The sequence below is a fragment of the Telluria sp. RT2P19 genome (assembly GCF_059685725.1).
In genome coordinates this window covers 1-57,018 of sequence record NZ_JCASIL010000018.1, presented here as the reverse complement: position 1 = coordinate 57,018, position 57,018 = coordinate 1, and the positions used below count along the sequence as shown (strand labels likewise).

The 57,018-nt window shown below is 66.2% G+C and carries 48 protein-coding genes and 1 pseudogene (1 of these 49 only partly in view); 13 read left to right on the top strand and 36 right to left on the bottom strand.

Annotation, left to right across the window (positions count from 1 at the left end; all coding sequences use genetic code 11):
* Both AC56KW_RS20100 and AC56KW_RS20095 read left to right on the top strand, forming a co-directional pair.
* Positions 1-2,066 carry the 3' portion of a sensor histidine kinase gene (locus AC56KW_RS20100; protein WP_497172442.1) on the top strand. Its footprint begins 64 nt before the window's first position, so 2,066 of the gene's 2,130 nt are visible here — the last part of the coding sequence; its start codon lies beyond the left edge, outside the window; it ends in the stop codon at positions 2,064-2,066.
* Entirely contained in the window at positions 2,063-2,662 is a 600-nt protein-coding gene (locus tag AC56KW_RS20095) for a response regulator transcription factor (protein WP_497172441.1), read from the top strand. The genes AC56KW_RS20100 and AC56KW_RS20095 overlap by 4 nt, the downstream gene beginning before the upstream one ends.
* 4 nt (positions 2,663-2,666) lie before the next feature.
* Here AC56KW_RS20095 and pdxR read toward each other — a convergent pair whose 3' ends face one another.
* Entirely contained in the window at positions 2,667-4,187 is a 1,521-nt protein-coding gene (gene pdxR / locus AC56KW_RS20090; RefSeq protein WP_497172440.1) for a MocR-like pyridoxine biosynthesis transcription factor PdxR, read from the bottom strand.
* A 94-nt stretch (positions 4,188-4,281) separates the two neighbouring features.
* On the opposite strand from pdxR, the gene AC56KW_RS20085 reads away from it, so the two are divergent.
* Together AC56KW_RS20085 and AC56KW_RS20080 are read left to right on the top strand one after the other, a co-directional pair.
* Positions 4,282-4,746, top strand: a complete 465-nt coding sequence (locus AC56KW_RS20085; RefSeq protein ID WP_497172439.1) for an OsmC family protein — start codon at positions 4,282-4,284, stop codon at positions 4,744-4,746.
* On the top strand, positions 4,747-5,295 hold the full coding sequence (locus AC56KW_RS20080) for an FMN-binding negative transcriptional regulator (RefSeq protein ID WP_497172438.1): 549 nt from the start codon (positions 4,747-4,749) through the stop codon (positions 5,293-5,295).
* A 52-nt stretch (positions 5,296-5,347) separates the two neighbouring features.
* On the opposite strand, the gene AC56KW_RS20075 is transcribed toward AC56KW_RS20080, so the two are convergent.
* From AC56KW_RS20075 to AC56KW_RS20065, 3 genes are all read right to left on the bottom strand, one after another.
* Complete coding sequence (locus tag AC56KW_RS20075; RefSeq protein ID WP_497172437.1) at positions 5,348-5,995, bottom strand: DUF4142 domain-containing protein; 648 nt, start codon at positions 5,993-5,995, stop codon at positions 5,348-5,350.
* Between the two features lie 147 nt (positions 5,996-6,142).
* Positions 6,143-7,798, bottom strand: a complete 1,656-nt coding sequence (locus AC56KW_RS20070; RefSeq protein ID WP_497172436.1) for an acid phosphatase — start codon at positions 7,796-7,798, stop codon at positions 6,143-6,145.
* Between the two features lie 244 nt (positions 7,799-8,042).
* Complete coding sequence (locus tag AC56KW_RS20065) at positions 8,043-8,513, bottom strand: GyrI-like domain-containing protein (protein WP_497172435.1); 471 nt, start codon at positions 8,511-8,513, stop codon at positions 8,043-8,045.
* Between the two features lie 104 nt (positions 8,514-8,617).
* Here AC56KW_RS20065 and AC56KW_RS20060 point away from each other — a divergent pair, with 104 nt between their 5' ends.
* Complete coding sequence (locus AC56KW_RS20060; protein ID WP_497172434.1) at positions 8,618-9,205, top strand: O-methyltransferase; 588 nt, start codon at positions 8,618-8,620, stop codon at positions 9,203-9,205.
* A gap of 119 nt (positions 9,206-9,324) precedes the next feature.
* Complete coding sequence (locus AC56KW_RS20055; RefSeq protein ID WP_497172433.1) at positions 9,325-9,954, top strand: head GIN domain-containing protein; 630 nt, start codon at positions 9,325-9,327, stop codon at positions 9,952-9,954.
* A gap of 23 nt (positions 9,955-9,977) precedes the next feature.
* Here AC56KW_RS20055 and AC56KW_RS20050 read toward each other — a convergent pair whose 3' ends face one another.
* The 8 genes from AC56KW_RS20050 to AC56KW_RS20015 all read right to left on the bottom strand — a co-directional run bounded on the left by AC56KW_RS20050 (position 9,978) and on the right by AC56KW_RS20015 (position 17,673).
* The gene (locus tag AC56KW_RS20050; RefSeq protein WP_497172432.1) at positions 9,978-10,304 is read right to left on the bottom strand and encodes a DUF4326 domain-containing protein; all 327 of its coding nucleotides are present in this window, start codon (positions 10,302-10,304) and stop codon (positions 9,978-9,980) included.
* A 47-nt stretch (positions 10,305-10,351) separates the two neighbouring features.
* A complete protein-coding gene (locus AC56KW_RS20045; RefSeq protein ID WP_497172431.1) occupies positions 10,352-10,672 on the bottom strand; it encodes an ArsR/SmtB family transcription factor in 321 nt (106 codons plus the stop codon).
* Between the two features lie 164 nt (positions 10,673-10,836).
* Positions 10,837-11,010 (bottom strand): cytochrome bd-I oxidase subunit CydX, encoded by a 174-nt coding sequence (cydX, locus tag AC56KW_RS20040; protein ID WP_497172430.1) that lies wholly within the window; start codon positions 11,008-11,010, stop codon positions 10,837-10,839.
* 23 nt (positions 11,011-11,033) lie between these two features.
* A complete protein-coding gene (gene cydB / locus AC56KW_RS20035; RefSeq protein WP_497172429.1) occupies positions 11,034-12,191 on the bottom strand; it encodes a cytochrome d ubiquinol oxidase subunit II in 1,158 nt (385 codons plus the stop codon).
* Positions 12,192-12,194: 3 nt separating this feature from the next.
* On the bottom strand, positions 12,195-13,805 hold the full coding sequence (locus AC56KW_RS20030) for a cytochrome ubiquinol oxidase subunit I (protein WP_497172428.1): 1,611 nt from the start codon (positions 13,803-13,805) through the stop codon (positions 12,195-12,197).
* A gap of 40 nt (positions 13,806-13,845) precedes the next feature.
* The gene (locus AC56KW_RS20025) at positions 13,846-15,543 is read right to left on the bottom strand and encodes an amino acid ABC transporter ATP-binding/permease protein (RefSeq protein ID WP_497172427.1); all 1,698 of its coding nucleotides are present in this window, start codon (positions 15,541-15,543) and stop codon (positions 13,846-13,848) included.
* Positions 15,540-17,228 (bottom strand): thiol reductant ABC exporter subunit CydD, encoded by a 1,689-nt coding sequence (cydD, locus tag AC56KW_RS20020; protein ID WP_497172426.1) that lies wholly within the window; start codon positions 17,226-17,228, stop codon positions 15,540-15,542. The genes AC56KW_RS20025 and cydD overlap by 4 nt, the downstream gene beginning before the upstream one ends.
* 55 nt (positions 17,229-17,283) lie before the next feature.
* Positions 17,284-17,673 (bottom strand): DUF2946 family protein, encoded by a 390-nt coding sequence (locus AC56KW_RS20015; RefSeq protein ID WP_497172425.1) that lies wholly within the window; start codon positions 17,671-17,673, stop codon positions 17,284-17,286.
* A 249-nt stretch (positions 17,674-17,922) separates the two neighbouring features.
* On the opposite strand from AC56KW_RS20015, the gene AC56KW_RS20010 reads away from it, so the two are divergent.
* Both AC56KW_RS20010 and AC56KW_RS20005 read left to right on the top strand, forming a co-directional pair.
* Complete coding sequence (locus tag AC56KW_RS20010; protein ID WP_497172424.1) at positions 17,923-18,486, top strand: GbsR/MarR family transcriptional regulator; 564 nt, start codon at positions 17,923-17,925, stop codon at positions 18,484-18,486.
* Positions 18,487-18,593: 107 nt separating this feature from the next.
* The gene (locus AC56KW_RS20005) at positions 18,594-19,166 is read left to right on the top strand and encodes a hypothetical protein (protein ID WP_497172423.1); all 573 of its coding nucleotides are present in this window, start codon (positions 18,594-18,596) and stop codon (positions 19,164-19,166) included.
* A gap of 6 nt (positions 19,167-19,172) precedes the next feature.
* Here AC56KW_RS20005 and astA read toward each other — a convergent pair whose 3' ends face one another.
* The 7 genes from astA to AC56KW_RS19970 form a co-directional block, all read right to left on the bottom strand.
* Entirely contained in the window at positions 19,173-20,198 is a 1,026-nt protein-coding gene (gene astA, locus AC56KW_RS20000) for an arginine N-succinyltransferase (protein ID WP_497172422.1), read from the bottom strand.
* On the bottom strand, positions 20,195-21,328 hold the full coding sequence (locus AC56KW_RS19995) for an NAD(P)/FAD-dependent oxidoreductase (protein ID WP_497172421.1): 1,134 nt from the start codon (positions 21,326-21,328) through the stop codon (positions 20,195-20,197). The genes astA and AC56KW_RS19995 overlap by 4 nt, the downstream gene beginning before the upstream one ends.
* 194 nt (positions 21,329-21,522) lie before the next feature.
* The gene (locus AC56KW_RS19990; RefSeq protein WP_497172420.1) at positions 21,523-22,239 is read right to left on the bottom strand and encodes a helix-turn-helix domain-containing protein; all 717 of its coding nucleotides are present in this window, start codon (positions 22,237-22,239) and stop codon (positions 21,523-21,525) included.
* Positions 22,240-22,340: 101 nt separating this feature from the next.
* Positions 22,341-24,356 carry a serine hydrolase domain-containing protein gene (locus tag AC56KW_RS19985; RefSeq protein ID WP_497172419.1) on the bottom strand — a complete coding sequence of 672 codons (2,016 nt, stop codon included), beginning with the start codon at positions 24,354-24,356 and terminating at the stop codon, positions 22,341-22,343.
* A 17-nt stretch (positions 24,357-24,373) separates the two neighbouring features.
* Positions 24,374-26,302: a serine hydrolase domain-containing protein gene (locus AC56KW_RS19980; RefSeq protein ID WP_497172418.1), complete on the bottom strand. Its 1,929-nt coding sequence runs from the start codon at positions 26,300-26,302 to the stop codon at positions 24,374-24,376.
* Complete coding sequence (locus tag AC56KW_RS19975) at positions 26,302-28,545, bottom strand: TonB-dependent receptor (protein WP_497172417.1); 2,244 nt, start codon at positions 28,543-28,545, stop codon at positions 26,302-26,304. The genes AC56KW_RS19980 and AC56KW_RS19975 overlap by 1 nt, the downstream gene beginning before the upstream one ends.
* Before the next feature lie 72 nt (positions 28,546-28,617).
* Positions 28,618-30,570 carry a CocE/NonD family hydrolase gene (locus tag AC56KW_RS19970; protein ID WP_497172416.1) on the bottom strand — a complete coding sequence of 651 codons (1,953 nt, stop codon included), beginning with the start codon at positions 30,568-30,570 and terminating at the stop codon, positions 28,618-28,620.
* Between the two features lie 200 nt (positions 30,571-30,770).
* Between AC56KW_RS19970 and AC56KW_RS19965 the strand changes: the two genes are divergently transcribed.
* Together AC56KW_RS19965 and AC56KW_RS19960 are read left to right on the top strand one after the other, a co-directional pair.
* On the top strand, positions 30,771-31,322 hold the full coding sequence (locus tag AC56KW_RS19965) for a YdeI/OmpD-associated family protein (protein WP_497172415.1): 552 nt from the start codon (positions 30,771-30,773) through the stop codon (positions 31,320-31,322).
* A 230-nt stretch (positions 31,323-31,552) separates the two neighbouring features.
* On the top strand, positions 31,553-32,341 hold the full coding sequence (locus tag AC56KW_RS19960) for an alpha/beta fold hydrolase (RefSeq protein ID WP_497172414.1): 789 nt from the start codon (positions 31,553-31,555) through the stop codon (positions 32,339-32,341).
* A 35-nt stretch (positions 32,342-32,376) separates the two neighbouring features.
* On the opposite strand, the gene AC56KW_RS19955 is transcribed toward AC56KW_RS19960, so the two are convergent.
* The 6 genes from AC56KW_RS19955 to AC56KW_RS19930 form a co-directional block, all read right to left on the bottom strand.
* Complete coding sequence (locus tag AC56KW_RS19955; protein WP_497172413.1) at positions 32,377-33,150, bottom strand: enoyl-CoA hydratase; 774 nt, start codon at positions 33,148-33,150, stop codon at positions 32,377-32,379.
* A 145-nt stretch (positions 33,151-33,295) separates the two neighbouring features.
* Positions 33,296-34,492 carry an acetyl-CoA C-acyltransferase gene (locus tag AC56KW_RS19950; RefSeq protein ID WP_497172412.1) on the bottom strand — a complete coding sequence of 399 codons (1,197 nt, stop codon included), beginning with the start codon at positions 34,490-34,492 and terminating at the stop codon, positions 33,296-33,298.
* 26 nt (positions 34,493-34,518) lie between these two features.
* Positions 34,519-36,915, bottom strand: coding sequence for a 3-hydroxyacyl-CoA dehydrogenase/enoyl-CoA hydratase family protein (locus AC56KW_RS19945; RefSeq protein WP_497172411.1), 2,397 nt, complete (start codon positions 36,913-36,915; stop codon positions 34,519-34,521).
* A 134-nt stretch (positions 36,916-37,049) separates the two neighbouring features.
* On the bottom strand, positions 37,050-38,840 hold the full coding sequence (locus AC56KW_RS19940; RefSeq protein ID WP_497172410.1) for an acyl-CoA dehydrogenase C-terminal domain-containing protein: 1,791 nt from the start codon (positions 38,838-38,840) through the stop codon (positions 37,050-37,052).
* Between the two features lie 47 nt (positions 38,841-38,887).
* Positions 38,888-39,505 carry a TetR/AcrR family transcriptional regulator gene (locus AC56KW_RS19935; protein ID WP_497172409.1) on the bottom strand — a complete coding sequence of 206 codons (618 nt, stop codon included), beginning with the start codon at positions 39,503-39,505 and terminating at the stop codon, positions 38,888-38,890.
* 267 nt (positions 39,506-39,772) lie between these two features.
* Positions 39,773-40,156 carry an RNA-binding S4 domain-containing protein gene (locus tag AC56KW_RS19930; RefSeq protein WP_497172408.1) on the bottom strand — a complete coding sequence of 128 codons (384 nt, stop codon included), beginning with the start codon at positions 40,154-40,156 and terminating at the stop codon, positions 39,773-39,775.
* Between the two features lie 194 nt (positions 40,157-40,350).
* Here AC56KW_RS19930 and AC56KW_RS19925 point away from each other — a divergent pair, with 194 nt between their 5' ends.
* Positions 40,351-43,368 (top strand): Calx-beta domain-containing protein, encoded by a 3,018-nt coding sequence (locus AC56KW_RS19925; RefSeq protein ID WP_497172407.1) that lies wholly within the window; start codon positions 40,351-40,353, stop codon positions 43,366-43,368.
* 49 nt (positions 43,369-43,417) lie between these two features.
* Here the strand turns inward: AC56KW_RS19925 and clsB are convergent, their stop codons facing one another.
* From clsB to ubiE, 11 genes are all read right to left on the bottom strand, one after another.
* A complete protein-coding gene (gene clsB, locus AC56KW_RS19920) occupies positions 43,418-44,578 on the bottom strand; it encodes a cardiolipin synthase ClsB (RefSeq protein WP_497172406.1) in 1,161 nt (386 codons plus the stop codon).
* On the bottom strand, positions 44,566-45,396 hold the full coding sequence (locus AC56KW_RS19915) for an endonuclease/exonuclease/phosphatase family protein (RefSeq protein WP_497172405.1): 831 nt from the start codon (positions 45,394-45,396) through the stop codon (positions 44,566-44,568). Before AC56KW_RS19915 ends, clsB begins: the two co-directional genes overlap by 13 nt.
* Before the next feature lie 132 nt (positions 45,397-45,528).
* The gene (locus tag AC56KW_RS19910; protein ID WP_497172404.1) at positions 45,529-45,738 is read right to left on the bottom strand and encodes a hypothetical protein; all 210 of its coding nucleotides are present in this window, start codon (positions 45,736-45,738) and stop codon (positions 45,529-45,531) included.
* A gap of 360 nt (positions 45,739-46,098) precedes the next feature.
* Positions 46,099-46,551, bottom strand: coding sequence for a dihydroneopterin triphosphate diphosphatase (nudB, locus tag AC56KW_RS19905; RefSeq protein ID WP_497172403.1), 453 nt, complete (start codon positions 46,549-46,551; stop codon positions 46,099-46,101).
* 85 nt (positions 46,552-46,636) lie between these two features.
* On the bottom strand, positions 46,637-48,439 hold the full coding sequence (gene aspS / locus AC56KW_RS19900) for an aspartate--tRNA ligase (RefSeq protein ID WP_497172402.1): 1,803 nt from the start codon (positions 48,437-48,439) through the stop codon (positions 46,637-46,639).
* Between the two features lie 78 nt (positions 48,440-48,517).
* Positions 48,518-49,141, bottom strand: a complete 624-nt coding sequence (locus AC56KW_RS19895; protein ID WP_497172401.1) for a DUF502 domain-containing protein — start codon at positions 49,139-49,141, stop codon at positions 48,518-48,520.
* A gap of 49 nt (positions 49,142-49,190) precedes the next feature.
* Positions 49,191-49,526 carry an FmdB family zinc ribbon protein gene (locus AC56KW_RS19890; RefSeq protein ID WP_497172400.1) on the bottom strand — a complete coding sequence of 112 codons (336 nt, stop codon included), beginning with the start codon at positions 49,524-49,526 and terminating at the stop codon, positions 49,191-49,193.
* A 337-nt stretch (positions 49,527-49,863) separates the two neighbouring features.
* Positions 49,864-51,426, bottom strand: coding sequence for a ubiquinone biosynthesis regulatory protein kinase UbiB (gene ubiB / locus AC56KW_RS19885; RefSeq protein WP_497172399.1), 1,563 nt, complete (start codon positions 51,424-51,426; stop codon positions 49,864-49,866).
* Positions 51,423-52,103 (bottom strand): ubiquinone biosynthesis accessory factor UbiJ, encoded by a 681-nt coding sequence (locus tag AC56KW_RS19880; RefSeq protein ID WP_497172398.1) that lies wholly within the window; start codon positions 52,101-52,103, stop codon positions 51,423-51,425. Before AC56KW_RS19880 ends, ubiB begins: the two co-directional genes overlap by 4 nt.
* Positions 52,104-52,228: 125 nt before the next feature.
* Complete coding sequence (locus AC56KW_RS19875) at positions 52,229-53,218, bottom strand: Tim44 domain-containing protein (RefSeq protein WP_497172397.1); 990 nt, start codon at positions 53,216-53,218, stop codon at positions 52,229-52,231.
* Positions 53,219-53,240: 22 nt separating this feature from the next.
* Positions 53,241-53,975, bottom strand: a complete 735-nt coding sequence (gene ubiE / locus AC56KW_RS19870) for a bifunctional demethylmenaquinone methyltransferase/2-methoxy-6-polyprenyl-1,4-benzoquinol methylase UbiE (protein WP_497172396.1) — start codon at positions 53,973-53,975, stop codon at positions 53,241-53,243.
* Between the two features lie 472 nt (positions 53,976-54,447).
* Here ubiE and AC56KW_RS19865 point away from each other — a divergent pair, with 472 nt between their 5' ends.
* Together AC56KW_RS19865 and AC56KW_RS19860 are read left to right on the top strand one after the other, a co-directional pair.
* Entirely contained in the window at positions 54,448-55,785 is a 1,338-nt protein-coding gene (locus AC56KW_RS19865) for a sigma-54 dependent transcriptional regulator (protein WP_497172395.1), read from the top strand.
* 379 nt (positions 55,786-56,164) lie between these two features.
* Positions 56,165-57,018: pseudogene (locus tag AC56KW_RS19860) on the top strand (hypothetical protein); the annotation flags it as partial.

Here is a 57,018-nt window from a genome sequence, read left to right as displayed (position 1 = left end):
TGATCTTCGCCTCCAGCTACGTCGTCGAGCAGCGCGAGCTGCAGGCCAAGATGGACGCGCTGCACCAGGCGACGGCCGCGCACGTGCTGGGCCTGCGCGGGCTGGTGGAAAAGCACGATTTCTTGCCGCATGCGGCAGCGCGCCATCCCGACGTGCAGCGCCTGCTGCAGGCGCCCGGCGACGCGGCCCTGCAGGCGCGCGTGAATGCGTATTTCGCCGACCTGCAGACGACGACCGGCGCCGCCGCGCTGTTCCTGGTCGACCGCGAGGGCTTGACCATCGCCGCCAGCAATTGGAACCTGCCGTCGAGCTTTGTCGGCGAATCGTACCGCCAGCGCCCCTACTTCGAGGATGCGGTGGAAGGACGCCGCGGTGTGTTCTTCGGCGTGGGCCTGACCACCGGCCAGCCCGGCCTGTTCATCGCGGAACCCGTACGGGACAGGAACGCCATCAGCGGCGTCATGGTCGTCAAGATCAGCCTCGACGCGCTGGAACAGACCTGGCGCCACGGCGCCAATCCGGTAGTCGTGCGCGACAGCCGCGGCGTCGTGTTCCTGAGCGGCGTGCCGGAGTGGCTGTTCCAGAGCGTCGCGCCGGTTTCCTCGCTGGACGCGGCCTGGATCACCGACCATGGCCAATATGGCATGCGGCGCCGCTTCGATGTCCTGCCCTGGACCATCCAGCTGCGCGACGATGTTCCTGGCTTTTTCCTCAGGGCGAGCGTGGGCGGACGGCCGCGCGACTATCTCGCGCTGGATACGCCCTTGCCCGGGCTGGGCTGGACCCTGACCGTCACCGAAGACATGCGCGAAGTGCGCACGGCGCGGCGCCTGGCGCTCGCCCTCGGCACGCTGGCGGTGGCCCTGCTGCTGCTCGGCGTGTCGTACTGGCGGCTGCGCGAACGGCGTTACGCCGAACAGCAATCGGCGCGGCTCGAACTCGAACACCGGGTCGAGGAGCGTACCCGCGACCTCCAGCAGGCGCATGCGTTTCGCAAGGCAATGGAGGATTCCCTGCTAGTCGGCATGCGTGCGCGCGACCCGGAAGGCACGATCATCTACGTCAATCCGGCCTTGTGCGCCATGGTCGGCTACAGCGCCGATGAACTGCTGGGCTGCCGGCCGCCCTACCCCTACTGGCATCCGGACGACCTGGAAAAACAGGCGCGCGAAAGCGACGACGCCCTGCAGGGCCGCGCCGCGCCGCACGGCTTCGAATCGCGCCTGCGCCACAAGGACGGGCACGACGTGCTCACCATGGTGTACACCGCGCCTCTCATCGATGCCGACGGCGTGCACCGGGGCTGGATGAGTTCGATCGTGGACATCACCGCGCAAAAGCAGGCCGAGGCGCGGCAACGCGACCAGGAACTGCGCCTGCAGCGCAGCGCGCGGCTGGCCAGCGCCGGCGAGATGGCCTCGACCCTGGCGCACGAACTCAATCAACCCTTGATGGCGCTGTCCAATTTTGCGCTCGCTTCGCGCGCACTCGCCGCCCGCGGCGATGCGGCCATGCTGACCGGGGCGCTCGACGACATCGTCGAGCAGTCGCGCCGCGCAAGCGAGATCGTCAAGCGGGTGCGCGCGATGATCAACCCGCAGCGCGCCGACTATGCGACCCTCGTCATCGGCACCGTGATCGACCATGTCGAGGCGCTGCTCAAGCCCGAACTGACCGGCCAGGCAGTGCTGCTGCGCCTGATGCTGGAAGACCCGGCCGTCAAGGTGCGCGGCGACCGGGTCCTGCTCGAGCAGGTGCTGGTCAACCTGATCCACAACGCGGCGCAGGCGATGCACGACCAGCCGCGCCATCGGCGCCGCATCGTGCTGGCCACGCGCCGGGTCGCGCAAGGCGTGCAGGTTGCCGTCAGCGACCAGGGGCCGGGGATCCCCCCAGAGCAGCTCGAACAGATCTTCGCCCCCTTCTTCACCACCAAGCCCGATGGCCTCGGCCTGGGGCTGAACATCTGCCGCACCATCATCGAAGCCCATGGCGGATCGATGACGGTCGCGAACGGCGCCGATGGCGGCGCCACATTCTCATTCATCCTGCCCATCGTCCCATGAAAGATTCCACTCTCACACTCTACGTCGTCGACGACGACGAAGCCCTGCGCCGCTCGCTGCTGCTCCTGCTGTTCTCGCAAGGGCTGGCGGTGCAGGCATTCGACTCCGGCGAAGCATTCCTCGATGCGGTCGACCCGGGCCAGCCGGGCTGCGTGATCCTCGACCTGCGCATGGGCGGCATGAGCGGCCTGGCGGTGTTCGAGCGCCTGCGAGCGGCGCACAGTCCGCTCGTGACCGTGTTCCTGTCGGGGCACGGCGACATTCCCATGGCCCTCGAGGCGGTGCGCAGCGGCGCCTGGGACTGGGTGGCCAAGCCGGACACCCAGCAATTGCTGGACAAGCTGCCGGCCGCCATCGCCGAAGCCCGCGCGCGCGGTCAGGCCGACCGCTCATGGGAAGAACTCACGCCGCGCGAGCGCGAAGTCGCGCGCCTGGTCGGCCTGGGGCAGCCGAACAAGGAAATCGCCCGGCTACTGGTGCCGCCATGCAGCCCGCGCTCGGTCGAGACGCACCGCGCCAACATCTTCCACAAGCTGCAGTGCGCCAACGACAACGAACTCGGACGCTGGCTGGCGGCTTACCCGTGGCTGCGCTAAGCTGCTATCGACGCGGCCACTGCCCCTCGATCACCTGCGCCAGCGCCGCGACGCCCTGCCGGATCGCATCTGGCCGCACCGCCGAAAACCCGAGCAGCAAGCCTGGCGCGACCGCGCATTGCGCCGTGGCGGCGGCATTCGCGTAATACCCGAGCGGCCGCAGCTCGATGCCGGCTTCCATTGCCGAGCGCGCGACGCTCGCCTCGTCCGGGACGCGGCCCTCGCGATCCGGCCTGAAATGCGTGCACAGGTCGAGCCCCACGTCGGCCGGCCCGCAGGCCAGGCGCTCGCCCAGCCGGTCTGCCAGCGCATCCATCAAGGCCGTGCGCCGTTCGGCATAGGCGTCGCGCGTGCGCCGGATATGGCGCACGAAGTGGCCCTCGGCGATGAAGTCGGCCAGCACCGCCTGCGGCAGCATCGCGTGATGCATGTCGACCACCGCCTTGGCCCGCGCCAGCGGCTCGGCCAGCGCCGGCGGCGCCACCACGTAACCCAGGCGCAGCGCCGGGAACAGCACCTTCGAGAGGGTGCCGACGTAGACCACGCAGCCGGCGCGGTCCAGGCTCTGCATCGAGGCCAGCGGCGGGCCGGTGTAGCGGTATTCGCTGTCGTAGTCGTCCTCGATCACCCAGGCACGATTGGCCGCGGCCCAGCGCAGCAGCTCGAGCCGGCGCGCCAGGCTCATGGTCGCGCCCAGCGGCAGCTGGTGCGACGGCGTCGCAAATACCAGGCGCGCGTCGGGATAGTGCTTCGCCCCATACGCGACATCCATGCCCTCGTTCGTCACCGGCACGGTGCGGATGCGCGCGCCGGCGACCTGCATCGGCGCGCAGGCGCCCTGGTAGCCGGGCGACTCGACCCAGACCTCGTCGCCCGGCGCCAGCAGCAGCTGGGCCAGCAGATACAGCGCCTGTTGCGAGCCCGAGGTGATGACGATTTGCTCCGGCGTGCAGACCACGCCGCGCGAGGCGCGCAGGTAGGCGCACAGCAGCTCGCGCAGCGGCGCATAGCCGTTCGCGGGACCATAGCCGAGATAGGGGCCGCGATGGTGCGGCTGGCGCAGGTGGCGCGCTTCCAGCTTGCGCCACAGGTCGAAGGGGAACAGCTCCAGCCCCGGCATGCTGGGGCGAAAGGCGCGCACCGGACCTTCATACAGGCGACTGCGGCCCATGACGGTCGCCAGCGCCGCGCCGCGTTCGGGAAGCGCGCGCAGCAGCCCGGGGGACGCGGGCGCCTGGCGCGCCAGCGGCAGCGCCTCGTCGACAAACGTGCCCTGCCCCACGCCGCCGCGCAGATAGCCTTCGCTGGTGAGCTGGTCGTAGGCCGCCAGCACGGTCTGGCGCGACACGCCGAGCTGGCGGCACAGCGCGCGCGTGGCCGGCAGTCGCGCGCCGGGCGCCAGCGCGCCTCGCAGAATGGCGTCCTTCAAACGGGCATACAGCTGGCGAAACAGCGCGACATCGCTCGCTCGGTCCAGGGGTGCGCTGGCGATCAGGTCGTGGACATGCATGATGGATGGCGACAAATTGGTCTGCCCATCTTCCACGGAATTGGCTATTTCGGCAAGCCAAGTTGCGGTCTAAGATGCAGGGCTCGAACAACACGATCGTGAGCCCCGCATGAAACGATTCCATGCCCGCATCACCTGGGAACGCGCCGGCCAGGGCGTCCTCGATGGACGCTACAGCCGCGCCCACGCCTGGCGTTTCGATGGCGGCGTGAGCGTGCCGGCGTCTTCTTCGCCCCTGTCGGTGCCGCTGCCGATGTCCGACCCGGCGGCCGTCGATCCCGAGGAAGCGCTGGTGGCGGCGACGTCGAGCTGCCACATGCTGTTCTTCCTGTCGCTCGCGGCCCAGCGCGGCTATATCGTCGAGCGCTATGACGATGCGGCGTGCGGCCTGCTCGACACGAATGCCGCCGGCCGCATGGCGATGGTGCGCATCGAGCTGCGTCCCGCCATCGCCTTCGCCGGCGCGCGCCAGCCCGACGCGCGGGAGCTGTCGGCCATCCATCACCTGGCGCACGAGCGCTGCTACATCGCCAATTCGCTCAACACCGAGATCGTCGTCCTGGAGACCCGCTAGATGTACTGTCCTTCCCGCTTCGCGCAAGCCGACGCAGGCCTGCTGCGTGCCCTGATCACCGACCATCCGCTGGCCGTGCTGGTCACGCAGGACGACGGCAGGCCGGACGCCGACCACCTGCCCTTCGTCCTGATGCCGGAGGAAGGCGTGCTGCGCGCCCATGTGGCGCGTGGCAATCCGGTGTGGCGGCGCGCCGGGCAGCAGGTGCTGGCGGTGTTTCGCGGGCGCTCCGGCTACGTGACGCCTGACCGTGTGGAGAAGGCCGAGAATGGCGGCCGCGTGGTCCCGACCTGGACGTATGACGTGGTGCACGTGCACGGCCGGTTGCGCGCCATCGAGGATCCGGACTGGCTGCGCGCGCTGGTCGAGCGCCAGACCGACCGCCAGGAAGCGGCGTACCCAGACCCGTGGTCGGTCGACGACGCGCCGCCCGACTATACGGCCAAGTTGCTGGCGGCGATTGTCGGCATCGAGATCGCGATCGAGCGCATCGAGGGGAAATGGAAGACCGAGCCGCCGCCGCGGGTGGCAACGGCCCAACTCGCTTAGGAGAGCGAGCATTTCCCCCGGCAAGGAGTGCCGGGGAAACCAGACATTTTGCTTAGTGGCTCGAACCGGTGTGGCCGGCGGTGTTCGAGCTGCCGGTGCTGCCGCTGCTGCCGCTGCTGCCGGATTTACCCTGCGCCAGTTGCTCGGCATGCTTCAGGTGTTCCTGGACGACCGGGATCATCTTGTCGACCTGGCCCTTGACGTCAGCATCCTTGGCGGCTTTCGACGCCTTTTGCAGCTTGGCCAGGGTCTCCTTGTGCGCACCAAGGCCGCCCTGCTTGACATAGGTCTTGTCGAAGGCGTCACCCGACATTTTCTCGAGCTTGGCCGACATGGCCTTGTGCTTTGCGTCGAGCTCGGTCGGCAGGGTCACGCCTTTCGACTGGGCCAGGGTCTGCACTTCGGTCAGCGCCTTGCCGTGGTCGTCGACCATCTTTTGCGCGAAGGCCTTCACCTCGGCGTTCTGGCTCTTGCTTTGCGCCAGCTTGCCCATTTCGACTTCGGCCATGTTCGACATGCCCATGTCCATGATCGCCTTGCGGTCGGCGCTGGCAAGCTTGGCGGCGCTGCTGCCGGTGGCCGCAGTGCTGCTGGCACCGGACTGCTGGCCCGCCTGGGTCGATTGGCTCGTCTGCGCGTGGGCGCTGACGGCGCCGAACATGGCTGCGGCAACCGATACCGCCATCAGGCGTTTGATCATTTGATTTTGCATTTTTGCTCTCCGTTGAAATAGTTGGATGAGCGAAGTGTAGCCTTGCGTGTTCAAGACTAGCGCGCGTTAGCCGATAAGCAACTTTTAACAAAAAGCCAGCCCCGTCGGGCTGGCTTTCAAGGCAAACACTGCCGGTCAGCGGAAGCTGAGCGTCGCCGTCAGATCACCCGGCGGCCGCGCGCCGCGCGCCGCGAACGCGGCGTTACGCGACGCCAGGCCCTCGAGCAGCGGCAGGTCGTGCAGGCGCGTGATGAAGCGCAGGATCGAGGTCGTGTCGTAGAAATTGTGGTCCACCGCGCCGCGCTTGGCGTGCGGCGACACGACGATCGCCGGGATGCGCGAGCCCGGGCCCCAGCGGTCGCCCTGCGGCGGCGCCACGTGGTCCCACCAGCCGCCGTTTTCGTCGAAGGTGATCACCACCACCATGTCCTTCCACTGCGGCGATTTCTTCAGGTGCTCGATGATATTGGCCACGTGGGCGTCGCCCGACTCGATGTCCGAATAGCCGGCGTGCAGGTTCAGGTTGCCCTGCGGCTTGTAGAAGGCCACCGCCGGCAGCTTGCCGGCGACCACGTCGGCAATGAACTTGTTGGAAATCGGACTGTCGCCCAGGCCGCCGTCGCGCAGGTGTTCGGCGCGCGCCTTGGTGCCCGGAGCGAACTGCTTGAAGTAATTGAATGGCTGGTGATGGTACTGGAAGTTCGGCTTCTCGCCGGCGCCGCGGCCGTCGAGCGCCGCCTGCATGCCGCCGCCATACCAGGCCCAGCTCACGCCCTTCTTCGACAGCAGGTCGCCGATCGTGTCGTAGGTCTGCGGCGGCAGGGTCGATGCGTCCGCCGGGTCGGCATGCAGCGGGTCGCCGTCGAAGGCCGGCCGTACCCAGCTCGGCTGGTATGGCGGCGCCATCGTATTGACGGCATAGCCGTCCGGTGTCATCGCGCCATTGCGCACGAATTTCGGCTTGCCGTCCAGCGCCGACTTCGGCGAATCGGGCGCCAGCGCCAGGCGCACGCCCTGCGGGCCGTCTTCCAGCACCGCGATCTTGTTCTTCGCCGCGGTCTCGGCGGCATTGAAGTATTCGGGCACGCGGCCGCTGACCAGGAACTGGTGGTTCAGGTAAGAGCCGCCGAAAGCGGCCATGAAGAAGTTGTCGCACAGAGTGAACTCGCGCGCGATCTGGACCAGGCCCAGGTTCTTCGACGTCTCGCCGTAATATCCCATCACCATGCCGCCGGCATCCGACCAGGCGGCGAAGTAGTCGTTCTTGCCGCCGTTGATCTGCATCTGGTTGTGATAGAACTGGTGCACCAGGTCGCGCGTGATGATGCCTTCCGGCAGCGGCTTGCCCTCCGGGTCGGTCAGCTTGTACGGCGCGTTCGGCAGGTTGGCCGACTGGGCTTCGGTGGTGATGTAGTCCTTGCCGCCGATGTTCTGGCGGCCCGGCACCACGCCGCCCCAGGTCTTGGGCAGCGTCGGCAGGATCGAACCGTCGCGGTCGCGCTGCTGGACGCTCGCTGCCGGCACGCTGGCCAGCGGCACCGCCAGGCCGGGGAAGTCGGCGAACAGGTTGTTGAAGCTGCGGTTTTCCAGGTAGATCACGACCACGTTCTTGACGCGGGCGCGCAGCTTGGCGTCGAGCGAGCCGCCGGCGGCGGGCCTGCTCGGCGCCGCCTGCGCCACGGCGGGCAAGGCGGCAGCGGCGCCAACTGCGGCGGCGGCCTGGAAGATGCGCCTGCGCGCGGGATCATGGGGTTCGGTGGACGATGCGGGTCCGTGGTCTTGCTGTTGCACGTGCTGCTCCTCTTGCTGACGGCCATGGCCGCAAAGCAGTATTATCCACGTGATTTACAAATGGAAACAATAAGCAACAAATAAAGTGTGGCTCGTCAAACAGGCGTCACATTTTATGGGCACAATGCAAGTGCTCCTTGGGAAGGGCACTCGGCGGTGCAAACCGCCCTACCGGCGCCGGCGGTCGGGAAACATACCGGCACCAACTCCTCCAATGCAGGCCCTACGTGGGCCTGCATTTTTTTCAGCCATATAGCGGAATCAAGATATCGTAGGCGTTATCCGGCCGGGCATCGTCGTCCACGGTCGGCGTATAGCGACGGTCGTAGCGCTGCAGGCGGATGCCGTCCTCGTCTTCTTCCATGCCCAGTTGCTCCATGGTGGCGATGCCAGTCACGGTGCTGGCCTGCGCATGCACCATGGGTCCGCGGTGGGTCATCAGGGCATAGCGGCGTTCCGGGATCCGGATGCCGATCATGCCGGGCGGGAGGTTGTTCAGGTCGGTAACCTCGACGGCGATGCATTCGAGTTTCACGCCGCCATATTGCGGCATCCGAAAGCCATAGTGCAGGCCGTTGGTGTCGCCCAGCTCGGCCTCGCGGGCGAGGAAGTTTTTCCAGATCTCTGGCAACTCCGTTTCCAGAACCGAGGCGGGCCCTGCGACAGGCAGCCCGGCGAGCTTCATTTCAGGTAGTGTAACGGTTGAGATGTGCATGATAGTGGCTTGCTGATGGACGAAAAGATTATAGCCTTATCTCTTCGACAATATTAGCACCCACGCAATCGTGCGGATCGTTTTCTCGTGTCAAAAGGGGAACAATGTTACCTACTTCACTCAAAGCCCTGCTCAAGGAACTCGAAACCTTCGGCCTCGGTCATGACGCGGCGCCCGACAACCGCGCGCGCCGCCTGCTCAACATCACGCACGACACCGGCGAATTCCTGGCCGTGCTGGTGCGCGCGATGGGCGCCCGCCGCGTCCTGGAGATCGGCACCTCGAACGGCTACTCGACCTTGTGGCTGGCCGACGCCGCGCAAGGCATCAACGGCAGCGTTACCACGGTCGAGCTGTCGGCCGCCAAGGTCGCGATGGCGCGCCAGAACTTCGCCCGCGCCGGCCTGCAGGAGCACATCGTGCAGGTCGAAGGCCAGGCCGGCGACTTCTTGGAAAGCAGCGCCGACGAATCGTTCGACCTGGTCTTCCTGGATTCCGCGCGCGACGCCTACCTCGGCTGGCTGCCGCACATCGGGCGCATCCTGCGTCCGGGCGGACTGGTGGTAGTCGACAATGCCACCTCGCATGTCCAGGAACTGGCGCCCTTCATGCAGGCGCTGCGCTGCGCGTCCGGCTGGAGCACCAGCCTGGTCCCGGTCGGCAAGGGCGAGTTCCTGGCGACCAAGCACTGAGATCGACTGGTTCCGGCGCCCGTGCAGTTCAGGCACGGTTTTGTGCAATCCATCGCACGGGACGCGCGCTGCGCCGACGCCCTCCCTAGAATGGCTTCATCAACTTACCGGAGACCATCATGAAACGTGCAGTCATCGCCGCCCTTCTCGCCCTTGCTTCCCTGTCGACCCAGGCCGCCGACCAGGTGCGCAACGTGACGCCGTTCAAGACCATCGATGCGCGTGGCCCCGTCAGCCTGGTGGTCGAGGTCGGCAAGGCCCACTCGGTGCGGGTCGAGGGTGACCAGAAATTCATCGACCGCGTCCGCACCGAGGTCGTCGGTAGTGAGCTGCGCCTGAGCTTCGACGACAAGAACAAGAACAATGTCAATATCCGGGACGGCGAACGGGTCGTCGTCACCCTGCCCGAGCTGTCAAGCTTTCGCGGCGAAGGCGCCGGCCTGATGATCCTCAATAATATTCGCGGCGACCAGTTCGACGTGAACTACCGCGGCGCCGGCAGCCTGCAGATGAATGGCCGCGTGGGTCACCTGCGCCTGAATGCCGAGGGCGTGGGCGAGGTCGAGGCCAGGGACCTGGTAGCGCAAGACGCCGACGTGACTTTCCGCGGTATCGGCGAAGTGTCGGTACATGCCAAGAACAAGCTCAACGCCACCGTGCAGGGGCTGGGCAACCTGACGTACTACGGCCAGCCACGGTCGGTCAGCCGTTCGGTGTCGGGCATCGGCAACGTGACGGCCGCCAAATAACGCAGCCCCGCCACCGCCACCGGTCAACGATTGACCAGATCGAGCAATACCTGCGCGTGGCAGGGCCCATCGAGCCGGCACCAGCAGGCCAGGTGACGCCCGCGCAACGTGTCCTGCGCCTCTTGGGCCAACTGGCGGCCGGCGGGATCGTCGCTGAGCCAGCGGCGATAGGCCGCCACCGCGTCTTGCACCGTCGGCATCGCCACGTAGCGGCCGACCGCCGTACCCGGCGCTACCTCGGGCAGCACCGAAAACGGATTGCCCCAGCGGCCCGGACGCGCCACCGAGATCGTGTTCGGCGGCATGCGCCAACCCTTCTTGCGACTCAATTGCACACGCTGCGGCGTCATCGGCATTTCCCCTGGTTGACTGGCGCCGGTTCATCCGGCGCAAGCCATCATACCGTGGCCAGCCTGTCGTGCATCGACTGCGCGCCAGCGCTGCCGCAAGTCGATGCGAGGAACTCCAACAGGCGCTGCAGGGTCTCCAGGCGCGCGGCGTAGATCACATACCGGCCTTGCTGGCGTGGCGACACCAGTCCTGCATGGGTGAGTTCCTTCAAATGGAACGATAGCGACGAGGCCGGTATTTCCAGCGCGGCGGCGATGGTGCTGGCGGACTGGCCCTGGGGACCGGCCTGCACCAGCAGGCGGAAAGCGGCGAAGCGCGATTCCTGGGCGAGCGCGGCAAGCGCGGCGATGGCGAGATTGGTTTGCATGCGGACAGTATTCGTTTCGATTCAAAGGCCGGCGCACCCGCGTCGGAGACCACGGTTCGAATATTGTCGAATGACTTTGACAGGGTGATGACAAACGCGCCAGGACCATCAAAAGTCCTGGCGCGGATCGATCGTCAGGCGTGCTTGCGCAGAACGCCCTGCGCTTAAACTTCCTGCAGCACGCCCGCGCTCTTCGGGCGCGCTGCGGTGGCGGCCGCCGCGGTGGCGACCGCCGCGGTATCGACCGCCGCATCATCCATCAACTCATACCACATCGCGTTCAACACGCCGAAGGCCGCTGCCAGCGGCAATCCCAACAACCAGGCGAAATACCACATGATGATGTCCTTTCTTTCTTTGATTAGTAGGCGTGGCCCTTGCCATCGCGGATATCGCCTGGATCCACCTTGCCCCACAAGACCTTGTAGACCCAGCTGGTGTAGGCGATGATCAGCGGCAGGAAAACGCAGGTGCAGGCCAGCATGATGAACAGGGTCAGGTGGCTCGACGACGAATCCCACACCGTCAGGCTGGCCTGCGGCTGGATCGACGACGGCAGGATGAACGGGAACATCGACGCTCCCACCGAGAGCACGACGCCGGCAACCGACAGACTGGACGTCAGCATCGCCACGCCTTCCTTGCGCTTGACCAGCGCGAGCCAGGTCAAGAGCGCGCCGACGATGCCGGCGGCCGGGGCCAGCTGGGTCCATGGATGGGCCGCATAATTGGCGAACCAGGTGCCGGCCACATTGGCCTGCACGGTCTTGAACAGCGGGTTCGACGGACCGGTCGTCACCAGCTCGCTGGTGATGCGGTAGCCGTCGACCACGTTCCACAGCAGCACGCCGGCCGCCGCGTACAGCACCACGGTGGCGAGCGCCGCGCGGATGCCCCAGCTGCGCGAGCGGCTGGCCACCAGGCCGTCGGTCTTGAGCACCAGCCAGGTGGCGCCGTGCATTACCAGCATCGCCACCGACACCAGGCCGCACAGCAGCGCGAACGGGTTGAGCAGGCCGAAGAAGCCGCCCTCATAGAAGATCTGCATATCGGGCTGGATGCGGAACGGCACGCCCTGCAGCACATTGCCCATGGCGACGCCGAAGATCAGCGCCGGCACGAAGCCGCCGACGAACAAGGCCCAGTCCCAGGTAGTGCGCCAGCGCGTGCTGTCACGCTTGCTGCGGTACTTGAAGCCGACCGGGCGCAGGATCAGCGCCAGCAGCACGGCCGCCATGGCCAGATAAAAACCCGAGAACGAGACCGCGTACAGCTGCGGCCAGGCCGCGAAGATGGCGCCGCCGCCCAGCACCAGCCAGACCTGGTTGCCCTCCCACACGGGGCCGACGGTGTTGATGACAACGCGCCGTTCGAGGTCGGTCCTGGCGACGAAAGGCAGCAGGGTGCCGGTGCCGAGGTCGAAGCCGTCGGTCACCGCGAAGGCGACCAGCAGGACGCCCAGCAGCAGCCACCAGATGACACGCAGGGTGTCGTAGTCGAGAAGCATATGAAGAATCATGGTTTACTCCGCAGTGATCATTGGCGCGGTGCGCATTGCCGGCGTGGTGCCGACCAGTGGGCTGTGGCTGCCCGGGGCGTGTTCGGACTCAAGCTCCGGCCCCTTGCGGATCGCCCGCAGCATCAGCTTCATCTCGACCACGATCAGGATCGAGTACAGCACCACGAAACCGAGCAGGGTCGCCAGCACGGTCTGGATGCCGATGTTCGACACCGCGACGGCGGTAGGCAGCACGCCCTCGACGGCCCACGGCTGGCGCCCCAGTTCGGCCACGATCCAGCCGGCTTCGGCGGCGATCCACGGCAGCGGGATCGACCACACGGCCACCTTCAGGAGCCACGGGTAGGCATCGAGGCGGCGCCGCGCCGACAGCCAGAAGAAGACAAAGGTGAGCACGATGAAGTACATGCCCAGGCCCACCATCACGCGGAACGACCAGAACAGGGGCGCCACTTGCGGCACGGTGTCATCGGCGGCCTGCCGGATCTGGGCGTCGGTGGCCTGGCGCGGATCGTCGACATAGCGCTTGAGCAGCAGCGCATAGCCCAGCACCTTGCCGTGCTCTTCGAACTTCGCCTGCAGCTCGGCCGGCACCGGGCCCTTGCCACCCAGCGCGCGGATCCGTTCCAGCGCGTCATAGGCCAGGATGCCCTGGCGCACGCGCACCTCGGCCAGCTTGACCAGGTCGTTGATGCCCGGGATCTCGGTCGCGATCGAGCGCGTGCCGATCAGGCCCATGACCCAGGGGATGTGGATGGCGTAATGGGTTTCGCGCGCGTCCTGGTCGGGGAAGCCGACTGCGGTGAAGGCCGCCGGCGCAGGCTGGGTTTCCCACATGGCTTCGACCGCGGCCAGCTTCATGTGCTGGTGCTCGGTGGCCAGGTAGCCGCTTTCGTCGCCCAGCACCACCACCGACAGCGAGGCGGCCAGGCCGAACGAGGCGGCCACCGTCATCGAGCGCTTGGCCAGCTCGACGTGGCGGCCCTTGAGCAGGTACCAGGCCGAGATCCCCAGCACGAACAGCGCCGCGATCACATAGCCGGCCGACACCGTGTGCACGAACTTGGCCTGGGCGACCGGATTGGCCAGCACGGCGCCGAAGTCCGACACTTCCATGCGCATCGTCTGCGGATTGAGCGCGGCCCCGACCGGGTTCTGCATCCAGCCGTTGGCGATCAGGATCCACAGCGCCGAGAAATTCGTGCCGAGGGCGGTCAGCCAGGTCACCATCAAGTGCTGGCGCTTCGACAGCCGGTCCCAGCCGAAGAAGAACAGGCCGACGAAAGTCGCTTCGAGGAAGAACGCCATCAGCCCCTCGATGGCCAGCGGAGCGCCGAACACGTCGCCGACGTAGTGGCTGTAGTAGCTCCAGTTCATCCCGAACTGGAACTCCATCACCAGGCCGGTCGAGACCCCGATGGCGAAGTTAATCCCGAACAGCACGCCCCAGAACTTGGTCATCTGGCGCCAGATCGGGCGGCCGGTCATCACGTACACAGTTTCCATGATGGCGATGACCATCGACAGCCCCAGTGTCAGGGGGACGAACAAAAAGTGATACAGCGCCGTGAGGGCGAACTGTAGTCGGGAGAGCCCGACGACGTCGAGATCCATGGTGAATCCTTTCTTCCTGGTTGAATCGATTGGTGATGGTCTAGTCGTGACGCAGCGCGCCGAGCGCCGCATCGAATCCTTGGGTTCCGCGCCGATGGTCGGCGACCAGGCGGCCCGCCCGCATTACCAGCAGGCGGTCGGCCAGTTCAGCTTCGCGCCGCAGGTGGGTGGCCAGCAGCACGGTGCGGCCGCCGGCCTGGCGTGCCAGGCGCGCCAGCACGTCGGCGGCGGTGGCGTTATCGAGCGCCTCGGTCGGTTCGTCCAGCAGCCAGAAGTCGGCCCGGCGCAGCAGCAGGCGCGCCAGCGCCAGGCGGCGCGACTGTCCGCCCGACAAGCCCAGGCCGCCCTCGCCCAGCGGCGTATCGAGCCCGCGCGCGAAGCTATGGTTACCCTTGCGCATGTCGACTTCCAGGCCGGCAGCGCGCAGCGCGTCCCACAGCTGCTCGTCGCAAGCCTGCGGATCGGCCAGGCGCAGGTTGTCGCGCAGGCTGTCCTGGAACAGTTCGCTGCGCTGGGTCAGCCAGGTGGCGGGGAGCGCCCTCGCCTGTCCCGCGTGCAGCGCCAGTTCGCCGGCGACGAGTCCCAGCAGGGTCGACTTGCCGGCCCCACTGCTGCCCACCACGGCGACCCGCTCGCCGCGCGCGATGCGCAGGCTCACTTCGTGCAGCGCGGCGTTTTCGCGGCCCGGATGCACCACGCTGGCGTCGCACAGCAGCAGCGCCTCATCGATGCCCGGCGTGCCCACGGCGATGGGGTCGGCGGATTGCTGCCGCAGGCGCGGCCCCACCCGGCGCGCCGCCAGCCAGCTGCGGCCAGCCTCGATGGCGCCGCGGCGCATCGCGGCGAAAGGTTCCAGCGCGGCCAGGGCGATGAGCAGCGCCAGCGCGGCGGCAGGAGCAGTCATCCCTTGCCGCGCCAGCGCACCCGCCGCCAGCAGGGTCGCCGCCACGGTCAGGTGAGCGCCGGCCGCATAGGTCCAGCCGGCGCCGGTCTCCAGGCGGTGCAGCGCATCGTCGGCATCGGCCAGCCGGTCGTCGGCGCGGGCCAGGCGCGCGCACTGGGCCAGCAGGCGGTTGGCCATGGCCAGGTCGGTCTGGCCGGCGACCAGGTCGATCGCCTGGGCCCGCAACCGCTCCAGCGCACAGGCGCGGCGCAGCGCCAGCGGACGGGCGAGGCGCGCCACGACGGCGCTCACGCCCCAGCCGAAGACCAGCAGCCACACGAAGATCGCCAGCCCCAGGCGCCAGTCGAGGTTGGCCAGCACCAGGCCGGCCAGCAGCGCCGCGCCGAGGGCGGCGATGGCCGGCACGAGCAGGCGCAGGTAGATCGACTCGAGCGCGTCGATGTCCCCGGTCAGGCGAAACAGTAGGCGCGACGGACGGCGCAGCAAGGCGCGCGCTGCCTGCGGGCCGGCCCAGCCGCGAAACAGGCGCTCGCGCAGCGCGGCCAGCACGCCCAGGGTGGCGTCATGGGTCACCATGCGCTCGGCGTAGCGGCCGAAGGTGCGGCCGAGGGCCAGCAGGCGGATCGCGGCGCTCGGCACGAAGACGTTGAACATCGCGGCGCCGCCTGCCAGGCCGGCCAGCGCCGTGGCGGTGATGAACCAGCCCGAGGTGCCCAGCAGCGCCATCCCGGCCAGCACCACCAGCGCAGACAGGAAAGCGCCGAGCGCCATGCGCGGTCCGCCGGTGCTGGCGAACAGGACGAGGACCGGTTTCAGGTCGTTGATGGCTTTCATGCCGCGCTCCGTTTGCTCAGGGGTTCGCCGATACGCACGCTGCGTTTCATGCGCGCGGCCAGGGTCAGGTCGTGGGTGGCCACGATCAGGGTGCGGCCCTGGGCCAGTTGCACCAGGGCTTCGATCACGCCGGCCGCGGTGTCGCGGTCGAGGTGGGCGGTGGGTTCGTCGGCCAGCAGCAGGCCGGCCTGCGGCGCGCACACTGCGCGCGCCAGCGCCAGGCGCACCAGTTCGCCACCCGACAGACCAAGGCCGCCCTCGCCCAGACTGGCGCCCGGCGTGGCGTGGGCCACGTGCCCGAGACCCGCGCGCTGCATGGCGGCGCCGACGGCCGCGCTGTCGATGCCGTCGCGCTCGAGCGACACGTTGGCGCGCACCGAGCCGGAAAACACGTGCGGCTTCTGGCCGATCCAGGCCATCCGCGCGCGCAAGTCGGCCGCCGAGTGTTCATCGAGTGGCACGCCGCCGATACGCACGGCGCCGCTGCCAGCCGGGGCCAGCCCCGCAATCACCGACAGCAGCGTGGTCTTGCCGCTGCCGCTGGGCCCCACCAGCGCCACATGCTCGCCGGCGCCGACATACAGATCCTCGCCCTCGAACAGCGGCGCCTCGCCCGGGTGCTGGAATACCAGTCCCTCGACGTCGACCGATGGTGCAACCGGTGCGCGGCCGGCGCGCAGCGCCTGCCCTGGCGCGGCCAGCGCGCCGGGCAGCGCCGGGCCGCCGTGGCGCAGCGCGTCAAGCGCTTCCAGCGCCGCCTCGCCCGCAGCCTTGTCATGCCAGACGGCCGCCAGCTCGCGCAGCGGCTCGAAGAAGGCGGGCGCCAGCAACAGGATGAACAGGCCTTCGGCGAGGCTTAGCCGCACGCCCCAACTGCCGGGCCCGATCTCGCCCAGCAAATGAAAACCCACGTAGACGGCGACCAGCGCCACGCCCAGCGCCGAGAACAGTTCCAGCGCGGTCGACGACAAGAAGGCGATGCGCAGCACGCGCATGGTGCTGGCGCGCACGCCTTCGGCGCTGGCGCGCACGCGCTGCGCCGTGGCGTCCACGGCGCCAAGCGCACGCAGCGTCGACAGGCCGCGCAGGCGGTCGAGCAGGAAGCCGCTCATGCCCCCGATAAGCTGCAGCTGCGCTTCGCTGGCGGCCTTGGCGCGCCAGCCGATGACGGCCATGAAGATCGGAATCAGCGGCGCCGCCAGCACCAGGATCAGGGCCGCGGTCCACGAGTAATAGAAGACGGCCAGCGCGATCACGGGCGGGACCAGCAGCGTGCGCATGCGCGCCGGCTGGTAGCGCAGCAGCCAGGTCAGCACGGCTTCGGCCTGTTCGGCCAGCACGCTGGCGGCGTGGCCGCTGGCCACCCGTTCGCGGTCCAGCGGCGAGCGCGATGCCAGGGCTTGCGCCGCCTCGGCGCGCAGGGTGGCGAGATGGGCACGCGAGGTGGCGAACAGGCGGCGCGCGCCCCAGGCCTCGCTGCTGGCGCGCAGCATGCCCAGCGCCAGGAAGGCCAGCGCCGGCGCCAGCATGGCTTGCAGGCCGGCGCCATTGGCCAGCCGCTGCACGGCGTAGGCCAGCAGCGCTGCCTGTGGAATCCACAGCAGCGCCGCTGCGCTCATCACCAGGGTGGCGCTGCGGCGTGTAGGGACGTGCGTGGCCGGGCCACGGCCTTGGCGGCGAAGCATGGTCTTTCTCCAGACGGAAGATGGGGTACGGCGGTACGCCGCGCGGCAACCGGGGTCAGGCCGGCAGGGGCGGGGCCCTGCTGCGGTGGGCAGCGCGGATGGCCGTGGCGGGCGGCAAGGCCATCCCATGGGAACGCACGATGCGTGCGACGGGAGCGCCCAGCAGCATCAGGCTGCCGGGAGGGTGGGCAATCACGGCCAGGTCGAATTGCGATATGCAGGCCGGGCAATGCATGCCGGGATGGACGGCTCTGTCGTCCGAAGCGCCGTCGACCACACCGGACACATCCAGTGCGACCAGCCTGGCGCCGGCCGACATGCAGACGTCGACCCAGGTCTTGCCCTGGTGCGCAGGGTTGGCCGCAAAGGCCGGTGCAAGCATGCCCCACAGGATCGCCAGGGTGGCGAGCCAGAGGATGATGGAGCGGTTGCGTAGCGTGTTCATGGTGTTCTGCTGCTGTGCTTTACAGGGTGCTTCGAGAACGATTGGGCCGTTCTTTCAAAACATTTTGAATTTTCAGAAAACAGTGAAATTATGCACCGGAACTTCAGTTTTGTCTGGATAGGAGAGTGACTTTGTCGGGTATTACGCATGTTTGACGGTCGGCCGCACCAGAATGGTGAGGCGTGCCGTGTGCACGTCCCGGCGACGTGGGATAATCCATCTTTCAAAAGCATCGAAAAGTTCTCGACCATGACGCCACTCGTCCAAACATTCGTGAGTCACTTCGGTGAGATGGGCAGCCGCTGGGGCATCAACCGCACGGTGGGGCAGATCTACGCCCTGCTGTTCGTCACCGAGGAACAGCTGCACGCCGACGACATCGGCGAAAAGCTCGGCATTTCGCGCTCCAACGTCAGCATCGGGCTCAAGGAATTGCAGTCATGGGGGTTGGTGCGCCTGTCGCGCATCCCCGGCGACCGGCGCGAATATTTCACGTCGCTCGGCGACGTCTGGGAAATCTTCCGCGTGGTCGCGGCCGAGCGGCGCCGGCGCGAAGTCGCCCCGACCCTGTCGGTGCTGCGCGAATCGCTGATGGCCAACGCCAAGACGCCCGAAGACCAGTTCGCCCAGGAGCGCATGCGCGAAATGCACGAGCTGGTCGACCTGGCCAACAACTGGTTCGACGACTTGCAGCGCCTGTCGCCCGAATCGATGTCGCAGCTCATGAAGATGGGTTCCAAGGTGCAGAAGCTGCTGTCGGCCAAGGACCGCCTGTTCGGCGCCGGCGCGGCCAAGGACCCCAAGGAAGACTAAGCGCCGATCCCGGCAGGTTCCAGGGGCGTGTTGACGGCCTCCAGAGACGTGCTCGCCGCTTTCGCATCACGGGCTAGACTGGGGTTTTGTTTGCCAGGCCATCCCTCATGAACATCGTCTGTATCGCCTGGGGCTCGCTGCTGTGGAAGCCCCAGTGTCTCAAGCTGGCCTCGAGCTGGCATCCCGGCGGCCCGCCGCTTCCCCTCGAATTCGTGCGCCAGAGCGACGACAGTTCCGAGCTGGCGCTGGTGATCTGCGAAAGCGCACGCCTGGCGCCGACCTATTGGGCTTATCTCGACACCCACGATCTCGATGAAGCGCGCGCCATGGTGCGCGCGCGCGAGAAGATCGCGCCCGAGCACCCTGAATGGATTGGGAGCATTCCGGCGCTCGATGGCGCCGAGGAAGACCCGTGCATCGGGGCCTGGCTACGTGCGAAACGCATCGACGCCGCGGTCTGGACCGCCGTGCCGCCGAAGTTCGACGGCCAGAACGGCCGCGTGCCGACAGCCGACGAAGTCGTGGCCTGGCTGGACAGCTGCAGTGGCGAACAGCGCGCAGCGGCCGAGGACTATATCCGCCGCACGCCGGCCCATATCGATACCCGCTACCGGCGCGCCATCGAAGCGCGCCTGGGCTGGCGGCCGCTGCGCGAAGCGCACGTCACCCAGCGCCGCTGAACCGTCTCAGGGATACAGCGGCAGCACGCGCACCGGCGCACCCGGGTCGCAGGCCAGCGCAGCGAGCGCGCCCTGCGGCAGCGGCAGCACACCCGGCTGCGGCTCGGACTCGACCACCACGACGCGAAAACCGTGCTGGCGCGTGGTCGCCACCAGCGTGGGCGTGGCGCCCCTGGGTTCGCCCGAGCGCACCAGCGCCAGGCGGCTGTCGCGCGTCGCCCGCAGGTCACGCAGCTTGGCCTGCAGCACCGGACCGCCATCGAAGATGTCGATATAACCGTCGAAATGCAAGCCCTCCTGCTCCAGCAGGCGCCGCGCGGGCACGGTATCGGCATGGGTCTGGCCCATGGCCGCGCAGGCATCATGCCCCAGCAGGTGCGTGTACATGGGAAGGCGCGGCACCAGGTGTTCGATGAACAGGCGGTCGCCCTTGCCGCACAAGTCATCGGCGGCGTCGAAATCCATCCTGAAGAAAGGCCGGCCGACGCTTTCCCAGAACGGCGACGCGCCGTGTTCGTCCTGGAAGCCGCGCATCTCGGCGAAGATCGTGCCGCTGAAGAGTTCGGGGAACTGGGCCATGAACAGGAAGCGCGATTTCGACAGCAGCTTGCCGTTCCAGCCCTTGCGGTAATCCGGATGCAGGTACAGCGAGCACAGTTCGGATGCGCCGGACAGGTCATGGGTCAGGTGCAGCGACTGGATCCGGTTCACCAGCCCGGTGGTCGGACTGGCGTGGACCGAGGTGCTGATGCGGTAGTTATAGAATGGCTCGCTCAGGCCGACCGCGGCCTTGATGGCCGAGACGCCGCAGACGCGCGCGTGCGCCATGTCTTCCAGCACGAACAGGTAGTCGGCGCTGGCCGGCGCGGCTTCGCCGGCAAACGAGGCCGCGACCAACGCCAGCCGCTCGCGCAACGCGCCGCGGTCGGGCTTGAGGGTGGTCATACCGGCGCCGGCGCCACTGGCCAGATCGAAGATGGCGTCGAGATCGCTTTCCACCGCATTGCGCACCACGAGCGTGGGGCCGCTCATGGCTGGCACCGCGCGGGGTCGATGCAGGACTGGTCGATGCCGATCGACGCCGCCAGCGCCGCGCCGTCTTCCCCCAGCAGCAGTGCGGCGTAGTAGCGTCCGGCGCCAGGGGCCGACTGGATGCCGTAGCCGCCCTGCCCCGCGGCCCAGAAAAAGCCGGGCAGCACCGGATCGTAGCCGCCCACCAGTTCGCCGTCGGCGACGAAGCTGCGCAGGCCGGCCCAGGTGCGCGCCGGACGCCGGATGCGCAGGGTCGTGAGGCGCTCGATATGGTCGATGGCGATCGCGATGTCGAGTTCTTCGGGCTGCACATCGTGCGGCGCCACCGGCGCGGCATTGCAGGCAGACCCCAGCAGCATGCCGGCATCGGGCTTGATGTAGAACGACTCCATCACGTCGAGGAACAGCGGCCAGTGCGCCGACGGCATGCCTTCCGGCGGCGCGAAAATGAAGGCCGAGCGCCGCTTCGGCACCAGTCCGACCGGGGCGGCGCCGGCCATGCGCGCCAACGCATCGGCCCAGGCCCCGGCGGCATTCACGACGACCGGCGCGCGATAGCTGCCTGTGGCGGTATCGACCCGCCACAGGCCATCCACGCGCCGCAGCGCACCGACCGCGGCGTCGCACACGACCTGCCCGCCCTGCCGGCGCACGCCGCGCAGGAAACCCTGCAGCAGGGCGTCGACGTCGATGTCGGCGACGTCGTTTTCCAGCACACCGCCAGCCACCTGGCCGGGACGCAGCACCGGCAACAACCCAAGGGCCTGGCGCGCATCGACGCGCTCGACGTTCGGCGATACCGCGCGCACCGCCGCCTCATGGGCATCGAGCGCGGCTTCCTGGCCGGGCGCCGCGAACACGAAGGCGCCGCGCGGCGCCAACAAGGGATGTGTGCAAAAACCCGGCGGCGGCTTGTCGAAGAAGCCGCGGCTGGCGCGGGTCAGCGCGCGCACCTGCTGCGGGCCATAGCTTTCCATGTACAGCGAGGCCGAACGTCCGGTGCTGTGGTAGCCGGGATGCGCTTCGCGCTCCAGCACGATCACGCGCGCCTGTCGCGACAGCCAATAGGCGATCGATGCGCCCGCCATCCCGGCGCCGATCACGATGACATCCGCAGTGTCCTGGTCCATACGATGACTCGCTTCACGCCACTGGAGGGCGCATAATTTTCAAAATAAGAAAATTCTTCTAATATTGAAAGATATGCCAGCGAACGTGGGCGTGCAAGCATTTTCGCTCATCGAGAACGCCCGCCGTTGCCGGGATTTTCTCGATCGGAAAGCACTGGATGGTCGCGGCGGCGACCGTGGCGCATGGCGCAAGCCTACTTCTTGGGCTTCCTGGTCACTGCAGGCGCGGGGGGTGGCGCCACCGCATGCAGCGTGGGCGGCGGCGTATCGACCAGCGACGCGTACATGTCCTCCGACGTCGCGTCGTCCGAGGTGCATACCGACAGCAGCCGGCAGGTGCCCTCCGAGGCGGCGATATAGGCGTGCGCCATGCCGCTGTCAAAATAGATCGAGTCGCCCGTCTCGAGCCGCACCGGCGCATACAGCTCGGTGTACAGGTCGATCGTGCCTTCCAGCACCAGCGCGAATTCCTCGCCCGGATGGCGAATGAGGTCGCCGAATTCTTCCAGCGAACGCACGCGCACCTCGGCGAAGATCGGCACCGCGCGCTTGTTGAGCAGGTCGGCCGCCGGATACAGGTGGCGATAGTGCGGCGTGTCGATGGCGTAGCCGGTGCCGCGCCGGTTGATGCTGCGGCGGCCGCTCGCGACCGGCGGCGCCGATTTTTTTTCGGCCGCCGGCGTGCCGCTGAACAGCTGCGAGATATCGATCTCGAGCGCATTGCAGATGCGCAGCAGCTTGTCGTAGCTGAGCGACATCTTGTTGTTCTCGATCTTGGAGATGGTCGACATCGGCATGCCGCTCTTCTGGCCCGCCTCGATCAGGGTCATGCCGCGTTCCTTGCGGATGCGCCTGAGCGATTCGCCCAGGTTGCCCCCGCTATCCGCTCCGTGATTGATCGCGCGTTTCATGCCCATTCCCTGTCCTTGCTGGAACGGCCATTATAAGGCGGGGCTGCCAGGATTGAAAACGCACGAAAGTCGGCTTTCCATGTCGTTAAATTCCTGCTTCGTCAGTAATTCAGATTCCAGCCGATCAGCTGTCCCACGACGCCCAGCCAGACCACGCCCAATAGCGCCAGGGCCACCAGCACCGACCAGGTCAAGGTCAAGCGCGTCGCCCCGGCCTGGCGCATGCGCCAGGCGACCCAGACGCCGGCGCCGGCGGCGCCGATGGCGAGCAGGCCGCTCGCCTGCAACAAACCGACCAGCCAGTCGATCCCGCTGTGGTAGACCGTGACGTGGATGCTGAGGATCGGCTTGACCAGCATGAACCAGGCCGCCGCATACAGCAACGACACGAGCACCGCCACGCGCTGGATGCGGCGCAGCCTTCGCACTTCCAGCGTGGCGCCGCTGCTGGTGGCGCTGGTAACGCCGTCGGCACGCCGCAGCAGCGCTCCCAGCGGCCAGGCCAGCAAGGTCGCCAGCAACACCAGGAAGGACAGCAGCAGGATACCCATATTGAGCGGGGCCGAATTGACGAAACGGTCGGCCTGCAGCACCGAGGTTGGATTCTCGCTGTCGATCACGGTCTTGACGCCATCCAGTTCGCGCAGCGCCAGCAGTTGCTCGCCGTCGACCCGGCGCCATAGCTGGGGGCCCAATTCGCGGTAGGTGGCGATCTCGCCCAGGCCGTCCGGCAGCGTGATGGTGCCGTCGGGATTGGCCGTGATGACGGTCTGCTGCAACAGGTAGAACAGGCGCAGGAAGCCGTTCTCGACGCGGCGCGAACTCTGGTAGCGGCCCGCGATGTGCTGCGCGTCGGCGACGGCCGAGGCCAGGGTCGGCTGCGCCGGACCTGGGGGGGCCGGGAAGTAGCGGTCCATGAAGCCGTCCATCAGCTCCTTGCGCGCGCCGTACGCCGCGCTGTCCTTGCCGCGGCTGCTGAAGGTGAAGTAGACGCCCACGCCTTCGTCCGGCAGCAGGGTCAGCTCGGTATGGTAGACGATGGTGTCGCCGCCGTGGCCCAGCACGGTGCGCCCGTTCTGGGTCAGGCGAAAGAACCCGTGCGCCATCGTGGCGAAGCCGGGCAGGCTTTCGTGGCTCGGGGCGTGCATGCGTGCGGTGGTGGCCGCGTCCAGCATCGCGGCGCCATCCAGGCTGCCCTGCTGCAGGTGGGCGAGCATGAAGCGGCCCATGTCGGCCGCGGTCGTGGTAAGGCCGCCGGCCGGCGACGTGATCACCAGCTCGAAGGGCGACGGCGGGCCGCTGGCCACGTCGTAGCCCTTCGACAGGAAGCCGGGGAAGTCCTTGGGTAGTGGTTGCACGAAGGTCGAATGCATCATGCCGAGGGGCTTGAAGATGTGGCGCTCGACATAGGTCTCGAACGGCATGCCGGACAGGCGCTGCACGATATAGCCGGCCAGCGCCACCCCGTAGTTCGAATAGCCGGGCACCGTGCCCGGCGCGAACAGCATCGGGCGCGGATGCTCCTTCAGGTAGCGCTCGGTGCTTTGGGCCAGGGCCGGATCGTAGGCCATCAGGTCCTTCAACCCTTCCTCGAAGCCGGCGCGGTGGTTCATCAGGTGGCGCATGGTGATCGGCTTGCCGTACGCTTCCTCGATCTTGAAATCGAGGTAGTCGTTGACGTTGCGGTCGAGGTCGATCTTGCCCTGCTGGACCAGTTGCATGACGGCGGTCCAGGTCAGCAGCTTCGCGGTCGAGCCGGGCCGCACCAGGCTGGTGGCCGCATCCATCGGCACCCTGGCCTCGACATCGGCCAGGCCATACCCTTTCTGCAGCAGCACCTTGCCGTCCTTGACCACGCTGATCACCATGCCGGCGATATCGCCGCTTTTCAGCGCATACGGCACGCGGCCGTCGAGCCAGGCGCCGAGGTCGGCGGCGTCGAGCGGCTGCGCCGTGGCGCCGGCGGGTTCCCGCGTCGCCGGCTCGGCCGCCGGCCTGGTCACGGCGGGCTTGGGAACGGCGGTCAGGTCGGCCGGCTGCGGCTGCGCCGGCGCCGGCGCCGGCCAGCCGAGGATCGCGGCCGCGGCGAGGGACATGAACTGGGTACGCGCTTTCATCGGATTCCTTGGATCGGTCAGTAGTGGGGGTAGAAGCTCAACAAATGGTGGTAAATGGCCAGCGCGGTCAGGATCGCGAAGCCCAGCACCCACAGCAGCGGCAGCGCCAGCACCAGCGCACCGCGGGCGCCGCGCGTGACCAGGGAGCGCAGATGCCATAGCGCCGCCAGCAGCCCGCCCGGGAAGGCCAGGAAGCTGGCGGCCTGCGCCAGCGCCACGACCAGGCCTGGATCGCCGTCCTGCATCAGCACGAAGGCCAGGCTCCACAGGACGGCACTGGCCAGCACCAGGCAGCAGGCCACCCGCACCCAGGCCAGGCTGCGCTCCGGCGCGGCAACGCCATGGCGGCGCCGTACCCGCGCCGCCACCGGCCAGGCCAACACGGTGCCCAGCGCCAGCGCCAGCGCGCCGAACAGCGCCAGCCGCATCGCGGGACCGGCCATGAACGGCACCGGCTCGAACACGAAGGCAAACACATAGGGCTCCAGGCCCCAGCGCACGACCTTGCCGTCGGCCACCCGCGCCTGCAGCCGGCGCTTGCCGTGCTCCTCGTGCCACAGGAAGGGCTTCACCTCGCGAAAGGTGCTGCGCGCGCCGCCGATCTCGAGCGCCACACGGCCATCGGCCACGGCCTCCACGCGCAGCGGCGCCAGCAGCTGCAGCAGCGACACGAAGGTCGAGTCCTCGCGCCGGGAATTGCGGTAGGCGCCGGCCAGCATCTGGGCGTGGGCGGCCGCCGTGGCCGCGTCGACGCCCGGCCCGGCGGGTGGGCGGCGGTCGGGCAGGTAGCGGTCGGCAAAGCCCTCGTACAGGCGTTCGCGCAGCCACTTGCCCAGGTCGTGGCGGCCCGCTGCGTTGACCGACACGTACAGGCCAATGCCCTGGTCGGGCAGCAGGATCAGGTCGGAATGGAACAGGTTGGTATCGCCGCCATGGCCGACGGCGCGGTGGCCGTTCATGTCCTGCTGGTAGAAGCCCAGGCCGATGCCGTTCAGGTCGGGCATGCCGCGCGTGATCGTCGTGTGCATCAGCTCGACCGTCTCGGGCCGCAGGATGCGCTGGCCGTCGAGTTCCCCACCCTGCAGGAAAGCCAGCATGAAGCGCGCGATGTCGCCGGCGGGCGCCGCCAGGCTACCGGCCGGCGCCAGGTTGACGATCTCGTAGCCCTGCGGCTCGTCGTCCACGCTCAGGTAACCCTGCGACATCTGGCCGCGCAGCGCCGGTGGCAGCGGCTGGCGGAAGGTCGACTGGCGCATGCCGAGGGGCGCGAAGATATGCTGTTCGACATAGTCGTCGAAGGATTGCCCGGCGACGCGCTCGACGATGTAGCCGGCCAGCGCGGTGGCCCAGTTCGAATAACCGGGCGTGGTGCCGGGGTCGTACAGGTAGGGCGGGATATGGCGTTTCAGCACCCGGGCCTGGTCCGGCGCGCTGTCGCCAATCACGATCAGGCCGCGGCCCGCCTCTTCCAGTCCGGTGGTATGCGTCAGCACGTGGCGCAGCGTCAGCGGCTGCCCCCGGCGCGCCGGCACGGCGAAGTCGAGGTAGCGGTTCAGGTCCGCATCGAGATCGAGCTTGCCCTGCTCGACCAGCTGCATGACCGCGGTCCAGGTAAACAGCTTGGAGATGGAGCCGGGACGGAACAGCGTGCGCGCCGGGTTGACCGGCAGGCCCTTGCGCCAGTCGGCGTAGCCATAGCCCTTCTCGAGCAGCGGCCGGCCGTCCCTGACCACCACCACCACCGCGCCCGGCACGCCGGCAGTGCGCAGGGCGGAGGGCATCATCCCGTCGAGCCAGGTCTCGAGGTCGGCGGCGTCCAGGACCGGCGCTGTCGCCGGCGCCGTGTCCGGCACGGCCTCCTGCGCCATGACCTGGGCGATCAGGAAAACGCCCAGCACCAGCACCGCGGCGCGCAAGGCGGCCCGGATGCCGCTTGACACACGCATCAGAAGTTCCGCGCCAGGTGCACGCCAACGGTACGCGGCTGGACCGGGGTGGCGCGCAGCGGACCGCCGAACGCGGTCAGCGCCGTGTCGGCATTGTTCAGTGCGCGCTTGTCGGCCAGGTTGCGCACGAAGGCGCCCACCTGCCAGGCATCGATCTCCATGCCCAGCTGCAGGTCGGCCAGGACGTAGCCCGGCATGCTGAAGTAAGGAATCGAGGTCTCGGGCGAATCGAAGCCGGCATTGCGCTGGCCCACGCCGCGTATGGTGACGCCGGCGTGGCTGCGGTGGCCGGCCAGTGCGAAGTCATAGCGTCCGCCCAGCGCGGCCGACACGCGCGCGCTGTACGGCAGGCGCGCGCCGGACGGGCCCAGCGCGGGCGCGTCCTCGGTGAGCTTGGCGTCGGTCCAGGCCAGGCTGCCGTCCACGCTGAAACGCTCGTCGAGCTTGTAGCGCCAGGCCAGCTCCAGGCCCGTGGACTCGGCCTTGCCGGCGTTGCCGGTAAGGGTCGTGGCCCCGACCGCGATCGGCTGCTGCAGCTTGTCCCAGCGAATGTTGAACAAGGCCGCTTCGATGAACAGGCGCCGGTCGAGCAGGTCGGCCTTGTAGCCAAGCTCATAGCTCCACAGGGTATCGGGTTCGAACGACAGCGGCGCGCCCGGCACCAGCTGGCCGTCCTGGTCGATCGCCGGCGGGTTCGGGCCGCCGGGACGGTAGCCGCTGGCGGCGCGCAAGTACACGCTGCTGGTCTTGTCGATCGAGTAGCGCGCGGTCGCCAGGTAGGTCTTGGAGCTTTCCTTGCCGGCCGATTCGAAATCCTTCACGCCATTGGTGACCGTGCCATACACCTGGCGATTGCGCGCCGAGCGCGCGCCGACCGTGAACGACCAGGCCGCGCTCGGGTTCCAGGTCAGGTCGCCGTAGACCGCGTTCTCCTGGAACTGCGAAGGCTGGCCCGAGGTCACGAAATCCATCTGCGAATCGTCCGGCAACTGGGCATAGAGGCGCTGGAAACGGTTGCCGGTTTCCTTGTTGTGATAAAAGCCGAGCAGCCATTCGAGCGGGCCGCGGCTGGAAGTCAGGCGTACTTCGGCGGTGCGCTTGCGCAGGTCGATATCGTTGTCGAGGCCCGCGAACGCGAGACCCTCGCTGCCGACGATCTCGGTGGCGTCGAGCGCCGTCTCGCCCTTGAAACGCTGGGCCGACGTGATCACGTTCAGGCGCGCCCAACCCATCTCGTATTCGAGCGTCCCGGACAGCACGCCGGTCTTGATCTCGTAGGGCTCCTCGCGATACAGGAACTGGGTCAGGTCGCCATACATCGGCTGGCCGGTGGCGGCGTCGTACTGGGCGATGACGGTGCCGTCGCGCTCGATGTTCTGCTGGGTCGCGGTCAGGCGGATGCGCAGCTTCGAGCTCGGATCGAACAGCAGCGAGGCGCGTATGCCGCGGGTGTCGCCTTCGTTGACATCGTCGCCTGTCACGCGGCCGACCGATTTGATGTAGCCGCCGTCATGTTCGTTGAAGGCCGCCACCCGCAACGCGGCGACGCCCGGGCTGAGCGGCATGTTGAACACGGCGTTCTCGGTGTGGCCGAGCGAGCCGCCCTTGCTCTGGCGCAGCGTCAGGCCGGCCTTGCCCGAGAATCCGCTCGGATCCGGATCGTTGGTGACGTACTTGAGCAGGCCGCCCATGGCGCCAGCGCCGTACAGCGTGCCCTGGGGACCGCGCAGCACCTCGACGTGGTGCAGGTCGAGCAGCGACAGGTCGAGCGCCGACACCGCCTCGCCGACGAAGCCGGTGCTGGAACCGAAGGCCACGTCGTCGATATAGATGCCGACGGTCGGCGCGCTCATGCTGCCCACCGAGACGCCGCGGATCGCCACCTGGCCGCGCCCGGGACCGCCGTCGCTGTCGACGTGCACACCCGGCAGCGAGCCCACGTAGTCGGTAAGCGAGGCGGCGCCGGAGCTGGCCAGCGCCTCGGTATCGATCGTCTCGACGCGCAGCGGCACGTCGCGGATCGGCTCGCGGCGCCGGGTGGCGGTTACGGTGACCACTTCGGCCGCGCCGATGGCGGCGGCGGCCGGCGCGGCCTGGGCCGCAACGGACGGATCGACCGCCTGGGCGGCGGCGGTATCGGCAGCCACCATGGAGACGAAGGCGGCGACCGCCAGGCATACGGCCCGGTAGCGCGGAAGACCGCTGGGAACGGGAATCGACGACGGCAAGACGCTTCGGTACATGATGCACTCCTGGTGGTGGAACTGCGGTCAATACGTTTTTGACGACTACGTTGCTACATCTGCAAACAGCTGTTATTCGGGAGGTCGAACGACCGGGATCGCGATATGCGACGGATACGCCGCCGAGCGGTAGATGCGATGGGTCGCCGCCTTGAAGTCGCTGTCGCCGGCCTCGAAGATATTGGGGACGAAGGTTTGCGGATTGCGGTCGATGAGCGGGAACAGGCTGCTCTGGACCTGCACCATCAGGCGGTGGCCCTTGCGGAAGGTGTAGTTCTGGGTGTGCAGGCTGAACGGATAGGCGAGCACCGCGCCGGGCCGGATCGCCTGCGGCTTGCCGAAGCCGTTGCGATAGCGTGCGCGGAACACCTCGTTCGAGACCATCAGCTGGAAACCCGACATGGCCCAGTTGGTCGGGATGTGTTCCGGATAGACATCGATGAGCTTGACGACCCAGTCGGCGTCGCTGCCGCTGGTGGAGGCGAACAGGTGCGCCGTGATGTCGCCGGCGATCGTGAGGTCGGCCTCGAGCGGCGCGCTCTCCCAGCTGAGCACGTCTGGACGGCCATCGACGAAGCGCTGGTCCTCGACCATCCAGGTCGACCAGCCCGAGCCGCCGGGGAAATAAGTGGCCTGGATCGGGCGCTGGCGATACGGCACCGGGTGCGCGGGATCGGACACGTAGCTGTCAAAACCGGCGCCGGCTCCAGCGCCGGGTGGCGTGAACGACAGCGCGCGGCCGGCGCCCAGGTACAGCTTGCGCTGCTCGACGCCCTGCTTCGGCGGCCAGGCGTTCCAGCGCCGCCAGCGGTTGCTGCCGGCCTCGAAGGTCAGCGCCTCGGGCAGGTCCAGGCTGCCGCGGTCCTTCAGGTGGAAGGCGAACCACGGCACTTCGATCTGCTCGCGGTAATACTTCGCCGTCGCGCTGTCGAACCCGATCGCGCCCAGCGCATCGCCCGCACCCATCCTGGCGCCGCCGTGCTTCCACGGTCCCACCACCAGATGGTTCACGCCCTTGCGGTCGTTCTTTTCCAATGCCTGGTAGATGGTCATCGGGCCATAGAAGTCTTCCTGGTCCCACCACCCGGCGACGTTCAGCGTCGGCACGGTCGTCTCGCGTGCCCGGGTGTCGAACGCCCTCGCCTGCCAGAAAGCGTCGTAGGTGGGATGGGCGGCGAAATCGTTCCAGGTTGCGATCTTCCCTTTGAACAGCTGGCGGTTGACGTTGGCCAGCGCGCCCAGTCCGAGGTACCAGGCATAGGTGTCGTAGCGGTCGAAGGCGTACTGCGCGTTGCCCTTGCCGCTTTCCATCATGAAGGCGTACTCGAAGCCGTAGCTCAGGCGAAAAGCGCCATTGTGGAAGAAGTCGTCGCCCCGCCACATGTCGGCCGGCGACGCCATCGGCGCGATGGCCTTGAGCGCGGGATGCGGCTCGAGCGACGCTTGCACCGCGGTCCAGCCCAGGTAGGAGTTGCCCAGCATGCCGACCCGGCCGTTATTCGACGGGACGTTCGCCAGCATCCACGCGATGCTGTCATGGGCGTCGGTGCCCTCGTCGAGACTGGTGGTGTCGCCGAGCGCGCGCGCCGGGCGCAGCATGGCGAATTCGCCCTCCGAGCCGAATTTGCCGCGCAGGTCCTGGAAGGCGAAGATGTAGCCGTCGTCCGCCAGTTCGCGGTAGCGGGTCGCGATTGCCTGCGCGGAGTCGTCGATGCCGTAGGGCGTGCGCAGGAACAGGATCGGCAGCGCGCCGGTCGCCCCCGCGGTTGCCCCCACGGTTGCCCCCGCAGTTGTTCCCGTAGTTGCTCCACCTGGCACGAAGATCCGGGTGCGCAGCTTGACGCCGTCGCGCATCGGGATCATGGCGTCCGTAACTGTCCACGGCTCGGCACGCGCTCCGACAAAACCAGCCTGGCCTGCCGCAGCGCTGTCCTGGGCACTGGAAGGAGCGGGGTGCAGCGCCAGCATGGCACCCGCGGCAAGGACCAGGGACAGGCGTGACGCGATCGTGCCGGGCAAGCTCATTGACGTCTCCAGAGACAATCTACACTTTATTTATTTCTAAATTTGAAAATCATGCGATTTCAGAAATATATTCGATTATCGTGGAAACTTCAAAGGCATTTTGACTATCCCGTGTCAACCAGACACAGGACGCATCGTTGACAACGGCAGCCTTCCCTTCCTAGACTGGAACAACCGCCTAGCCATCAGCCGAGGAAGAGATGACCTCAGTTGCTACCGGATCGCGTTTCGAAACCGTGTTGCGCTGTCCCGCCGAGTTGCAGGAAGAAGAGGGATGGGCCTTCGTGGTCCTGCCCAAGGCCATCAGCGCTGTTTTCCCGCGCCGTGGCAGGACCAATGTGCAAGGGCTTATCGAGGGTCATCGATTCCAGGCCACGCTGGAGCCCGATGGCCGGTTGAGCCACTGGCTCAAGGTGCCGGCAACGCTGATGGAAGAAGCAGGAGTGACAATCGGGGACACGGTCACGCTCGACGTCGCACCCGCAGCCGCAGAGCTGGAACCTTCGATGCCGCCCGAATTGGGCGACATGCTCGCGGCCTCGCCCCGAGCGAAAGCGGTCTGGGACGCCACCACCACCGTCGCCCGCATCGACTGGGTGCACTGGATCGAATCGGCCAGGCAGGCCGCCACCCGCGCCAAGCGCGTGGCCGATGCGGGCGACATGCTTGCATCGGGCAAGAAGCGGGTCTGTTGTTTCGATCCATCGGGCTACTACAGCAAGAGCATGCGGCCGCCGCGCGAGGCGAAGTAAACCGGCGCCGGCGCCCGTTCGCGGCATCAGCCGAATGAGGCAGCGGCCAGTACCACCAATGCGCCATGTTGACCCTGGCGCCGGCGACTACGATTACCGGGCATCAAGACATCGCCGTCAGCGGAATCGTTGCGCGCAGCGCGTCCGGCCCGGCTGCCGGCAGTGGCCCGCCGTGGCCGATAGCGCACCGCATGCCGCCAGCCGTTCCACCATTTACAAGGACAAGAATCATGAAGACAATCATGCACCTCATCAGTGCCCTCCCCTTCCTCATCGCCGGCGCCCTGCCGGCCCTTGCGGCTCCGGCAGCGAACGTCAAGCCGACCGTCATCCTGGTGCATGGCGCGTTCGCCGATGCGACCAGCTGGAACGGCGTGGTCGCCAAGCTGCGCAGCGATGGCTATACCGTCATCGGCGCCGCCAATCCGCTGCGCAGTGTCAAAGGTGACGCCGCATTCCTGACCAGCATCGTCGAGAATGTGAACGGTCCCGTGGTCCTGGTGGGGCACTCGTACGGTGGCGCGGTGATCTCCGCCGCGGCGAACGGTCAGCCGAACGTGAAGAGTCTCGTCTATATCGCGGCTTTTGCGCCGGAAGAAGGCGAGACCGTCCTCGGGCTGTCCGGACGCTTCCCCGGAAGTACGCTCGGTGGGGCGCTGGCCAAGCCGGTGACGCTGGAACACGACGGCAAGGACTTGTATATACAGCAGGAAAAATTTCACCAGCAGTTCGCTGCCGACCTGCCGGTGGCGCAGGCGCAGCTGATGGCGGTCGCCCAGCGTCCGGTCACCGAAGCCGCGCTCAACGAAGCGGCCGGCGCGCCCGCCTGGAAGCAACTGCCATCGTATTTCCTCTATGGGACGCGCGACAAGAATATCCCGCCGGCGGCGCTGGGCTTCATGGCCGAGCGTGCGAAGTCGCGCAAGACCGTCAGGATCGAGGGCGCGTCGCATTCGGTGATGGCGTCACACCCCGATGCGGTGGTACGGATCATCGGCGAGGCGGCCGCCGCAAAGTAGAGGCCGGGGCGACGTGGCGCGGCCGGTCTTGCACCTCAGTCGAACTTGCTGAAATCCGGCTTGCGCTTTTCGAAGAAGGCGGTGAATGCTTCCTTCGCTTCTGGGCCGGTGAGCATGGCGCTGAAGCGTTCGTTTTCGACCGCGATCGTCTCTTTCACCAGCGTGCCGCGTGCGCGCTTCATCAGCGCCTTCGTCGTGCGGATCGACGCCGGGGGCAGCTTGGCCAGCTTGGCGGCCTGGCCCCGGGCGAAGAACAGCAGCTCGGCGGCCGGCAGCACACGGGCCACGATGCCCATCTCCAGCGCTTCCGGGGCCACGAACGGCTCGCCCAGCAGCAGCTTCTCGGCGGCGCGGGTGTAGCCGGCCGCTTGCGCCACCAGCAGCGACGAAGCGAATTCCGGGCACAGGCCGAGCTGGGTGAAGGGCATCGAGAAGCTGGCGTTGTCGGCCGCGTAGACCAGGTCGCAGTGCATCAGCAAGGTGGTGCCGATGCCGACCGCGGCGCCGGCGACGGCCGCCACCACCGGTTTGGTTGCGCCTTCCAGCGCGGTCATGAACTGGAAGACCGGCCGCTCGGGCGTCATCGCGCCTTCGCCGACGTTGTTCAGGAAGTCATCCAGGTCGTTCCCGGCGGTGAAGATCTCGGGCTGGCCGGTGATCAGGATGGCGCGCACCGCGGCGTCCTGCTCGGCGTCGCGCAGCGCGTCGGCCATGGCCTGGTACATCGCGCCGGTGATCGCGTTCTTGCGTTCGACACGGTTGAATTCGATGGTGAGGATGCCGTCGGCTTTGGTGAGGCGGATGGTCATTGCTGTCTCCCGATTTTTCTTGGGCTGGTTGGACGCGTGGGCGGGAGACCCGCCCACCCCACGTCACGCTCGCGGCATTGACGTCGGGTGCTTGGATTTCCCGCCCACGCTTGAAAAGCGGCGGCTGCGATGCCGCCATGTTCGCTTAGACGCGCTCGATGATGCCCGCGGCGCCCATGCCGGCGCCGACGCACATCGTCACCATGCCGTACTTGAGATTGTTACGGCGCAGCGCGTGCACGACGGTCGCGGCGCGGATCGCGCCGGTCGCGCCCAGCGGGTGGCCCAGGGCGATCGCGCCGCCCATCGGGTTGACCTTGCTGGTGTCCAGGCCCAGGTCGCGGATCACGGCCAGCGCCTGGGCGGCGAATGCTTCGTTCAGCTCGATCCAGTCGAGCTGGTCTTGCGTGATGCCGGCGGCGGCCAGCGCCGCAGGAATCGCCACCTTCGGGCCGATGCCCATGATTTCCGGCGGCACGCCGCGCACGGCGAACGACGAGAACTTGGCCAGCGGGGTCAGGTTGTGCTCCTTCAGGATCTTTTCGCTGACCACGATCAGCGCGCCGGCGCCGTCCGACATCTGCGACGAGGTCGCGGCGGTGACCGAACCCTTGGCCGCGAACACGGGTTTCAGCTTGGCCATGCCTTCGGCGGAAGCGTCGGCCCGCGGGCCTTCGTCGCTGTCCACGGTGCGGCGCTTGGTCTCGATCTCGCCGGTGGCCAGGTTCGGCGTGCGGGTGATGATCTCGACCGGCGTGATCTCGTCCTTGAAGTAACCGGCCTGCTGGGCGGCGATGGCGCGGCGGTGCGATTCCAGGCCGAAGGCGTCCTGGTCTTCGCGCGACACCTTCCACTGGTTGGCGACCTTCTCGGCGGTCAGGCCCATGCCGTAGGCCAGGCCCACGTTCTCGTCCTTGAACACGTCCATATTGATCGACGGGTGGTGGCCCATCATCGGCACCATCGACATCGATTCGACGCCGCCGGCGATCATGACGTCGGCTTCGCCCACGCGGATGCGGTCGGCCGCCATCGCCAGCGCGGTGATGCCGGATGCGCAGTAGCGGTTGACGGTGACGCCGCCCACGGTGTTCGGCAGGCCGGCCAGCACCACGGCGTTACGCGCCACGTTGAAGCCCTGCTCGGCCTCGGGGAACGAGCAGCCGACGATGGCGTCGACGATCAGGGCCGGGTCCAGGTTCGGCACGGCGGCCATGGCGCCGCGGATCGCGTGCACCAGCAGGTCGTCGGGGCGGGTCTTGTTGAACATGCCGCGCGGCGCCTTGCCGATCGGGGTACGGGTCGCTGCGACGATGTATGCGTCTTGAAGTTGTTTGCTCATGTCAGTAATCCTGTCTTGTCCGCGACTTAGTTACGCACCGGCTTACCGGTCTGCATCATGCCCATGATCCGTTCCTGGGTCTTCGGATTGTTCAGCAGCGCCACGAAGGCCTTGCGTTCCAGGTCGAGGATCCACTGCTCGCTCACCACGCTGCCCTGGTCGATATCGCCGCCCGTCACGATCTCGGCGATGGTGTCGCCCAGGTGGTAGTCATAGGCCGAGATGAAGCCGCCGTCGCGCATATTGACCATCTGGCCGCGGATCGTGGCCCAGCCGTAGCGGCCGGTGACCGGGAAGGTGCGGCGTGCCGGAGCGCGGTAGCCGGCGTCGAACATGGCGCGCGCGGTGGTCTTCGCCACGTGCAGCAGTTCGTACGCGTTGAAGACGATGACATCGTCTTCTTTCAGGTAGCCCATGGCCTTCGCTTCGAGCGCCGACTTCGACACTTGCGCGGTGGCCGCATTCATGAAGCCGTTCTTGAGGAACTGCAGGATGTCGTTGCCCTTGGCTTCATTGGCCGCGCGCAGCGCCGCTTCTTTCAGGCCGCCGCCGGCCGGCACCAGGCCGACGCCCACTTCGACCAGGCCGATATACGACTCGATCGACGCCACGCGCTTGCTGGCGTGCAGCGCCAGCTCGCAGCCGCCGCCCAGCGCCAGGCCGGCAACCGCCGCCACCACCGGGATGTTCGAATACTTCATCGCCATGAAGGTGTCCTGCAGCTCGCGCACGATCGGCTCCATCGCCTTCGCGCCGCCGGCCATGAAGGCCGGCAGGGCCGATTGCAGGTCGGCGCCGGCCGAGAACGCGCCGCCTTCGGCCGCGTCGGTGTTCCAGATCACGATGCCCTTGAAGCCTTGCTCGGCTTCTTTCAAGGCGCGCTGGATACCCTTGATGACGCCATCGCCGATGACGTGCATCTTGGTCTTGAGCGAGATGACCAGGATCTCGTCGTCCGAATGCCACAGGCGCACGGAGTCGTCTTCGAACACGGTGGTGCCGAAGGTTTTTGCATCCGTCGCGGTCGAGCCGATCACCGGCGCGCGGAATTGCTGGCGCTGGTACACCGGCAGGTCGGACACCGGCACATACGCGTTCCTGGTGACCGAGTACGAACCTTCAGGGGCATGCACGCCCTTCTCGGCGACCGGACCCTCGAACACCCAGGCCGGCAGCGGCGCATCGGTCAGCGCCTTGCCGGCGTCGATGTCTTCCTTGACCCACTGCGCGATCTGGGTCCAGCCGGCCGCTTGCCAGGTCTCGAACGGACCGACGCTCCAGCCGAAGCCCCAGCGCATCGCGAAGTCGATGTCGCGCGCGTTGTCGGCGATGGTGTCGAGGTGGAAGGCGATGTAGTGGAAGGCGTCGCGGAAGATCGCCCACAGGAATTGCGCCTGCGGGTTGGTCGAATCGCGCATGGCCTTGAATTTCTTGACCGGGTCTTTTTCTTTCAGGATGCGGCCGACGATGTCGGCGGCCTTCGCGCCGCCGGCGACGTATTCACCGGTGGCGAAGTCCAGGCGCTGGATCTCCTTGCCGACCTTCTTGTAGAAACCGGCGCCGGTCTTCTGGCCCAGTGCGCCCTTCTCGATCAGCCTGGCCAGGATGTCAGGGGTCTTGTAGACGCTGAAGAATGGGTCGTCCTTCAGGTTGTCCTGCATGGTCTTGATCACGTGGCCCATCGTGTCCAGGCCGACCACGTCCGCGGTGCGGAAGGTGCCCGACTTGGCGCGGCCGAGTTTTGCGCCGGTCAGGTCGTCGACCACGTCCACCGACAAGCCGAATTTCTCGGCTTCGACGATGGTCGCCAGCATGCCGAAGATGCCGACGCGGTTGGCGATGAAGTTCGGCGTGTCCTTGGCGCGCACGACGCCCTTGCCCAGGGTCGAGGTCAGGAAGGTCTCGAGCTGGTCGAGGATCTCCGGACGGGTGCCGGTGGTCGGGATCAGTTCCACCAGGTGCATGTAGCGCGGTGGATTGAAGAAGTGCACGCCGCAGAAGCGCGCCTTCAGTTCGCTGTCGAAGCCTTCGGCCAGCTTGTTGATCGACAGGCCCGAGGTGTTCGAGGCGAAGATCGCATGCGGCGCGATATGCGGGGCGACCTTGGCGTACAGGTCGTGTTTCCAGTCCATGCGCTCGGCGATGGCTTCGATGATCAGGTCGCAGCCGGCCAGCACGTCGAGGTTGTCCTCGTAGTTGGCCACTTCGATCAGGGCCGCGTCGTCCTTGTTGCCCAGCGGGGCCGGCGACAGTTTCTTCAGGTTCTCGATGGCGCGCAGCACGATGCCGTTCTTTGGACCTTCCTTTGCAGGCAGATCAAACAGCACGACCGGCACCTTGGCGTTCACGCAGTGCGCGGCGATCTGCGCACCCATCACGCCGGCGCCCAGCACGGCGACTTTCTTGACGATGAAATTGGACATGTGTATTCCTTATTCCTTGGTTGGCTCGCCGTTCCCGCGTAGGGGGAACCCAGGTTCGTGAGCGCAGTGGCTGCTCCGACCTGGATCCCCGCCTTCGCGGGGATGACGGCGGTTTCTATCAGCGTGACAGGTGATTAGAACAGTTCGGCGTCCAGCGCCGTCAGGTTCGCGGCGCCCGAACGTGCCTGGCGGATCAGCATCGCGGTTTCTGGATACAGGCGCGCGAAATAGAAGCGGATGGTCGCCAGCTTCGATTCATAGAACTTGTCGCCCGAGTCCAGCTTGGCCAGCGCGATCTTGGCCTGTTGCGCGAACAGGTAGCTGTAGACCAGGTGGCCGGCCACGCGCAGATAAGGCACGGCGGCGGCGCCGACTTCGTCCGGATTCTGGAAGGCCTTCATGCCGATTTCCATCGTCAGCTTGGTGACCTTGTCGCCCAGTTCGCCCAGCGGAGTCACGAACTCGGACAGCGATTCATCCAGGCCGTTGTCTTCCACGAACGACTTGATCTTCTCGCCGAACTTGCGCAGTTTGGCGCCGTTGTCCATCAGGATCTTGCGGCCCAACAGATCCAGCGACTGGATGGTGTTGGTGCCTTCATAGATCATGTTGATGCGGGCGTCGCGCACATATTGCTCCATGCCCCATTCGGCGATGTAGCCATGGCCGCCGTACACCTGCATTGCTTCCGAGGTCGCGATCCAGCCGTTGTCCGTGATGAAGGCCTTGATGATCGGGGTCAGGAGGGCCACTTCGTCGGCCGCTTCCTTGCGCACGTCTTCGTCAGGGTGGCTCAGTTCACGGTCGATCTGCAGCGCGACATACGACGAGAACGCACGCGCGCCTTCGGCGTACGCCTTGGCCGTCAGCAGCATGCGGCGCACGTCCGGGTGCACGATGATCGGGTCGGCAGGTTTGTCCGGCGCCTTCGGGCCCGACAGGCTGCGCATCTGGATGCGGTCCTTGGCATAGGCCAGCGCGTTCTGGTACGCAACTTCGGTCAGGCCCAGCGACTGCATGCCCACGCCCAGGCGCGCGGCGTTCATGAACACGAACATCGCCTGCAGGCCCTTGTGCGGCTGGCCGATCAGGGTGCCGCGTGCATTGTCCAGGTTCATCTGGCAGGTCGAATTGCCGTGGATGCCCATTTTTTCTTCGATGGCGCCGCAGGCGATGCCATTGCGTTCGCCCAGCGAACCGTCGTCGTTCGGCAGGAATTTCGGCACCAGGAACAGCGAGATGCCCTTCGAGCCTTCAGGGGCGTCCGGCAGGCGCGCCAGCACCAGGTGGACGATGTTTTCGGACATATCGTGTTCGCCGGCCGAGATGAAGATCTTGGAGCCGGTGATCAGGTAGGTGCCGTCGGCCTGCGGTTCGGCCTTCGAGCGCAAGAGGCCCAGATCGGTGCCGCAGTGCGCTTCAGTCAGGCACATGGTGCCGGTCCACTCGCCCGAGACCAGTTTCGGCAGGTACAGGCGTTTCTGATCGTCGGTGCCGTGCTCGAGCAGGCACTCGTAGGCGCCGTGCGACAGGCCCGGGTACATCGACCAGGCCTGGTTCGACGAATTGAGCATCTCGTAGAACGAGTTGTTCAGCGAGATCGGCAGGCCCTGGCCGCCGTACTCGGGGTCGCAGGCCAGCGCCGCCCAGCCGCCTTCGACGTACTGCTTATAGGCTTCCTTGAAGCCCTTCGGGGTGGTGACGGTCTTGTCCGCCGCGTTGAAATGGCAGCCTTCGCGGTCGCCCGAGTGGTTCAGCGGGAACAGCACCTCTTGCGTGAACTTCGCACCTTCTTCGAGCACCTGGTTGATGATGTCGGCATCGATCTCCGAGTACTTCGGCAGATTCTTGAATTCTTCGGTGACGTTGAGGAATTCGTGCAGAACGAACTGCATATCCCGGATTGGCGCGACGTACTGACCCATGGTTTTCTCCTGAACGAAGGTAAAGATGTTGGACGTGGCAGGCGGCCTTATGCCGCCTGGTGGTCTTGCGGTTGTTGGGGATTGCGGTAATTCTCGATCAGGCGCTCGAAGGCGGCCCGCGCGCGCTCGACCGCGCCTGGATTGCGCAGGAAGCGGGCATCGTGGTGCAGGGCCAGGATCAGGCCGTGCATCTCGAACACCAGCTGGGCGGCATCCACGTCAGGCCGCAGGTGGCCGATCTCGACCGCCTGCTGCACGCTGCGCAGCAAGGCTTCCTGCCAGGCGCGCACCATCGACACCAGCTGCTCGCGGATCGGACCTTCGCGGTCGTCATACTCGACCGCGCCGCTGATATAGATGCAGCCGGACGCGATCTCGACCGACACGCGCTTGACCCAGCGGGTATACATCGCCACCAGACGCGGCAGGCCGCGCGTTTCCTTGATGCTGGGGTAAAAGACCTCATGCTCGAAGCGGTGGTGGTAGAGCTTGACCACCTCGAGCTGCAAGTCTTCGCGCGAGCCGAAGTGGGCGAACACGCCCGATTTGCTCATGCTCATCCGGTCGGCCAGCAGGCCGATGGTCAGGCCTTCGAGGCCGTTGCGGCTGGCGAGCTCGAGCGCGATATCGAGGATCGCGGCCCGCGTCTGCTCACCCTTGCGCATGAATTTTGCTGAAGTACTGATGGCTTCCCCTGAATCGAAAAAAATCCGAACGCTCGTACTATTATCTATCAGCCGAGGAATGTCAAACGGGAACTTAGAGGTGACGTTCTATTGATGCATGACAACGATCGGTGCCTGGAGAAGGCACCGCGGAGCGCTTCCGGCAGGCCACCGTGGGTAGCGGTTGGAAGTTTGTTGTTTCAGCTATAAAGGTACAGTATTTTTCGGGATCGGGATATCCCGTTGACGGGGTGCATCTGAAGCCCGTCATTCCTCATTGACGCGCTCCATTGCCCGCCGGTCGCGCTTGGTCGGCCGGCCCTTGATGTCCATGCTCGGCTCCGGGTACAGGCGGCGCGCCGTCTTGTCGTTTTCGCGCCGCGCGATGCTTTCATCGGTCTCGAAATAAAGGGTGCGCGCCACCGGCGCCGGGCCGCGCGAACCCGAGATCGCGGCTACGATCACTTCCCAGCGATCCGATCCGTTGTCGATCATGATCCTGTCGTTCATCTTGACGGCGCGCGCCGGCTTGACCGGCTCGCCGCCGATCCTCACCCGGCCACGGTCCACCGCGTCCTGGGCCAGCGAGCGGGTCTTGAAAAAGCGCGCCGCCCACAGCCATTTGTCGATTCTTACATTGTCGCTGTCCATTACCCAACCCTTCATGAAACGGGACTTGCCCGCGCTTGACCCATGTATGGTGGCAGCAGCGATTATTCAAGAGGAATAACAACATGCCATGCATGACCAAATAGTTGAAAAAATCCGGCCCGGCTGCGTTCAGGGAGCGTGGCGCGACATGCGCTGCCTCTCCTTTAACCCATCAACGGAACAACCAGCAGCCCATGGCCACCTATATCAGCACCAAGAACGTCGTCGCCGGAGAAAAAGACGGCTACGTCGACTTCATCCTCACCCTCGATGCGCCCTCGCAAGAACAGGTCAGCGTTCGCTACGGCACGAATTCCATGTCGGCCAGTTCCGGCTCGTCGAACGACTATATCCATGCCAGCGGCAGCGTGGTGTTCGCGCCCAGCGTGACCAGCCAGACAGTGCGCGTTTCGCTCGTCGACGACCTGGCCGGCGAAACGCCGGAAAGCTTCGAACTCACGCTGTGGGACGCCACCAACGCGGTGATCGCCACGCCGAACGCCACCGCCACGATCGTCGACAACGATACCATCGGTGATGGCGCCAACCCGGCCGCCCTGTCGGTGCGCGACGTCGTCGTCGACGCCAGCGCCGGCACCGCCACCTTTGCCGTGGTACTGGACAAGGCGGTGGGCGGCAGCTTCAGCGTGGGCTACCAGACCGCCAATGGCAATGCCCTGGCCGGCAGCGACTACGTCGCGGCCAGCGGCTCTCTGGCGTTTGCCGCGGGCGACACCGTCAAGCACGTGACGGTCGCCCTGCCACGCGCAGACGCGGCCGCGCCGGATGAAATCTTCAAGCTGGTGCTGGGCGCGGTTTCCGGAGGGGCGAGCGGGTCGGTCGTGGTCGCCGACGGCGTCGGCCAGGCGCTGATCGGCGCGCATGGCCAGACGCCCAAGGCCCTGCCGGCGCTGTGCGTGAGCAATCCGCACGTCGGCGAAAGCGAAGGATATGTCGACTTCGTGGTCAGCCTCGATGCGCCGTCGGAACGCGAAGTCAGCGTGTACTTCGGCACCGATTCCCTGACCGCTTTCTCGGGCAGCTCGCAAGACTACATCCATGCCAGCGGCATCCTTGTATTTGCCCCCGGCACCACTACCCAGACCGTGCGCGTCGCGCTGCCGAACGACCTGGCCGTCGAATCGCTCGAGACCTTCGGCCTGGTGCTGTCGAACGTGCAGAACGCCGTGCTCGCCAAATCCCACGGCATCGCCACGATCGTCGACAACGACCGCATCGCCGACGCCGCCAGGCCGGCCAGCCTGTCGGTGCGCGACGTCGTCGTCGACGCCGGCGCCGGCACCGCCACCTTCGCCGTGGTGCTGGACAAGGCGGTCGGACGCAGCTTCAGCGTCGGCTACGCGACCGCTGACGGCAACGCCAGCGCCGGCAGCGACTACCTCGCCGCCAGCGGCAGCCTGACCTTCGGGGCGGGCGAGACCGTCAAGAACGTGACGATCGTGCTGCCGCGCGACGGCGCGGCCGAGCCGGACGAGATGTTCAGCCTGGTATTGGGCGCGCTGTCCGGCCCGGCCGGCAACATGGTCACGGTTGCCGACGGCATCGGCCAGGCGACGATCGGCGCGCATGGCCAGACCGCCAAGGCAATGCCCGCGATTAACGTGAGCAACCCGGTCGTGGGCGAAAGCGCGGGCTACGTCGACTTTGTCGTCAGCCTCGATGCGCCCTCGGAAACCGAGGTCAGCGTGTACTATGGCACCGATTCCGCGACCGCCTACTCGGGCAGCTCGCAGGACTACCTCCATGCCAGCGGCACGCTGGTGTTCGCTCCCGGCACCACCACCCAGACGGTGCGCGTAGCGCTCCCCGACGACCTGGCGGCGGAGCCGCTGCAAAACTTTTCGCTGCTCCTGTCGAACGCCCGCAATGGCGTCATCGCCAACGCCCACGGCACTGCCACCATCGTCGACAACGACAGCATCGCCGACCGCGCCAATCCGGCCGGCCTGTCGGTGCGCGACGTGGTGGTCGACGCCAGCGCCGGCAGCGCCACCTTCGCCGTCGTGCTCGACAAGGCGGCCAGCGCCAACTTCAGCGTTGCCTACGGCACGGCGAACGGCAGCGCCCACGCCGGCAGCGACTACCTGGCCGCGGCCGGCGTGCTGACCTTCGGCGCCGGTGAAACCGCCAAGAACGTGACCGTCGCGCTGCAGCACGAAGGCGCCGCCGAAGCGCTCGAGAGCTTCAGCCTCGTACTCGGCGCGCTGTCCGGCGCCGGCGCCACATCGGTCGCGGTCGCCCGCAGCAGCGGCCAGGCGACGATCGGCGCGCATGGGCCGGCCGCCGGCGGCCAGCCGGTCATCAACGTCGACAATGTCATCGTCGGCGAAAAGGATGGGTATGCGCAGTTCGTGGTCAGCCTGGACGCCGCCTCGTCGTCGCAAGTCGCGGTGCGCTACAGCACCGATTCGGGCACCGCTTTTTCCGGCAGCTCGAACGACTATATCCATACTTCCGGCACCCTGGTGTTCGCGCCCGGCGTGACGACCCAGACCGTGCGCGTGGCCATCGTCGCCGACACTGTCGGCGAAGCGCGCGAAAGCTTCTCGCTGCGCCTGAGTAACGCCGACAACGCGACCATCGGCAAGACCAGCGCCAGCGCGACCATCGTCGACGCCAGCTCGGTCCACCACGTGAAGGGCGGCGCCGGCATCGATACCGTCAATTACGCCGGCAACCACGATGCCTATACGATCGCCCGCACTGCCGACGGCGTCACGGTCAGCCAGAAGAACGGCGTGGGCGGCACCGACCTGTTGAGCGGTATCGAGCGCATCGACTTCGGCGACCTGAACCTCGCGCTGGACATCGACGGCATCGGGGGCCAGGCCTACCGCATCTACCAGGCCGCCTTCAACCGCGCGCCGGACTCGAACGGACTGGGCTTCTGGATCGACGTCATGGACCGTGGCCTCTCGCTGACCGAGGTCGCCGCCGGCTTCATGCAGTCCGATGAGTTCATCAAGGCCTACGGCGCCAATCCGAGCAACCATGAGCTGGTCTCGCAGATCTACCTGAACGTGCTGCACCGCCCGGCGGAAGCGGGAGGCCTGGAATACTGGACCAGTGCGCTGGACCGCGGCGTGGTGTCGGCCGCTCAGGCGCTGGGCATGATCAGCGAAAGCCCCGAGAACCAGGCCGCGCTGGCCCCGGTGATCGGCGAAGGCTTCACCTATACGCCGTACGGCTGACCGGCGCCGGCCGCGCGCGCAAACTTGCGCGCGCGGCCGCTTCGCTGGATCAGGTGTAGCCGAAGGTGACCACCCGCATCACCAGCTTGTACACCATATAGGCCATGCCATAGGTGGCGCGGCGCAGCCAACCGGTACCGGCGAACTCCTGCGGGCAGACTTCCTTGCCGTCGGCGATGCCGCGCTCGATATGTTCACGCATGGTGGCGGCGAACACCGGGTCGCTCACCACTACGTTGGCTTCCTGGTTCAGGAACAGCGACAGGCCGTCGCAATTGCTGGAGCCGACCGTGGCCCAGTCATCGTCGACCACCGCCACCTTCGCATGCAGCTGGGTCTTGCGGTACTCCACCACACGGATGCCGTCGGCCAGCAGCTTGGGATAGAAGGAATGCGCGACCGCGTCCTGGATCCTGAACTCCCCCACTCCGATCAGCAAGGTCACCTGCACGCCGCGCCGCGCCGCATGCGCCAGCGCCTTGCGGAACTTGCGGCCCGGCGCGAAATACGGGGTCGCCAGCAGCACGCTGTGGCGCGCGTGTCCCAGCGCATGCAAATATGCTTTCTGGATCGTGCTGCGGTTGCGCAGGTTGTCGCGCACCACGAAGGCGGCCCGCGCCGGGCTGTCGCACGAGGGAATCGGCTGCTTGCGCATCTCGCGGAACAGCTGGAAGCGCTTGCGCAGCTTCAGGCGCCCGGACCTGGTCCACTGGACTTGCGCCTCGTGGTGGATCTGGGCTACCAGCGGGCCCCGCACGCGCACCGTGAAATCCCAGCGCGGGGCCGGCAGGCGGTGGCCGTCGGCGTGGTCGCACAGCCAGTCGTCGTTGACGTTGATACCGCCGACGAAGGCGACGGCGCGGTCGATCACGGCGATCTTGCGGTGCGAGCGGGCGATGCCGCGCCGGCACCAGGGATTGAACACGCGGTACTGGGCACCGGCCTCGAGCAGGATCTGCCCGAGCCGGCCGCAGCAGCGCTGACCGGTGCCGAACCAGTCGACCAGCACCCTCACCTTCACCCCGCGCCGCGCTGCGCGCGCCAGGGCGTCGCGCACGACGGCGCCGGTCTCGTCCTCGGCGAAGATATAGGTCTCGAACAGCACCTCGTGCTGGGCTGCATCGAGCGCCTTGATCAGGGCAGGAAAGAAAGCAGTGCCGCTCTGGAGCAGCGTGACGTCGTTGTTGTCGACAAAGGTCAGACTGCGCATGGCCCTTGAGTGAGCTCGAGCTCGGCCACGATCGGCGCGTGATCGGACAGCTTCGCCCACAATGGGCCATGCATCACCGTGGCGTGGTTGACCTTGAAGCCACGCACATAGATGCGGTCGAGGCGGAACCACGGCAGCATCGCCGGGAAGGTGCGCGCAGGCGCCAGGCGCGGCTGGCGGCCGGCCCAGCTGCGCACCATATCGCCCATCGGCGAACGCGGACCCAGTTCGTCGAACACTTCCTTGACGCCCAGCGCGTTGCGCAGCTTGTCGCTGAGCGTATTACGCCAGTCGTTGAAGTCGCCGGCGATGATCACCGGCTCGCCATTCGGCGCCGACGCGTTGACGGCTTCGATCAGCGAGGCGGTCTGGCGGCCACGGCTGCCTTCGAACAGGCCGAGGTGGACCACGTAGCAGTGCACCCGGCATTCGGGTGCGCCCAGGATGCAGTGCAGGATCCCGCGCTGCTCGTAGGCGTGGTCGGAAACGTCGTGGTTGTGCGAATTCTCGATCGGCCAGCAACTCAGCAACGCATTGCCGTGGTGACCGTGGTCATACACGGCGTTCATTCCATAGGCCGTGTGATGGGCGTCGGGCGCGAAGTAGTCGTACTGGGCGGTTTCGGGCCAGTGGCGATGGCCGCGGTCTTCCTTGCCATAACGTGCCTGGAAACGGTCATGCCGCCCCTGGACCTCTTGCAGGAAGACGACGTTGGCGTCGAATTCAGCGATGGCTTTCTTGAGGGCGATCACGCGTGGCGTGCTGCGCAATGAAGAGACGCCCTTATGAATATTGTAGGTGGCAACACGAATTTTCATAGGAACATTCTACCCGGATCGGACCACCGTTCTCGTGAAACGGGCCCAATCGTGCGCTCCGGGCGTGGTGGCACCGGGCGCCGGGCGCGGCGGTTGGCGTGAAGCCGTCGCGCTTTACTGAACTGCCGACATTCAGGCAATGGCAAGCGACGTGTCATACACCGCTTCATGCCCCGACACGATCATGCGGCGGGGTCGACGCTCTTGTGTCGCCTGTTTCTCCTGGCGCGGCGCCAGCGGACCGCTGAGGCGCAGGCCGTCGAACAAGTCGATATGGATGCAGTCGACCCCTAGGGTGATTGCCTTAACTTTCTTGTCGTTATTCAGTTCGAGGTTATCCATTTTATCTCCCAGAATCATCCACTTAAAAGTTGCACGTCAAAAATTCACCATGGGTGAACCGTTGACCTTAATCGACGCATTTACACCTGTCAAACGTGGAAAATTGCGTGTTACATGCTTTCTAAAAAATATAATTTAGTTGCTGAATTAACATCCCAACTGTATTCAAATGTATTTTCATAGGAGAGAATGCATTTGAGCGAACGCATATGCGTGGCTACGCACAGACGGATTCATAAAAAAAGTACCTACGTACTTTTGTTAAAAAACGTCATTTTATTGCGCAAACATGCCACATTTCAATGCTGATTTTCGGCAAATAACCTGCTTTGAGGAAATTTTATTTTCCTTGGGGACGATTCAGGCTAGTCGGCGGGGGAGCTGGAGGATGGCCTCGGCGTTCGACGACGAGAAGCAGCGGTCGGCCGCTTCGAGCAAGGGCAGCCAGGCATGGCGCAGGTGTTCGCGCGGGCTGAGAAGGATGGGAATGTCGCGCGGCACGCAGACCGAGAACACGTGCTCGGTATTGTGGGTCACGCCGGGAGCGTAGCGGTGCCGCCAGACGGGGTAGATTTCATAGATGTTGGCGAGCTGCCAGTCGCGCAGGCGGATATGCTCGCCATCGGCGATGATGCCGGTCTCCTCGAACAGCTCACGCGCGGCGGTCAGCGCCAGGGGCTCGTCGAGCGTGTCGAGCGAGCCGGTGACCGACTGCCAGAATCCCGGACGGTCGGCGCGTTCGAGCACCAGCACTTCCATGGCGCACGTGTGGATCACGACCAGGACCGATTCGGGGATCTTGTGGGGCTTCATGGGTCGGCATGGCGAGGGAACGGGCCATCCACGCGCCGGTCGGCGCGTGGACGGCGCAGCCGTCCAGTCTACGCCTCGTGCGTCGTCAGGCCACCTTCGGCTCGTTACGCAGACGGATATGCAGCTCTTTCAGCTGTTTTTCGTCGACTTCCGACGGCGCATTGGTCAACAGGCACTGCGCACGCTGGGTTTTCGGGAAGGCGATCACGTCGCGGATCGACTCCGAGCCGGTCATCAGGGTGATCAGGCGATCCAGGCCGAAGGCCAGGCCGCCGTGCGGCGGGGCGCCGTACTGCAGCGCGTCGAGCAGGAAGCCGAACTTGAGCTGCGCTTCCTCGGCATCGATCTTCAGCGCGCGGAACACCTTGCTCTGCACTTCTTCGCGATGGATACGGATCGAGCCGCCGCCCAGTTCCCAGCCGTTCAAGACCATGTCGTAGGCCTTGGCGATGCAGGCGCCCGGGTTCGACTCGAGCATGTCCTCATGGCCGTCCTTCGGCGCGGTGAACGGGTGGTGGGTCGCGGTCCAGCGGTCGCTGTCTTCGTCGTATTCGAACATCGGGAAGTCGATCACCCACAGCGGCGACCAGACGTCGTCGAACAGGCCGGCCTTCTTGCCGAATTCCGAGTGGCCGATCTTGACGCGCAGCGCGCCGATGGCGTCGTTGACGACCTTGGCCTTGTCGGCGCCGAAGAAGATCAGGTCGCCGTCTTGCGCGCCGGTCAGTTCCAGGATCTGGGCCAGCACGTCGTCCGAGATGTTCTTGACGATCGGCGACTGCAGGCCTTCGCGGCCTTTCGCCTTCTCGTTGACCTTGATGTAGGCCAGGCCCTTGGCGCCGTAGATCGCGACGAACTGGGTGTAGGCGTCGATTTCCGAACGCGGCATCGAACCACCCTGCGGCACGCGCATGCCGACCACGCGGCCGTTCGGCAGGTTGGCGGCGCTGTTGAACACCTTGAACTCGACCGACTTCATCAGCTCGGTCAGTTCGGTGAACTCGAGCTTGACGCGCATGTCCGGCTTATCGGAACCGTACTTGCCCATGGCGGTGGCGAAGTCCATCACCGGGAACGGGTTCGGCAGGTCGACGCCGGCGGTGTTCTTGAACACGACGCGCATCATTTCCTCGAACAGGTCGCGGATCTCTTGCTCGGTCAGGAACGAGGTCTCGCAGTCGATCTGGGTGAATTCAGGCTGGCGGTCGGCGCGCAGGTCTTCGTCGCGGAAGCACTTGGTGATCTGGTAGTAGCGGTCGAAGTTGGCGACCATCAGCAGCTGCTTGAACAGCTGCGGCGACTGCGGCAGCGCGAAGAAGTTTCCGGCGTTGACGCGCGACGGCACCAGGTAGTCGCGCGCGCCTTCCGGGGTCGATTTGGTCAGCATCGGGGTTTCGATGTCGATGAAGCCGAGGTTGTCCAGGTACTTGCGCACTTCCATCGAGACCTTGTAGCGCAGCTTCAGGTTGTGCTGCATCTGGGCGCGGCGCAGGTCCAGCACGCGGTGCGTCAGGCGGGTGGTTTCCGACAGGTTGTCGTCGTCCAGCTGGAACGGCACCGGCACCGAAGCGTTCAGCACTTCGACTTCGCTGGCGTTGATCTCGATCTTGCCCGACTTCAGGTTGGCGTTGGCCGTGCCTTCCAGGCGGTTGGTGACGGTACCGACGATGCGCAGGCAGTACTCGTTGCGCACGTGCTCGGCGGCCTTGAAGACGGCGGCGTTGTCCGGATGGCAGACCACCTGCACCAGGCCTTCGCGGTCGCGCAGGTCGATGAAGATCACCCCGCCGTGGTCACGGCGGCGGTGCACCCAGCCGCACAGGCTGACGGTTTGGCCCAGCAGTTCCTCGGTCACGAGGCCGCAGTAGTTGGTACGCATGGTGGACATAGTTTTCGTTCCAGGTTGGTTGATTTGCTCGCGCCGCCATCATTGGCGGCCGCTATTCTTTCGTTCTTTGATTCGGTATTACTTGATCGCCGCGGCCGGCGCGCTCACCGGCACATTGGCCGGCGCGACCACGCCCATCGAGACGATGTACTTCAGGGCCGCATCGACCGTCATGTCCAGCTCTTTCACGCGGCTGCGCTCCATCATCAGGAAGAAGCCGGAGGTCGGGTTCGGGGTGGTCGGCACATAGACGCTCACGAAGTCGCCGCCCAGGTGCGCCGCCACTTCGCCGCCCGGCACGCCGGTAAGGAAGGCGATGGTGTACGAGTCGGCATGCGGATACGGGACCAGCACGGCCTGGCGGAAGGCATTGCCCGACGGCGAGAACAGCGTGTCCGACACCTGCTTGACACTGCCGTACAGCGAGCTGACCACCGGCACGCGCTTGAGCAGGCGCTCGCCCAGGCGCACGATGTAGTTGCCGACCAGGTTGTTGGTCAGGAGGCCGGTCAGGAACACGATGGCGAGCGTCAGCACCGCGCCGAAGCCCGGCACGTCCATGCCGAACATGCTGCGCGGCTGCCAGGCATCCGGCACGAACAGCAGCGACTGGTCGAGCGTGCTGATGATCAGGTTCAGGACCCAGGCCGTGATGACCAGGGGCACCAGGACCAGCAGGCCGGTGATGAAATATTTGCGCATCGGATTCCCGTTGTTCTTGTTGGCGCGCGGCGTCCTGGCCGCGCCTGGATCAGGCGCCGCTCTTGTCGCCGCCGCCGCTGCTCGGCGTGGCGGGGGCTGCCGGCGCGGCCGCGGCCGCCGGGGCACTGCCCTCGGTCGACGCCGCCGGCGCGGCCGGGGCTGCACCATTGCCATTGCCGGCGGTGCCGGTCGCGGGCGGCGTCCCGCCGCGGAAATCGGTCACGTACCAGCCGGTGCCCTTGAGCTGGAAGCCGGCAGCGGTCACTTGTTTCTTGAAGGACGGCTTGGCGCAGGACGGGCAGACGGTCAGAACCGGATCCGATATTTTTTGCAGTACATCTTTGGTAAAACCGCATTCTTCGCAGCGGTAAGCGTAAATCGGCATGCTGAGTGCTCCGCAAAAATCTTCAAAACCCTGAATTATAAAGCTTTTACACGGGGATTTGCCGTTTGCGGCCTACCTCGGCCGGGACAGAGGCGGCGCATGGCCGCGCGCACACGTTTCGATGTTGTTTTTCACCATCGTCAACAAGTGTTTCGTTTGCTCAAGCATGGCGTAGATGTTTTAATACGGCCTGCTTTACAGGATATTGGTAGCAGGAAAACCCTGCTATTTGCCGCAAAGAAGAAACAGAAGACTGTGCGATGTTCGCATCAGCGCCGGTCCGTACAAGAACACTAGCTTGCCAAGCCCGCTCACGCGGGCTTTTTCTTTGATGGTGTTACAACAGGTACAGCGCGACCAGCCCCACCCCGAACCCCGCCGCCATGCAGGTCAGGAACGCCAGCATGCGATTGGTCCGCCGCTGCTCCAGCAGCAACATCGCCAGCATGTCGCCATTGCCCACATGCGGGTTCGTCAACTGCCCCTTCGATTCGCGCTCCAGCACCTGGTGCACCAGGCGCGGCAGTTGCGGGAAGATCTGGGCGTAGCGCGGCGCCTCGGCGCGCAGGCGCTCGGCCAGGCCTTTCCAGCCGACCTGCTCCGTCATCCAGCGCTCCAGGTAAGGCTTGGCGGTCTTCCACAGGTCGAGATCGGGATCGAGCTGGCGCCCCAGCCCTTCGATATTGAGCAGGGTCTTTTGCAGCAGTACGAGCTGCGGTTGCACCTCGACATTGAAGCGGCGCGAGGTCTGGAACAGCCGCAGCAGCACCTGGCCGAACGAGATGTCCTTCAATGGCCGGTCGAAGATCGGTTCGCAGCAGGCGCGCACCGCCGCCTCCAGTTCATCGACGCGCGTGGTCGAAGGCGCCCAACCCGATTCGATGTGGGCCTCGGCCACGCGCTTGTAGTCGCGGCGGAAGAAGGCCAGGAAGTTCTGCGACAGGTAATCCTTGTCGAAATCGTTCAGGGTGCCGACGATGCCGAAGTCCAGCGCGATATAGCGGCCCAGCGTCTCCGGCGCGGTCGAGACCATGATGTTGCCCGGGTGCATGTCGGCGTGAAAGAAGCCGTCGCGGAAGACTTGCGTGAAGAAGATCTCCACGCCATCGCTCGACAGCTTCTTGAGGTCGACGCCCGCCGCGGCCAGGCGGTCGATCTGCGAGATCGGGATGCCGTGCATGCGTTCCATCACGATCACGCTGCTTGAACAATAGTCCCAGTACATCTCTGGCACCATCAGCAGGTCGGAACCGGCAAAGTTGCGGCGCAGCTGGCTGGCGTTGGCCGCCTCGCGCATCAGGTCCAGCTCGTCGTGCAGGTATTTGTCGAACTCGGCCACGACTTCACGTGGCTTCAGGCGCCGCGCTTCTCCCCACACGCGCTCGATCAGGTTGGCCGCCATGCGCATCAGCGCCATGTCCTCGTCGATCAGCTTCTTCATGCCAGGACGCAGCACCTTGACTGCGACCTCCTTGCCGTCCTTCAGCTGGGCGAAGTGCACCTGGGCGATCGAGGCCGAGGCCACCGGCTCACGGTCGAACCAGGCAAACAATTCATCGGGATGGGCACCCAGCGAACGCGTGATCTGGGCCACGGCCAGGTCAGAGCCGAACGGCGGCACGCGGTCTTGCAGCAGCGCCAGTTCGTCGGCGATATCCGGCGGCACCAGGTCGCGCCGGGTCGACAGCACCTGGCCGAACTTCACGAAGATCGGGCCCAGCTCCTCGAGCGCCTGACGCAGGCGGATCGCACGCGGCGAGGTGATCGTGCGCCAGAAGAAGAAAGTGTTCATCAGGCGCGCGGTGCGCGGTGCATTGATGCTGGTGACGGCGATTTCGTCCAGGCCGTACCTGGTGAAGACGGTGAGGATGCGCAGCAGGCGCAGGAATTTCAATATCATCGACGATCCGGATGGTGGTCTGCGCGGGCAAGAATGATGGTGGAAGGTCGCGCGGCGTCGCGCTGGGCCAGTTGCTGTTCGAGGCGCGCAATGCGCTTGGCGGTGCGCTCCACGTCGTCGCGCAGGCGCACCACGTCGGTAGCGAAGGCTTCGCGCTGCGCGGGCCGCACCAGCACCGGCCGCTCCTCGGCCAGAAACTCGGCCAGGTTCTCGGCCAGGCGCCGTCCGGCCCCGGTCGCGCCGTCGGCGGCGCGGCGCGCGGTCTTGACCAGGCGATGGGCGCCCAGCGGCCCCACCACCCGTTCGAGATCGTGCTCGGCGTCCCAGCGCAAGCCATTGGCCAGTTGCGAGATCACGTTGGCGAACTCGGCGTCCCCTTCGATCTTCACATATGACAGCGCACGGCGACGGTCCTGGGCAATCAGTGGCAGGTCGGCCGGCTTCACGCGGATCGTGACCCCCGGCGCGGCGTCGCCCTTGCCGGCTTCGAGCAGGCCGTCGCGCGCGACGTGCAGGTGCAATTGGGCGAGCCCGGCGTCGATGCAGGCGTCCTTGCCGGCGTGGCGCGCAAGCAGGACCCTGGCCCAGGCTTCCTGGGCCAGCAAATGGTTGATCACGGCGACGGCGGGCAGCGTGAAGGCGTGCTGTGGCGACAGTGACGAAAGACTAGGCAACATGAAGAAGGAGACCCTTAAAAAACAAAACCGCCCGGGTTGATTCGGGCGGTTTTGATCTTACCAGTTTGCCGGGCGCAAACCCGGCGACACGGAATGTTTATCGAAAAATAATTCCGCCAACCGCGTCAGTGCGTTTGCTGGATACCGGCCAGCACCCAGCCGCCCGCGCCCGACAGCGGCTTCGACATATTCCAGACTTCGACGAACGGCTCTGGCAGCGCGTCCTTGGCGCTGCGGATCATGGCGTTGAACTGCACGCTCGCCAGGTAGTCGGTGGCGGTCTTCTCGATGCCCAGCAGCTGGGCGTCGATATTGACCACGTCGGTGTAGTCGGCCACGCCGCCGCGCTCCTGGATCTGCATCTTCAGTTCGGCGAAGACTTCGGGCGCGGTGAATTCGCGCAGGTCGTCGGTGTCGCCGCGGTCCCAGGCAGCCTGCATGCGGATGAAGGACGATTTCGCGTGGCGCAGGAAGCTTTCGCTGTCGAAGTCGCTCGGCACGCCCCATTGCTGGTAGCCAGCCGCGGCCGCGCCGCCGGCACCGGCTGCGGCGCCTTTATCGAGGCCTACATTGCCCTGGAAAGCGGCTGGCTGATTGCGCAGGCCAGAGCCGATTTCAGGCGTGGCGCTGGCACCGGCTGCCTGCGGCTTGAAGCCGCCACCGAAGCCGCCCGCGGTCGCCGCCGACGGATTGGCCGGCGTATCCTTGCGGCGCACCATGCGCACGATGAACATGATGACCAGGCCGATCAGCGCGACCATCAGGATGGTCGAGATGATGCTGGCCAGGGCGCCGCCGATGCCCAGGTGCGACAGCAGCGCGCCCAGTCCCAGGCCCAGCAGTGCGCCGCCCAGGATGTTGCGCATCATGCTCGGTTTCTTGGCGGCGGCGGCCGCGCCCGCGGCGCCGGCGGTCGCGCCGGCCGCGGCGGGAGCTGCCGAATTCGGGGTCTGGCGCTGCATGCTCTGCGCCGGCGCCGGGGCCGGGCCCTGCTGCTGCACCGACTGCGATTGCCGTCCGAAGGAGCGCTTGCCGCCCATTGGCCGGGCGAAGGCGTCCGCCACCATCGCGAACGTGGTGACCGCCAACATCGTCGTGACCAGGAATTTTTTCATCGTCTCCGTCCTTCTGTTAAAACTACAGTTTAATACCGGTGTGCAATGCGGCCACACCCGCCGTCAGGTTGAAATACTGGACCCGCTCCAGTCCCACGTCTTCCATCATCCCCTTCAGGGTGTCCTGGTCGGGATGCATACGGATCGATTCGGCCAGGTAGCGATAGCTGTCGGCGTCGCCGGCGATTTTCTGGCCCAGCCACGGCAGCACCGAGAACGAATACACGTCATACGGCTTTTGCAGCGGCGCGATCACTTTCGAAAATTCCAGCACCAGCAGCTTGCCGCCCGGCTTGAGCACCCGGCGCATCTCGGCCAGGGCCTGGTCTTTATGGGTCATATTGCGCAGCCCGAACGCGACGCTGACCCGGTCGAAATAGTTATCGGGGAACGGCAGCTTTTCTGCGTCACACAACATGGTTGGGGTGACAAGTCCCTTATTCAAGAGACGATCGCGTCCCACCCGCAGCATCGATTCGTTGATGTCGGTGAGCCAGACCTCGCCGGTCTTGCCCGCCTGCTTCGCGAAGGCCTTGGCCAGGTCGCCGGTGCCGCCGGCGATGTCGAGCACCTTGAAACCGGGACGTACGCCGGCCTGGGCGATCGTAAACAGCTTCCAGGCGCGGTGCAGGCCGGCCGACATCAGGTCGTTCATGACGTCGTACTTCGCGGCGACCGAGTGAAAAACCTTGGCGACTTCCTGGACCTTCTGGTCCTCGGCGACTGTCTTATAGCCGAAGTGAGTGGTATTGGTCATATGTGCAAGCGGGTTAGGGTTGGCACATTATACAAGCACGTTGCCGGCAGGCCGTACGGCGGCGACTCCGCTGCATCGCTCTGCCAGGACAAGCTTTGTTGAAAAGAATTGAATCCGAACCGCTGTTGGATGCGAACAACGTAAAGAACACGAATAGGCTGCTCAACAGCGATGCATCTCGCATGGCCCACTTCCCCACCGCGGTCGTCCCCGGTAAGATTAATAACAGGCAGCTAACAAATTACAGCAGTATCGTTAGAAAAGTGCAAACAAAACATTCATATATGAACATGTCATTAGACTTCTATTAATGTTTGCGCGCCATGAAAATTGCATCTGCGGTTTAATGGAACACTCCTTTTTTAGTAGCAGGCTGCAGAGCAGGATCGGCTGATGCAGAGATGAGTCATGCCAGCGCGCACCGAGACTCACAACAATGAAGCTGGCATAACCAGTTAGAACGAGGGCAACGGTGTCTGTTAAACGTCTTTTATGCATTTCGAATGAAGGCAGCGCACACGTCCGTGCCGGCTGCGGCGATCTGCCGGGCTGGGATGTGTGCGTGGTCCACAACCTGGCCGAGGCGAGCAAGGTCTTGTCACAACAGCATTACGGCGTCGGCCTGCTGCTCGACCGCAGCGACGGCGCCGACGATGCCAGGATCGAGCGTTTCCTGCGCCAGCACCACCAGACACGCTGGGTCGGCGTGTTCGATGCGGCGCGGCTCGACCAGTCGGCCCTGCGCGAACTGATCTCGGCCCATCTGTTCGATTTCCATACCCGCCCGGTCGATACACTGCGCCTGCAGCATTCGGTGGGCCACGCCCATGGCATGGCGACCCTCGCCAAGGCCTCGCCGCAACAGCGAAGGGTTGCGCAGCAGGCCAGCCTGATCGACGGCGTTTCGAGTGCCATCGTGCGGCTGCGTGCCCACATCGACAAGATTGCCGCGGTCGACGCACCGGTGCTGGTCTGCGGCGAGAGCGGCAGCGGCAAGGAACTCGCCGCCCAGGAAGTCCATCGGCGCTCACAGCGCGCCAGCGGCCCATTCATTGCCATCAATTGCGCAGCAGTGGCGCCGGCACTGATCCACTCCGAGCTGTTCGGCCATGAACGCGGCGCATTTACGGGCGCTACCCGCGACAAGCAGGGCCTGCTCGAAGCAGCCTCGGGCGGCAGCATCTTCCTCGACGAGATCGGCGACCTGCCGCTCGACCTGCAGGCCAGCCTGCTGCGCTTCCTGCAAGAGCGCGTGATCTACCGCGTCGGCGGCACCCGCACCATTGCCGTCGATGCACGCGTGATCACGGCCACCCACGTCAACCTGCCCCAGGCAGTCGCCGAGGGGCGCTTCCGTGAAGACCTGTACTACCGGCTCAGCGTATTCCCGGTCAAGGTGCCGCCGCTGCGCGAGCGCAAGGAAGACCTGCCGCTGCTGACCGATCTCATCTTCAACAAATATGCCGAGGAACGCAGCCCGCAACTGAAGGGGGTCAGCCGCGAAGCATTGCACGCCATGGCGCGCTACCACTGGCCGGGCAATGTGCGTGAACTGATCAACCGGGTGCGACGCGCCATGGTGCTGGCCGAACATCGCCTGATCATGCCGGAAGACCTCGACCTTCCCAACGCCGGACCGATCTGCGCGGTCAAGGAAGGCCTCGGCAATTCGCGCCTGAGCGCCGAGCGCGTCGCCATCGGCGAGAGCCTGGCACGCAGCGGCAACAACATTAGCCAGGCTGCGCGCGAACTCGGTGTCTCACGCATGACGCTGTATCGCCTGATGGCCAAGCACGCGATATCCTCGTAGGCCGTCTTCCCAGGAACGCGTCATCGCCTTCCTACACTTCCTCTTCTATAAGACCATTTCAACAGCCTGTGGCGCGGTTGCTTTAATGCAGCACGCGCACAGGTTGCTGTCATTCTGCGCGCGCCTGGTTTCGCTCACAATTTGATACAGTTTTTGGACACTCTCGGGTCAGGTGTAACAAGGATGAGACACATTCAAAGCAAGCTGTTGTCGGCATTCATTGTCTCTTTAGTGAGGGACGGAACCCATCAAAATTGTCCTACAAAATCAACCACTTAATTTACCCCTATCGGCTGGCACGACAAATGCTAAAGCAGAAGTGGACCGAGCGTCATGCGACCTCGGGAATCTCAACTTGGTATCAATAGGGGAGCAACAAATGAAGCGCACTATCCTGGCAACCGCAATCGCCCTGTCGTTCACGATGGCGCATGCACAACAATCGAATACCGCTGGCGATTCCGGCGGCGACAACAGTCAGACTTCGACCTCGACGATCACGACCGACAATTCGGACAGCAGCGACAACAGCCAGGTTACCAACGACAGCTCCGGCCAGGCCAACAGCAGCGGCACCGCCGATGCTTCCGCCGCCGGCGCCGCAGCGTCGAACACCGGCGCGGCGACTTCATCGGTTGCCAACTCCTTCAACACTTCGAGCGCGAATGCCACCAGCACCCTCAATGGCACCGTCAGCAACAATTCGATCGGCCAGATCGGCAACATCGCGACCAACACCGGCAGCGCGGCAGGCGCGACCGGCTCCGGAGCCATGGGCGGCACCGGTAATGGCGGCGACGCCACGGGCACTGGCGCAATGGGCGGCGCGGCAACCGGCGGCAGTGGCTCGAGCGGCGGCTACGGCGGTGGCGCCACCGGCGGCGCGTCGACGGTTGGCGATGCATCGGTCGGCAACAGCGCCGGCGGTGCCGGTGGCAGCGGCGGCGCGGCACGGGACGCAACCAGCGGCAGCGGCGGCTACGGCGGTAACGGTGCGTCGGGCGGTTACGCCGGCCGCGCGACCGGCACCGGCGGCATGGGCTCGGCCGGCGGCTCGGGCGGCTATGCGGCCGGCGGCAACGGTGCGGCCGGCGGCGCTGCAAATGGTGGCGCAGGCGCCTCGGGTGGCATGGCCAACGGCGGCTCGGGCGCCGGCGGCGGCGATGCAACCGGCGGCACCGGTGGCGGCACCGGTTCGCTGAGCGGCGGCAATGGCGGCGGCAACGGTGGCCT

Coding starts and splice junctions, on each gene's coding strand:
- AC56KW_RS20025 (WP_497172427.1), bottom strand. CDS start 15,543: ATGAAAGCCATCAACGACCTGAAACCGGTCCTCGTCCTGTTCGCCAGC.
- AC56KW_RS20010 (WP_497172424.1), top strand. CDS start 17,923: ATGACGCCACTCGTCCAAACATTCGTGAGTCACTTCGGTGAGATGGGC.
- AC56KW_RS20095 (WP_497172441.1), top strand. CDS start 2,063: ATGAAAGATTCCACTCTCACACTCTACGTCGTCGACGACGACGAAGCC.
- AC56KW_RS19930 (WP_497172408.1), bottom strand. CDS start 40,156: ATGGACAGCGACAATGTAAGAATCGACAAATGGCTGTGGGCGGCGCGC.
- nudB (WP_497172403.1), bottom strand. CDS start 46,551: ATGAAGCCCCACAAGATCCCCGAATCGGTCCTGGTCGTGATCCACACG.
- cydX (WP_497172430.1), bottom strand. CDS start 11,010: ATGTGGTATTTCGCCTGGTTGTTGGGATTGCCGCTGGCAGCGGCCTTC.
- AC56KW_RS20005 (WP_497172423.1), top strand. CDS start 18,594: ATGAACATCGTCTGTATCGCCTGGGGCTCGCTGCTGTGGAAGCCCCAG.
- AC56KW_RS19955 (WP_497172413.1), bottom strand. CDS start 33,150: ATGACCATCCGCCTCACCAAAGCCGACGGCATCCTCACCATCGAATTC.
- ubiB (WP_497172399.1), bottom strand. CDS start 51,426: ATGATATTGAAATTCCTGCGCCTGCTGCGCATCCTCACCGTCTTCACC.
- AC56KW_RS19990 (WP_497172420.1), bottom strand. CDS start 22,239: ATGAAACGCGCGATCAATCACGGAGCGGATAGCGGGGGCAACCTGGGC.
- AC56KW_RS19880 (WP_497172398.1), bottom strand. CDS start 52,103: ATGTTGCCTAGTCTTTCGTCACTGTCGCCACAGCACGCCTTCACGCTG.
- AC56KW_RS20080 (WP_497172438.1), top strand. CDS start 4,747: ATGTACTGTCCTTCCCGCTTCGCGCAAGCCGACGCAGGCCTGCTGCGT.
- AC56KW_RS19950 (WP_497172412.1), bottom strand. CDS start 34,492: ATGAGCAAACAACTTCAAGACGCATACATCGTCGCAGCGACCCGTACC.
- AC56KW_RS19975 (WP_497172417.1), bottom strand. CDS start 28,545: ATGTACCGAAGCGTCTTGCCGTCGTCGATTCCCGTTCCCAGCGGTCTT.
- AC56KW_RS19995 (WP_497172421.1), bottom strand. CDS start 21,328: ATGGACCAGGACACTGCGGATGTCATCGTGATCGGCGCCGGGATGGCG.
- AC56KW_RS19935 (WP_497172409.1), bottom strand. CDS start 39,505: ATGCGCAAGGGTGAGCAGACGCGGGCCGCGATCCTCGATATCGCGCTC.
- AC56KW_RS20015 (WP_497172425.1), bottom strand. CDS start 17,673: ATGAACACGCTACGCAACCGCTCCATCATCCTCTGGCTCGCCACCCTG.
- ubiE (WP_497172396.1), bottom strand. CDS start 53,975: ATGACCAATACCACTCACTTCGGCTATAAGACAGTCGCCGAGGACCAG.
- AC56KW_RS19895 (WP_497172401.1), bottom strand. CDS start 49,141: ATGCGCAAATATTTCATCACCGGCCTGCTGGTCCTGGTGCCCCTGGTC.
- AC56KW_RS20030 (WP_497172428.1), bottom strand. CDS start 13,805: ATGGATCTCGACGTCGTCGGGCTCTCCCGACTACAGTTCGCCCTCACG.
- AC56KW_RS19970 (WP_497172416.1), bottom strand. CDS start 30,570: ATGAGCTTGCCCGGCACGATCGCGTCACGCCTGTCCCTGGTCCTTGCC.
- aspS (WP_497172402.1), bottom strand. CDS start 48,439: ATGTCCACCATGCGTACCAACTACTGCGGCCTCGTGACCGAGGAACTG.
- AC56KW_RS19875 (WP_497172397.1), bottom strand. CDS start 53,218: ATGAAAAAATTCCTGGTCACGACGATGTTGGCGGTCACCACGTTCGCG.
- AC56KW_RS19965 (WP_497172415.1), top strand. CDS start 30,771: ATGACCTCAGTTGCTACCGGATCGCGTTTCGAAACCGTGTTGCGCTGT.
- AC56KW_RS20065 (WP_497172435.1), bottom strand. CDS start 8,513: ATGCACATCTCAACCGTTACACTACCTGAAATGAAGCTCGCCGGGCTG.
- AC56KW_RS20085 (WP_497172439.1), top strand. CDS start 4,282: ATGAAACGATTCCATGCCCGCATCACCTGGGAACGCGCCGGCCAGGGC.
- AC56KW_RS19985 (WP_497172419.1), bottom strand. CDS start 24,356: ATGAAAGCGCGTACCCAGTTCATGTCCCTCGCCGCGGCCGCGATCCTC.
- AC56KW_RS19915 (WP_497172405.1), bottom strand. CDS start 45,396: ATGAAAATTCGTGTTGCCACCTACAATATTCATAAGGGCGTCTCTTCA.
- AC56KW_RS20050 (WP_497172432.1), bottom strand. CDS start 10,304: ATGACGCCGCAGCGTGTGCAATTGAGTCGCAAGAAGGGTTGGCGCATG.
- astA (WP_497172422.1), bottom strand. CDS start 20,198: ATGAGCGGCCCCACGCTCGTGGTGCGCAATGCGGTGGAAAGCGATCTC.
- AC56KW_RS19980 (WP_497172418.1), bottom strand. CDS start 26,302: ATGCGTGTGTCAAGCGGCATCCGGGCCGCCTTGCGCGCCGCGGTGCTG.
- cydD (WP_497172426.1), bottom strand. CDS start 17,228: ATGCTTCGCCGCCAAGGCCGTGGCCCGGCCACGCACGTCCCTACACGC.
- AC56KW_RS20045 (WP_497172431.1), bottom strand. CDS start 10,672: ATGCAAACCAATCTCGCCATCGCCGCGCTTGCCGCGCTCGCCCAGGAA.
- AC56KW_RS19960 (WP_497172414.1), top strand. CDS start 31,553: ATGAAGACAATCATGCACCTCATCAGTGCCCTCCCCTTCCTCATCGCC.
- AC56KW_RS20075 (WP_497172437.1), bottom strand. CDS start 5,995: ATGATCAAACGCCTGATGGCGGTATCGGTTGCCGCAGCCATGTTCGGC.
- cydB (WP_497172429.1), bottom strand. CDS start 12,191: ATGATTCTTCATATGCTTCTCGACTACGACACCCTGCGTGTCATCTGG.
- AC56KW_RS19910 (WP_497172404.1), bottom strand. CDS start 45,738: ATGGATAACCTCGAACTGAATAACGACAAGAAAGTTAAGGCAATCACC.
- AC56KW_RS20055 (WP_497172433.1), top strand. CDS start 9,325: ATGAAACGTGCAGTCATCGCCGCCCTTCTCGCCCTTGCTTCCCTGTCG.
- AC56KW_RS20060 (WP_497172434.1), top strand. CDS start 8,618: ATGTTACCTACTTCACTCAAAGCCCTGCTCAAGGAACTCGAAACCTTC.
- AC56KW_RS19945 (WP_497172411.1), bottom strand. CDS start 36,915: ATGTCCAATTTCATCGTCAAGAAAGTCGCCGTGCTGGGCGCCGGCGTG.
- AC56KW_RS19890 (WP_497172400.1), bottom strand. CDS start 49,526: ATGCCGATTTACGCTTACCGCTGCGAAGAATGCGGTTTTACCAAAGAT.
- clsB (WP_497172406.1), bottom strand. CDS start 44,578: ATGCGCAGTCTGACCTTTGTCGACAACAACGACGTCACGCTGCTCCAG.
- AC56KW_RS19925 (WP_497172407.1), top strand. CDS start 40,351: ATGGCCACCTATATCAGCACCAAGAACGTCGTCGCCGGAGAAAAAGAC.
- AC56KW_RS19940 (WP_497172410.1), bottom strand. CDS start 38,840: ATGGGTCAGTACGTCGCGCCAATCCGGGATATGCAGTTCGTTCTGCAC.